Raw genomic sequence first — 57,671 nt, forward strand, 5'->3', positions numbered from 1 at the left:
TCGCTGGGCAAACAAAAAAATAGCCCCCAATGTGGGAGCTATTCAATCTGTTATGCGTCGGCTAACGCCGATTTTTGGGCAACGACAATGTCATCAATGCCCTTCTTGGCCAGTACTAACATGGCATTGAGCTCATCGGGAGTAAATGGCTCTGCCTCAGCGGTACCTTGTACCTCAATCATACGGCCATCTTCGAGCATCACCACATTCATGTCGGTGTCTGCCGCGGAGTCTTCGACGTATTCCAGATCGCAAATTGGCGTTTGCTGATAAATACCCACCGACACCGCTGCGACGTGACCTTTCATAGGGTTCGCGGCAAGTTTGCCATCACGCACCATGGCATTGAGTGCGTCAGCCAGAGCAACGCTCGCTCCCGAGATAGATGCAGTACGCGTGCCGCCGTCGGCCTGAATCACATCACAATCGACTGTAATGGTGTACTCACCCAGCGCGGTTAAATCAACCGCTGCACGCAGGCTGCGCGCGATCAGACGCTGAATTTCCATCGTGCGGCCACCTTGTTTACCGGTCGACGCTTCTCGACGGTTACGCGTATGCGTGGCACGTGGCAACATACCATATTCTGCCGTCACCCAGCCTTGGCCCTTGCCTTTTAAAAAGCGTGGCACACCCTCTTCGACAGTGGCGTTACAAATGACTTTTGTGTCGCCAAAGCAAACCAGCACAGAGCCTTCTGCGTGGGCAGTAAAACCGCGGGTAAAGCTAACGGGACGAATTTGGTCGAGCGCTCTTCCACTTGGACGCATGCAAGTAACCTTTTGGGCAGATGAAATTTGCCCGCGATTATACGTGTTTCTTGCCACGCTTGCGATCCCTGTCGGCACATCTTGCCAACACAGCTGACGCATTGCAGGTGGATGCGTATAATCAAGCCATTCACTCTTTGCACACACAAGCAGGTACCAATGATCCACAGCATGACCGCCTACGCACGACACGAAATCAAGGGCGATTGGGGCAACGCCGTTTGGGAAATTCGTTCCGTCAACCAGCGCTATCTCGAAACCTACATTCGCATGCCCGAGCAACTACGCAGCCTTGAGCCCGTCGTGCGTGAGCGCTTCCGCAAGCGCCTTGCGCGCGGCAAAGTGGAATGCAACTTACGCTTTGATACCTCGCAAGCCAATCAAGACAAGCTCACCATTAACGAAGCCTTAGCCAAGCAAGTAATTCACGCCGCCAAATGGGTGAAAGAAACCGCTGGAGAAGGCAACATCAATCCGTTTCAGGTCCTGAATTGGCCGGGGGTAATGGAAGCCCCAGAGCAAGATACCGACGAGCTGCATCGCGCCCTAATGACTGGTCTTGATGAAGCACTCGACGCCTTTATCGCCGCGCGTGCGAGCGAAGGTGACAACATGAAGGCGCTGATTGAACAGCGATTAGATGCGATTAGCGCTGAAGTCATCAAAGTGCGCGAAAAGATGCCTACCGTGATTGAATGGCAGCGTGAACGCTTAACCACACGGTTAGAAGAAGCCAAAGTGGAGCTCGATCCAACTCGCATCGAGCAAGAAATGGTGATGCTGGCGCAAAAAGTAGACGTTGCGGAAGAGCTTGACCGCTTGGACTCACACGTTTCAGAGGCGCGCAAAATCCTCAAAAAAGGCGGCGCCTGCGGCCGACGCTTGGACTTTATGATGCAAGAGTTCAACCGCGAAGCCAACACCCTCGCCTCCAAATCAATCAGCACCGAAATCACCGCCTCCGGCGTCGAGCTCAAGGTGCTTATCGAACAAATGCGCGAGCAGATCCAGAATATTGAGTAATGCTCGTGGACATCAATCCATACCCAATAATTATGGATTACATAAACTCTATAACTAAAACTAACCTGTTCACGTAACCCTTACATTCTGAGGGTCAAGTGTAGTCAGTGGGGTGTACTTTCTCGCTATTTTGAGTAGCTAGATTTTACTCCCCCGACGCTGGAATGAAAGATGCGATTCAAATTACCCGAAAGTCGTTAATTACTAGCCAAAAAGATGACACCGATTAGGCTTACCCGAAAATTCAAAATAGGCAACGCGGCCGGCTACAGCCGATCGCAAGTGTGTCGGCTATTGGCTCTGAAGTATGAACCCGAAACACCATAACTAGACCCTCCCTATCAATCATCCATCAGATAGCTATCTTGCAAAACAAGATCTTAGTAACATAGTGGGTAGCCAATAATGGGATGAGCCCGGAGTTCAGAATGTTTGAGCAGTTGTCTGATGTGTTTACGCATGCCGCCTTTAAGTATTTGTCGAATGTCGATGCCGACCCCAAAGCATCAAATCAACACGAAATCGGTGGCCTCCCCAAAGCGGGTATAGGTGAGCATTTAGGCATGCCCGACGATGGAACTCAGCTTTCTATCCCTGCTACATTTGTTTACCTTGATGATGACGACTCGCCGTTGATCTATGACGATAACGTAACTTGGTATGACAGCCGTTATACCGATCCGAAAAGAGGTGCGGAGTGGCGGCTTTATTATAAGTCGAACGACATCACTAGCAGGTTTCAGCCCGGCGACTTTATGATGATTACGCTTACCCACGAGCGAACTCTGCTTATCATCTTTTGCCCGCCCGATAGTGAGCAAGAAACACAAATCCGCGCCATCTTTGGTGCGCAAACCACCGATGCAGCAAAAACCGGCTTGAAAAAAGTCCAGATAGATAGCCGCTTAGCAGTGCCTATTCGCCTAATTTTTGCCCGTTACGGCATTGAAATTGGACATACAAGAGCGGACCTACTTGATGAGATTCTCGAGCGCTTTGGCAATACATTCCCTAAAACACGCGAATTTTCCCAGTTTGCTCGTGATCATGCGCAAGATGTCAGCCCGGTCGAAACACCCGACAAAGCACTTATCGATTGGATGGAGCTTGAAGAAAGCGCCTTCAGGCAGCTAGAGCGACACATCGTCCGGGAAAGACTTAAAGAAGGGTTTGGAGAGCACGGTGACGATGTTGATCTCTTCGTTAGCTTTTCACTGAGCGTACAAAATCGGAGAAAATCACGCAGCGGCCATGCGTTTGAAAACCATATCGAACACATTCTTACCGCGAACCAGCTCACCTTTGAACGCGGAGCGCTAACCGAAGGGCGCCAGAAGCCAGACTTTTTATTCCCAGGATCGGCAGCCTATCAAGACCTCAGTTTCCCTGCAGATAAGCTACGTATCCTCGGGGCGAAAACCACTTGTAAAGATCGCTGGCGACAGGTCCTAGCCGAAGGCGCTCGCATACCGAAAAAACACCTGATCACCATGGAACATGCCATCACTGAAGCACAGACATCACAGATGCGCGATCAGAACCTGCAACTCGTCGTCCCAGAAGCATTCCACAAAACATACACGCAAGCGCAGGCCTCTTGGTTAATGACACTGCGCGACTTTATAGATGAGGTACGCCAACTAGGCTAAGACACTGTCTATTAAATCGTGATGTAACACCAAAAGGCTGTATACATGATCAGTGAAAAATAGAAAAAGGGAATTTTGTGTGATAAATTTTCACTCATAAATCCCAAAGAAGACAGCCACCATGCTGAAAAAAGAATACGTGCTTGGTGATCAGGCCGACGAACAGCGCATTTTAGAACAACAAAAAGCATCCGATGCGCTGTTAAAGCTACTGGTAGAAATTTACGATCAGAAAAACCTCAGCCAGAAACTAAATTGCGAGGAAACGGGCCTACAAACCGGTATTTTTCGCGAAAAGCTCAACCGCTGGCATAAGGACCCGCAAGCGAACCCTATTCTTATCGAGCCACAAACCCTAGATAAGATCCGGGAAGCACTACTGCCCCCCAAACCAGCGCATTGGGATAACCCAGAATTTACCTTTATTGACCTCTTTGCGGGGATAGGTGGGCTACGTAAAGGCTTTGAGGACATTGGTGGTAAATGTGTTTTTACCAGCGAGTGGGATAAGAACGCCCGTCGCACCTACTTGGCCAACCACTACGTAGATGAAAAAGAGTTACCGTATTTCATCAACAACGAACAAGAAAACCCACATCGTCACACTGGGATGATGGATATAACAAAGGTCACACTCAGTGGTGAGCCCGAAGCCTTACCACAAGATATTCAGCGTAGTATTGACTTTCATATCCCAGATCACGACGTATTATTGGCTGGTTTTCCTTGCCAGCCCTTTTCGCTCGCCGGCGTTTCTAAGAAAAACTCCCTGGGCCGCGCACATGGTTTTCAGTGCGATACCCAAGGCACCTTGTTTTTTGATGTAGAGCGTATCCTCCACTATAAAAAGCCGAAATTTTTCGTACTCGAAAACGTTAAAAACTTAAAAAGCCACGATAAAGGCAATACCTTCGCCACCATTGTTCGAGCGCTTGATAGCCAAGGTTACCACTTGCTAAACATCTCGGATCAAGGACGTAATATCGAAGAGGCTATTCGCACGGTCAGACAACGCCGCCAGGATCCAACCATCATCGACGGCGCGCACTTTACACCGCAACACCGGGAACGCATCGTATTGGTGGGCATTCGTCGCGATCTCATCGCGCAATATCCCTCGATAAAATCACTGGATATGAACGATATCCCTGTCCCTAAAAAACACTATACCGTGCAGGAAATCCTGTGTGTGCTTTCTGACCAAGAGAAGAAACGCTACACGCTGACGGAAAATCTGTGGAACTATCTGTACCACTACGCCTTGAAGCACCAAAGCAAAGGCAATGGTTTTGGCTTTGGGCTTGTCGACCCAAGAGACCCCCAAGCTATTACACGTACACTTTCCGCACGTTATTACAAAGACGGCTCTGAAATACTGATCAACCAAGATGGGCTCTCGGTCGATTACCTCGCGAACAAACGGCAATATGCCATTGCAAAGAATATGGAAAGGGAGCAATTTGCCCAAGCGTACGCACTGCAACAGGCTGAACAAAAAGCGAACTACCGTGAACATGAATTTAAAGCATGGATAAAAGAAGCAGAGCAAAGCTATGATGAGCAGTACGGTCGCTATGCCCCAGAATTTGATGCAAGCTACAAAACACCAAGACGCTTAACCCCCAAAGAATGCGCCCGTTTAATGGGATTCGAAAAGCCCGAGTATGATCGCAGCCCCACTGATCGTGATTTTAATATCGTATGCGCAGACACCAGTGCGTATAAGCAATTCGGTAACTCAGTAGTCGTACCCGTCTTTAGAGCCGTAGCTAAACTGATGGCGCCTGCAATACAAACAGCTTGCCAACGCGATAAGAGCGAAAAAGTCGCCTAACCCACCACGACCAGCCCGCCGCGCCCCGCAGGAAATGACCAATGGCGCCGCAAAGGTGGGCTAAGGCACGAACGCGAAGCCGAGACCATAGTAAAAAACGAATGTTAGAAAAACAACCACGCCCCTCATCAGAGGGGCGTGTGCTTAACTGACCGCTTCAGGCTTTTTTTCGGCCACCGGTTGCTCGGCGCGGCGCTTGTGTTTGCGATATTTGGGGTGGGTGATTGGGATCGCGGAGAGTAGCTTTTGGGTGTACTCATGCCGGGGATGATGGTAGACGGTTTCGGTCGGCCCCTCTTCTACCACATGACCAAAGTACATCACTGCCACCTTATCGGAGATATGGCGGACCACCGATAAGTCATGGGAGATAAAAATCATCGCCAAGTTCATCTCTTGCTGTAACTTCAGCAGCAAGTTAAGAATCTGTGCCTGCACCGACACATCCAAGGCAGAGACGGATTCGTCACAAATAAGCAGCTTCGGTTTAAGGGCAATTGCCCGTGCAATACCAATCCGCTGGCGCTGACCGCCCGAAAACTCATGCGGATAGCGGTTAACCGCATCGTGGGGCAAGCCGACTTTGTCTAATAGCTCAAGTACCCACTGACGACGCTCTTTCGCGGTGCCAATATTGTGAATAATAAAGGGCTCTTCTAAGATCCCGCCAATGGTATGGCGCTGGTTTAGCGATTCGAGCGGGTCTTGAAAGACAATCTGCATGTCTTTACGCAGTGGCCGCATCTGGCGTGGCGATAAATGCGTGATGTCTTTACCTTCAAAGAAAATTTTCCCTTCGGTCGGCTCAAACAGCTTAAGCATGGTACGGCCAAGGGTACTTTTGCCACACCCCGACTCGCCCACCAGCCCGAGCGTTTCGCCTTGTGACACCGAGAGCGATACGTCATCGACGGCTTTAATGGTGTAGCCTTGACGAAGCAGGCCTTTGCCCGAGACAAAATACTGCTTCAGATTTTCTACTCTGAGGACTTCCTTGCTCATCTCGTTCTCCTGCAACTACGTGGATGATGGCGCAGCATCAAAGTCTTCCAACGGACGAATATCAATCATCTGCTTGGGTTGATGGTGACGCCCTGGCATTAATCCCAACAAACGCTTGGTATACGGATGGGCTGGGTGATCAAAGAGTGTGAAAATATCAGCCCGTTCGCGAATTTGGCCATCGTACATCACCGCCACATCGTCACATACCTCAGCGACCACTCCCAGATCATGGGTGATAAAAATCACCGCCATGCCGGTTTCTTCTTGCAGCTCGTTAATCAGATCCAGAATCGAGGCCTGCACCGTTACATCCAAGGCGGTGGTTGGCTCATCACAAATCAAGATATCGGGCTTGCAGGCCAGTGCCATCGCGATCATTACCCGTTGACGCATCCCGCCGGACAGGTTATGCGGATACTCGTTCAGCCGCTTTTCTGGCATCGGGATTTTCACCTTAGCCAGCATGTCGAGCGCACACGCCGCGCGGGCTTTTTTGTCCAGCTCTGGGCGGTGTAGCGTCAAGACTTCATTGATTTGCCGACCAATGGTGTGCACAGGGTTTAACGCTGTCATCGGGTCTTGAAAGATAATCGAGATCCGATTGCCGCGCATTGCGTAGCGCTCTTTGGCTGGCAGAGTGACCAAGTCGGTCCCGCGGTACAAGATTTCGCCGCCCGTGATTTGCCCATATGGCTTAGGGAGTAAGCCCATAATTGACATCGCAGTAACACTTTTGCCGCTGCCCGACTCGCCCACTAAGCCGAGCGTGCGCCCGGCTTTGACCTCAAAACTCACCCCGTGAAGTACCTCACGGGGGCCATCGTCAGTGGTAAAATTAACGGTCAAATCCTTAACCGAAAGAATGACATCCTGCGTCATAATCGCCTCTACAGCTTGTATCTGTCATCAATGATGGTCACCGGCTCAAACGTTTTACCTTCGTCCATAGCTTCTTCGGTGGCTTCTTTCATCTCTTCATCAATCCAGAAGGTGCCAAAGCCCATCACGCGGCCACTGGTGACCATGTTTTCGGTGCGCTTGGTCATCGCGTTATCTGGGATTTGTACATAACGCCAAAAACCTTGACGCACATACGGCACCATATAACCGGGGGCAATCACGCTCGCCTCAGAAATCTTAGCGCGGATCTGGTGCGACAGCTGATACTTCTTCTCCAGATCAAACTCCGTTTTGTACGCCATAATTAACGCATCCAACTCTGGAGCGCTGTAATTGGTATGGTTATTGGTTTGCGCTTTATTGGCATTATCTGAGTGGAAATATTCCCAGTAGGCAGGGATCTCTGAGGTGCCCATATTGAGAAAGGCAATTTGATGCTTTTTCTCCAGCACGTATTTAAACGCCGATGAACCATCAACCAGATGAATGGTAAAATCCAAACCCGCTTTCTTCGCTTGCTCTTTTAAGTAAGCAATACGCGGCGTGTGGTGTTGATAACCATAAGTGATCGCAAAGCTTAAACGCTCGCCTTTGTCGTTGATACGAATACCGTCTGGCCCCACCTGATTAAAGCCGGCTTTTTCGAAATAGCTGATCGCTTTTTTAGGATCAAACGCTGGCGGTGTCGCCCCATCGTTATCGTATTCACCATGACCAAAGCCCATTGCATGCGGCTTACGCGAGTAGTCGCCTCGAGTGATTTTTTTGATCATGCCATCAAAGTCAGTGGCATAGATGATGCCTTTGCGTACATTGATGTCATCCAGCAATGGCATGGCGGTATTTAGCCACAAGCCACCCGCGCCAACCGGGATCTCGTTATATCCCCAATACTTAGTGATGTAGCCCTTTCTATAGGGTTCAGATTGGGTTTTGTCGTGCCAGATATCGGGCAGAATCAAATCGAACACATCCAGGTTGCCCTTCTCAAAGTGCTTCATGGCAATGTCGTTATCCCGGATCACACGTAGGCGAATTTTGTCGACGTTATAGCGATGTTGATAATACGGGTTGGTGTAACCCCACCAGTCATCCACATGCTCAAAGGTGACACTACGGCCTTTTTGCACCCGCCCTAACGCATAAGGCCCCACTGTAGGCTCGGCCTTAAAGTTGTAGCGGCGCACAAAGTCGTCAGCAATACCATCTTGGTTTTCATCTTTACTTGGATTGGCGTAAAAGTGCGCTGGGCGTGGGATCAAACTACCCAAGGTATACATCAACTCATCATCGTTTTTCTCTACCGCGGCCGATACCGCAATAGTGTGTTGATCAATTTTCTCTACCCCACCAATGGTGTTGGTGTAGTACTCGTTGTACCAAGGCGCAACAATATCTTTGGAGCGATAAAACTGCATCATAAAGACAAAATCATCGGCGGTGACGGGCTCACCGTCCGACCAGGTCGCGTCTGGATTCAGCTTAAAGTAGATGGTTTTATTATCGTCACCATAAGCCCACTCATTGGCCAAATCAGGGATCCATTCCAGCGTATCTGGATGACGTTTTACCAATGAGGGCATTTCATCGAGAAAATAGCTACGCAGGCCTGAGTTGGAGTCTGGACCCACCGTGCGCAAAGTTTGAGGAAAAGAGTTTAAGTGTGAGCGCAGAGTACCACCGCGCTTTGCCTCAGGTGAGCCAATTTTGGGCGCATCCCAATTGGTTTGCCAATTAAGGTTTTCAGGTAAATCCCCCGCCCAGCCGCTGAGGCTAAACATCGAGATTGAGGTCGCAAGGATCAGTTTTTTCATCGTGATTTCCTTATCGTGATTCATACACTGCGCGTTGTGTTTAAAGTTAGTCGTAACGGGTGAATTTTTTCGGATCAAACGCGGCGCGCACCGCTTCACCAATGAAGGTCACCATCACCAATACCACCACCAGTGAGGTCACCACGGACGCAACAATCCATGGCGCGTCCAAATTCGATTTGCCTTGCTGTAACAGCTCCCCCCAGCTTGGCGTCGGTGGCATCAGCCCCAAGCCGAGATAATCCAACGCCGTTAGCGCGGTAATATTGAGGGCAATGGTAAAAGGCGCCAAGGTAACAATCATCACCATGGTGTTGGGTAAAATATGCCTGAAGAGGATCCGGCTGGTCGACGCCCCCAGCGCCCGAGCAGCCATCACATAATCACGGGCCGACTCTTTATAGGTCATGGTGCGCATATACCAAGTGATCGCCATCCAACCAAACAGTACGTTAATCCCCACAAACAGGGCAAAAGTCGGCTGGAGAATCGAGACCAATATCATGATCACGTACAAAAACGGCACCATCGACCAGATTTCGATAAAGCGCTGGAAAAACAAATCAAACTTGCCGCCCCAAAAGCCCATCGCGCAGCCTACCGCAGTGCCGATCGCATACGAGGCGGCCATGGTCAACAATGCAAAACCCATTGCGGTACGAAAGCCATAGACAAGGCGGGCGAGAATATCGCGTCCGATCTCATCAGTGCCAAGATAGTGCTTGTCCGCTGCGCTTGGCGCGGTCGGCGGGAAGTCTCCGCTAAAGTCTTGTTCAAGCGGGTTCCACGGCACCAGTGGCATCACCACATAATTATCACCGCCTTGCGCGGTAAAGGCTTTGGCGAGTTGACGATAGTTAGCTTCGCTAGTGCCCACTTGACCAAAGTCACTCGCCAAGTGCACATCACTCAGTACGGGGAAATAATACTCGCCGTCGTATTTGACCATTAACGCTTTACTGTTAATGAAAAACTCGGCGAACAGCGATAACACCAGCATCAAGGCAAGGATGATAAACGACCAGTAACCGCGTTTAATTTGCTTAAAGCTGCGGATTTTCTTTTGAGTTAAAGGGCTAAACGTCAACATATCAAGATCCAAACTTCACGCGAGGGTCAACCATAGCAACACAGATATCTGAGATAATGTTGCCAGCCAGTAGTAAAAGCGCATTGATGGCGACAATGCCCATCACCACCGGATAGTCACGCTCCATAATGGACTCATAGCCAAGCAAGCCAATGCCGTTGATATTAAAAATCACTTCAATCAAAAAAGCGCCAGTCATAAAGAACAATAAAGAGTTACCAAAATGGCTAGCTATCGGAATTAAGCTGTTGCGCAGCGCGTGCTTGCGCACCGCCGAACGGAACGGTAATCCTTTGGCGATGGCTGTGCGGATATAATCGGCAGATAAATTTTCCATCAGGTTGTTTTTCATCGTCATGGTCAAAGTAGCGAAGTCACCAATCAGATAACAAATCAGCGGCAGTACCGCATGCCACATCACATCTTTGGCGCGCTCCCAAAAACTGGTCGCGTCGTAGTAGGCATCGCCAACAAAGCCCCCCATCGGGAACCATTCGAGGTGATAGCTAAACAAGGTGATCAGCAATACCCCCACCACATAGCCGGGTAAGGCAAACCCAATAAAGATCAGCACAGAGGAAGAGGAGTCAAACACCGAACCGTGTTTGAGGGCTTTGTAATAACCGAGCGGAAGAGAAATAAAATAACTGATAAAGAAGGTCATTCCGCCGTAAAACAACGAGACGGGCAGACGCTCGGCGATCATGTCGGTGACCGGCTCGTAATAGCGCGTCGACTCGCCCAAGTCCAAGTTGGCCAGTTTGCCCAGCCAATCAACATAGGCTTCTAGCACGGGTTTATCGAGCCCGTAAAAGGCGCGCAACTCGGCAATTTGGTCTTCCGACAACGCCGAGCTGTCACCGGCTCGCTGCATGCTAGAGCCACCATCGGCTTGTGCTTGCATTTGCGTCATCATCCGCTCGACCGGTCCCCCAGGCACGAGACGGGTGATACCAAAGATCAAAATGGTAATGCCAAGAAAAGTCGGCACCACCAACAACAACCGACGTAAAAAGTACGACAGCATAGTCCACTACTCCCTGTTAACTATGTTTCAGCTAACTGATGCTTGGGTAGGCGACATTGGCCTACCTTCTCACAAATGGTTTTATGCCATCCTAGGCGTAAAAACATTTATCCGTATGACACGCTTCAATTAAGTGGCCTATATTTATCTTGATTTGCCGACACAATCAACGATCTCCACTTGCACAGCGAGACTTTTTTTCTCTTTCGATACCAGCCACTTACAAAATAAAAAAAACAACATTCATTCACATGACAGTAAAATTACAGAATATGACAAACCTATCAATTGAGTGTTTGCTCTAGAAATTTACGCAAAAAAAGCGCATAAATTTCCGTAGACGCTATAAACACAATTGTCAAATTAATGTCATTTTTTGTTAACTCATGTCAGTTTAAAACTGGACCCACAGCTTTTTCGTTGAACATGTGAACGCCACTACTACCGATGCACGCATTAGGTAGATTATGCGGCGACAAACCCAACAATGTTAAATAGTTGTATATTCTTTAAATTCATTCATATCCAGCATATCCACTCATCGCACAACCAAGCACACCCATCCCGCCTCACATGAAACAATTATCTAACAATAAATAAAAGACCAGTCATATAGACATGTTTGTTCGCAGCAAATCAAAATAAACCACCAAAATAAACGGGATAAGCCATGACAGCGCAGATAGAGAGTGTCGCTGTCACTTGTTTGACGCCTAGACGAAACATTCGGTATATCTGGCTGTCATGCGCGCTCAGGGATAAGAGCAGTACTGAAGATACGCGCTGAAGAAGTAGTCAAATGACAGGGAGCAATCAAGGATGAAGACAAGAACAACGGCACTGTCTGTTGCCATTGGTCTCGCAGTGGGATCACTTACATTCGCCTCAACCGCCATCGCGGACGAGCAACCAGAACAAGCGCAAGAGCTGCAGAAGCTAAAAGTAACGGGATCGCGTATATCACGTGCTGAAGTTGAAGGACCAAGTCCTATTACTGTAGTTAGCAGTGAGGATATCCAAGCTAAAGGCTTTAACAGTGCGCAAGACATTCTCAACAGCTTAACTCAAAATACCGGCGGTAACCTGTCGCAAACAAACTCTTTTAGTTTTACCCCAGCCGCACAGTCAGTGAACCTACGTGGCCTTGGGGCATCGCGCACACTTATTTTGATTGACGGTCGTCGCCTACCTCAATACCCACTAGCACAAAATGGCTCAACAAACTTCCAAGATATTGGCCAGATCCCCGTTGCTGCCATTGAGCGTGTTGAGGTACTTACAGATTCGGGGTCAGCCGTTTATGGGTCAGACGCTATTGGTGGGGTAGTGAACTTCATCATGAAAAAAGGCTTTGACGGTGTTTCTGTTAAAGGTCGCCATGGTCAAACGACCAGCGGTGGGTATTCAGCAGATCGTCTCGATGTGGTCGCCGGTAAAGACTTCGATTCAAAACGTGTATTCTTCGTTGGCCAATTTGCTGGCAACGATATTCTCAAGCAAAAAGACAAAAGCTGGGCCGGCGACGATAACTCAGCACGCTCGGCCTTGAGTGGTTACTCGAGCTACGGGGCAAGCTTCGTGGATGCGAGCGACAATATCACCTTACCGAGTGAAAACTGTAAAGATTTTCTCGAGGGGGACGGCGTCGCGCGTGCGGATGGAAAATGTGGTTTTAACCGAGCGTCACGTCGGACCTTAAAACCGGAAAACAAGCAAGCGGATCTAATGCTTCGTGGTGAGTTCGATATCACACCTGATTTGATGGCCACTGCAGAAGCACGGTTTAACCACAAAGAAACCAACTCTACGTTTGAGCCTGGCACATTAAAAGTCGAAACCGATGCGACTCACAGTCGTGGAGAAGGTACCTATACTCGACGTATGGTTGAGTTTGGCAATCGTGAGAGCAACACAGAATCACGCTCTTATGGTGTCACCGTCGGGCTCGATGGCTACGTGAGCGACTATAGCTGGGATGCTTATGCAAGCTACTCAGAGCAGAAAGTTGAAACGGATAATCCAGCCATTTTTGCCAGTATCGGCGATGCGGTGAAAAACGACGAAATCGATCTCCTTGCTCGTCTTTCTCCTGAGACCGTCGAAAAATACAAGGGAAAGTCGACCAAAAACGCTCGTACTAAGCTTTATTCGGTGAACTCCTCATTGGGTGGCGATTTAATTGAACTTCCTGCGGGCATGTCGAGCTTCTCGGTATACGGCGAGTGGAACCGAACTGATTATCTCGAAACCATCGATGAAAATACCAAAAACGGCCGTTTTGAAGGTTTAGGCGGTTCATCCGGTGGTGGCGACCGCGATCAGATCGGCTTGGGCGTTGAAGCCTTAGTTCCTATCATTGAAAACCTTGAAATGACACTCGCGGGTCGCTATGACCACTATTTTGACGATTCGTCAACCGGTGGCGCCTTTACGCCAAAAGTCTCTCTAGCTTATCGTCCTACTGATACTCTGCTATTGCGTGGTAGTTACGGGCTTGGGTTCCGTGCACCCGATCTGAAGCGCCTGTTCGGCGATGATACCAAGGCATTTGGTAGCGGCTTTGACCCTGTATTGTGTAAAAATGCAGGGGGCAATGGCCCACAGGATAGCGACTCAATCCCTGAGTGTGATACCCAAAGCTTCGATGTCACTTCTGGGCCAAACAAAGAGCTTGAAGAAGAAGAAAGCACCAATATTAACTTGGGTCTGGTGTGGGAACCTGTTGAAGATCTCGGTCTGACACTAGACTGGTATCGCATCAAGATGGAAAACGTGGTCACAGCACCAAGCTATCAAGATGTAATCAATGAGCCAAGTAAATATGCCGGTGCGGAAGTGAAGCGCAACAGTGATGGCGAGATCGATAATGTGATTTATGGTCCGGTCAACCAAGCGTCCGAATTGCGCTCAGGTATCGACCTATCAATCTCTTATTCTTACGATACTCAAAATTACGGTACCTTCAGCCCTAAACTGTCAGTGACTAAGATCATTGACGCTGAATATCGCGAGAACGATGGTGAACCACTCATCGATGAAACCGACTTCTTACCTGAGTACACAGCCACATTGAACCTCGGCTGGGTCATGGGCGATTACAGCGTCAATGTCTTTGGTAAATATCGCGACAGTATGTGTACGGGTTATGCCAATCGATACTATTTCGATACCTGCCAAGACGCTAAAGATGCTGGACAGCAAACCAAAGTATCGAGCATGACAACTTGGAACTTAACGGCGACTTACGCCTTCAATGAGCAAGGTAAAGTCACTTTGGGTGCTATCAATATGTTTGATAAACAACCACCTGCAGACCCGCTGAGTGATACATCACCATTCTATGCGTATGACTATGACAGCCCTCTGGGACGTCAACTCTACGTTGAAGCCGAATATAACTTCTAACTCAAACCTGGCGCGGTTTCGCCGCGCCTTATTTCTCTGCAATTTAACAGGTAACAGATATGGTACGTAAGGGATTAAGTAACGCCATTCTCAGTTCTCTGTTGCTGACCAGCTCGTTTGCGATGGCTACTTCTACTAATGACGTTGTGTCGGCGGTAGAAAGTAAAAATAACGCAGGACAAGCATCGCAACAAAAAATTGATCAATACAGCGAACAAACCGATGGCATGCTCGCGGAATATAAAGCGGTTTTACGTCAGCTTGACAGTATGCGTATTTATAACAACCAGCTTGATCGTATGGTGAGTTCGCAAAACAGCGAAGTGGCGTCACTGGAAAAGCAAATTAACCAGATTGATCAGACCGCGATGGAAATTGTTCCACTGACACTCAAAATGATTGATTCGCTCGATCAATTCGTGCAACTCGATTTACCGTTTCAGCTCAATGAACGCGAAAAACGCATTGCCAGCCTTCGCGAAATGATGGATCGCGCCGATGTCACAACATCCGAGAAGTTCCGTCGCGTGCTTGAGGCTTACCAAATCGAAGAAGGCTTTTCTCGTAACATTGAAGCCTACAAAGCCAGCATGGAACGTGACGGCGATGTCAAAACCTATGACTTTCTTCGTGTAGGGCGGACAGCGCTGTTCTATCAGTCACCTGATGGCGCAGAAACCGGGATGTGGAACAAGCAAACTAACCAATGGGAATCACTTCCTGAAGGCTATCGTGACGCGGTTGAGCAAGGTCTGCGTATCGCGAAGAAGCAAGCACCACCTGCACTGATTGAGCTACCTGTCTTTACAGGGGAGAAGTAATGATGAAGGGAATCAAGTATCTTCTAACCGGTATCACTGCCCTATCTTTATCGTTAAGCAGTGTACATGCCAACACTTTGGATGAGCTTCTCAACCAAGTGAAGAACGACCGTGTAACCGAGTCACAGCAAAACCGAGAGCGTGAAGCGGCGTTTTTGGCGGATAAAGAAAACCAAGCGGCACTCCTCGCTGAAGCCAAACAGCAATTGGCTTTCGAGACCCAACGCGGCGAACAACTTAAAGCCACATTCGATGCGAACGATCAGAAACTGGCGGAATTGGCAGATACCTTACGTCAGCGTTCTGGCTCACTGGGTGAAATGTTTGGCGTGGTTCGTCAATTCTCTGGTGAATTTAAAGGTATCTTCCATGCCTCGCAAAACGCTGTGCAATTCCCGAACCGAGATGCGCTGCTGACCAAGCTTGCCGAGAGCAAAGAGTTGCCCTCTATCAATGAGCTCGAGCAATTCTGGCAAACGGTGATGGAGCAGATGATCGTATCGGGCGATACCTCGACGGTTCCTGCAACTGTGGTATATGGCGAGGGCAGCGAAGCGAGCGATGAAGTCACACTCATTGGTGAATTTAACGCCATTGCCAACGGTAAATACCTGACTTACGTCCCTGAGACGGGAAAATTTGAAGAACTCGCCCGCCAGCCAGCTAGCAATATTTTGTCGAACGTGTCTGCATTTGAGTCAGCATCCAGTGCCTACGCGCCACTTTATCTTGATCCATCACGTGGTGTGATCCTTTCCCTACTGGTGCAAAGCCCTAACGTACAAGAGCGTATCGACCAAGGTGGATTGGTAGGTTACATCATCCTTGTCATGGGTGCGGTTGGTGTCCTCATCGCGCTGTTGTGCTACCTGCGCCTATCCGTGATTGGCAGCAAGATGCGTAAACAGAAGAAGAGTGACGCAGTCTTGAAAGACAACCCACTAGGTGAAGTCATCCAAGCCTACAAAGAACACCAAGGCTCCAGCTTAGAAGACTTGGAAGCGAAACTGGATGAAATCATCATGCGCAATGCGCCTAAGATTGAACGCTTTATTGGCTCAATCAAGTTATTCGCATCGGTGGCACCGCTACTCGGCCTACTCGGTACGGTCATGGGGATGATTGGAACCTTCCAGGCTATTACCTTGTTTGGTACCGGTGATCCTAAGCTAATGGCTGGCGGCATTTCAGAAGCCTTGGTCACTACCATGCTTGGCCTCGTCGTCGCGATTCCGTTGCTGTTCCTCTACACCTTCGTACACAGTAAAGGGCGTCGATTGGTACAAACCCTTGAGGAACAAAGCGCTGGCTTTATTGCACGATATCAGGAAAAGCTTCATACAGCGGAAAGCTAAGGAGATGTCATGCAATGGATACTCTCTGAGTTAGCGTCGATTCGACACTTTCTCGGCATGGGTGGCGATGTACTGGTCGCCATCTTTGTGCTCAGCGTCTTTCTGTGGTGTGCGCTGTTAGAGCGTTGGTTTTACTTCATTTTTGTAGCACCTCGTGCGGCAAAATCCGTAGTCAGCCAATGGCAACAGCGTCCAGAGCATCGCAGTTGGGCTGCGCGAATGATACGGCAAGAACTGGTTTCAATCCGCGACATAGAAAATAAACGCGGATTACCCATTGTCAAAGTGTTGATCGCGATGTGCCCTTTATTGGGCTTGTTAGGGACCGTTGTGGGTATGATCCATGTGTTCGATACATTAGCGGTAGTAGGCACGGGGAGTCCTCGGGCGATGGCTTCAGGGATTTCTAAAGCCACTATCCCGACGTTAGCGGGAATGGTCGCCTCCTTGTCCGGTCTGTTTTTCAGCACACGCCTGGATCATCTTGCCAAAACATCAACGCGTAAGCTTGAAGACAAGCTTAAGCATGTCACCTCGTAAAAGGATTTAAGGTAGCGACATGAAACGACGTTATAGCAATGAAGGGAATGATGAAGCGGCGATCGACATGACACCCATGTTGGATATCGTCTTCATTATGTTGATCTTTTTTATCGTCACCACTTCGTTCGTCAAAGAAGCGGGTATTGACGTCAATCGACCCAGTGCGAATACCGCACAGACCGTCAGTAAAGGCAACATCATGGTCGCCGTCGGTCCTGCGGGTGATGTCTGGGTTGATAAACGCCGTGTTGAAGTCGGTGCGGTACGCGCCAATATTGAGCGCTTACGTGCAGAAAGCCCAGAAGGCGCGGTCGTCATCCAAGCAGATCAAGAAGCAAGTGCGGGTGTTGTTGTTGACGTCATGGACCAAATCAAAATGGCCGGTGTGGATAGCATCTCGATTGCAGCGAAAAGCAAGGACTAGCGTATGCGTTATTTGGCGTCGATTGTGCTCGCATTATTCGTCTCGCTGGGTTTGTTTTGGGGCATGGATAAAATCGTCAACAAAGAGCGCCATGAATTAACTGGCGACGAGACTCAGCGAATTATCGAGTTTGTGCGCATCAAACCTGATGAAAAGATCAAAGAAAGAAAGCGTGAGCTTCCAAAGCCTCAGCCACCGAAAAAGCCGCCACCACCACCGGAAATGAAGGTGACATCTACGGTGAAGCCACAGATGGATCAAGTGAAGCTTGATATGCCTAACTTGGACTTGCCGGTGAACATTTCGGGCGGTTCGGTGCTGGGTCACTACAGCCAAGGCGGTGGCGGGATGGCCGGTAATCAGGGGCCAACCCCTTTAGCGACCTTCTTACCGCAAATGCCTCGCAAAGCGGCACGAGCAGGGTTAGAAAAAGGGATTGTGTTACTTGAGTTTACCGTCAATGAGCAAGGGGGCGTGGAAGACGTTCAAGTCCTTGAAGAAGACCCGCGCCGTATGGGACTCCGACGAGCCGCGCAAAAAACGGTGCAACAATGGCGGTTTAAGCCCAAGGTTGTAGACGGCAAACCCGTCAAGGCTCGGCTTTCTCAAGAAATAGAGTTTTCGATTAACTAGGACGGCCATCATGAAAAACACATTAACACGGATGTTGGCTTTAGCGCTGTTTGCTTTGAGCCTTTCAAGCGTGTCCTATGGTGCCAATAACCCGGAGCTATCGGACCGGACGTATCGCACCGTCAATAAAGTGCAAAAGTACATCGCTAACGAGGCCTATCAAGATGCAAAGGCAGAGCTTGAGAGCGCCCTTGATCGCAGTGGTAATAAGAAATATGACCAAGCCGTGCTACTTCAGCAGCTTGGTTATATTTACTCAATTGAAGATAACTACGCGAAAGCGACCGAGTACTTTGCGCAAGCGCTAAAGATTGATGCTTTGCCTGTAGCTGTCGCACAGCAAGTCAGATACAGCCTGGCTCAGCTCTATATGGTACAGGAGAAATTTGCTAACACGATTGCGCTGATGAAGCAGTGGTTTCAAATTCAACTGAGTGAAGGAGAGGAAAAGCCAGATGCCATGAGCTACATGACATTGGCGAGTGCCTATGTACAACAAGAGCAGTTTAAGCAAGCGATCCCCGAGATAAAGCAGGCCATCGCCCTCAGCGATAAGCCGAGTGAGTCTTGGTATATGATGCTCATGTCTGCCTATTATCAAACCAATGATTTGGCAAACACTGCCAACGTCCTGACCACGTTGACCGAGCTATTCCCAGAGAAAAAACAGTATTGGAAGCAACTGTCGGGAATAGAAATGGAGCGCGGTAAGGATGGTAAAGCACTTGCAGCGCTTGAGTCCGCTTATAAGCTCGGCTTGCTCGATGAGGAAAAAGAAATCCTCAGGCTCACTGACTTTTTAGCCTATCAATCTATTCCTTTTCGTGCCGCTACGACACTGGCCAAGGAGATAGAAAAGGGCACGGTAGAAAAAACCAGTGAGCACTTAGAAAAGCTTGGCCAGTATTGGCACCAAGCGAAAGAACTCACTAAAGCGATTACCAGTTATCGTGCAGCCTATGCGTTGGACGCCGATCCGAAAACCAAACTCAAGATCGCTCGCTTAATGATCCAAGACCAACAGTATAAGAACATTATTGACTTTGCGTCGGATAAACAGGGTGTTCCCTTCGATGTTGCTGCTGAGCTGGAGTACTTAAAAGGGATGGCCTACTTCGAGTTGGAGAACAACGCAGCTGCACTCAAAGCCATGCAACAAGCGGCGAAGTCGAACGAACTTAAGCCCATGGCTTCCCCTTGGATTGCGTTCTTGACGAATAGCTAACCATGGCAACACCACTGCTTTTCTTTTATGCCGAGCTCCTTTTTTGCTCGGCTTTTTTTATCCTCATGGACTGAGCAAAACTCCTATTGAGAAGGAAAACGACAATGAAAACTCCCACACTCAGTGCCGCAGCGTTGGCCATGACCCTCGGCACAGCACACGGCGCTGATCACGCCGATCCCTTTTTATGGCTGGAAGAGGTTGAGAGCGAGCAAGCCCTTACTTGGGTAAAAAAACAGAATGCCTCGACAAACGACACGCTTACCCGCCACCCAAGTTACTCGACCTTCTACCAAGATAGCCTTGATGTATTAAATGCCACTGACCGTCTCGCCTATCCGTCTCGTCGTGGCGACTACTATTACAACTTTTGGCAGGATGATACCCATGTCAAAGGTCTCTATCGACGTACCACGCCCGATAGTTATGCGAAAGAAAAGCCTGAATGGGAAACCGTCATTGATGTCGATGCACTCGCTAAAGCAGAAGGTGAAGACTGGGTACTTAAGGGCGTCGATTGCTATGCACCTGCCTACCAACGCTGCATGGTAGCACTCTCGCGCGGTGGCGCCGACGCCACAGTTAAACGCGAATTCGACCTCACGACCAAACAATTTATTGCCGATGGCTTTTCACTCAGCGAGGCCAAAAGCGACATTACCTGGTTGGATAATGATCACTTACTCGTGGCAACGGATTTTGGTGAAGGAACATTGACAGATTCAGGCTATCCACGCCTCGTCAAAAAATGGCAACGCGGTACCTCACTCAAAGACGCACCTGTGGTTTATGAAGGGAGCCCTCGCTCCGTCTCCGTCGGTATGTTCACATTGCGAGATGCCCACTCAAGGGTGACACTCGTCCGTGAAGGCGAAACCTTTTATCGCCAACAAACATTCTGGCTCGACAAGAACACCCTACGCCCCCTCACTCTGCCCGCTGACAGTGAGATCCTCGGCTACTTTGAAGGCGCTTTGTTCTTCCAGCTCAAGTCAGACTTTCACCAAGGCGACACCCGTTTCCAACAGGGCAGTATCCTCTCTGCTGCGTTGACTGACCTAACGGCAGTACAGCCACACTATCAAGCATTTCTTGCTCCCGACACAAAAACCAGTATCGAGTCCGTTGATTTCACGGCACGCCATATCATTGTCAGCGAGCTGAATGATGTCAGTTCACGTATTCGCGTGTTGCATAAAGACGCCAAAGGGGATTGGCAACAAAAGCCTGTTGCACTCGAAGAAAACACCCATATGCGTGTATTCAACACCTCGCCAGAGCATGATGACTTTTTCGTTGACGTATCAAGCTTCTTAACGCCGCCTTCTATCTACCGGGTAGACGCTCAGTCGCATGAGACGCGACGTCTAAAATCAACGCCACCTAAATTTGACGCCAATGATTTAGTCGTCGAGCAACACTTTGCGACCTCTAAAGATGGCACACAAGTCCCCTACTTTTTGGTGGCCTCCAAAGCCTTAAAACGCGATGGTAAAAATCCAACCTTGTTGTACGGATACGGTGGCTTTGAAGTGAGTCTAACCCCCCACTACAGTGCGTTACTTGGTAAAAACTGGCTAGAAAAAGGTGGGGTTTATGTCCTCGCCAACATTCGCGGTGGCGGTGAGTATGGCCCTGCTTGGCACCTTGCGGCACTCAAACATCAAAGACACAAAGCCTACCAAGATTTTGAGGCCGTCGCAGAAGATGTGATTAACAAAAAAATCACCACACCTGCCCACCTTGGTATTCAAGGTGGCAGCAATGGTGGCCTGCTGGTCGGCGCTGCCGTGACACGTCGTCCAGAGCTCTATCAAGCCGTGGTTTGCCAGGTGCCATTGTTGGACATGAAACGTTTCAATAAGCTATTGGCGGGAGCCAGTTGGATGGCGGAATACGGCAATCCTGATACCGAAGCAGATTGGGCCTACCTTAAAACGTACTCGCCCTATCACAACCTCAGTCAGGATACAGCTTATCCTCGCGTGCTATTCACCACCTCAACCCGCGATGACAGAGTTCATCCTGCTCACGCACGTAAAATGGTGGCCAAAATGCAGGCGATGGGCCACGACGTTCTTTACTATGAAAACATGGAAGGGGGTCATGCGGGCGCCTCAAACAACGCGACCCGTGCTGCCATGTATGCCAGAACCTATACCTATCTCGCAAGCCAGCTGGCTTTACGCACCGATAGCGACTAATGTCCCTACAGGAAGAGGGTTGGTAATTTCCAGTAATCCTCTACAATTGGTTGGGTTATGCCGAGCATGTAGATGCTCGGTTTTTTTTCACCCTAATAACCCAAAGAGTGCCTGATGGAGTCTGTCTCTCGCGCAAAGCGCTTGTTTTCTACCACCCTGCCCATGCTATTCGGGGTGCTGTCACTGATGAGTTTTCAGTTAGTCGACAGTGCATTTATCGGCCAACTTGGGGTGCTTCCCCTTGCTGCGCAAGGCTTTACCTTGCCCATTCAAATGATCATTATCGGGATTCAGGTCGGGTTAGGTATTGCCACGACCGCGGTCATTTCACGCGCGCTCGGCGCGGATAAGTGCAATTACGCCAAGCAACTCGGCGGCTTAATCCTCCTTATGGGCACACTCGGTGTCGCGGGTTTCGCCTTGCTTTTGTATGCGCTACGTCACCCGATATTGATGCTACTCGATGCCCCTCAGAGCGTATTTCCGGTGATTGACAGTTATTGGATTATTTGGCTGGTCAGTGCTTGGGCGGGGGCGGTGCTGTATTTCTTTTACAGTATTGCGCGAGCCAACGGAAACACCTTGCTGCCCGGCTCCATGATGGTGGTCACCAGCCTGTTAAACTTGGTCCTCGATCCTGTGTTCATTTTCTGGCTCGATTGGGGCATAAATGGCGCTGCCGTCGCAACCCTGATCGCTTTTGGTAGCGGTGTGGTCATTGTCGCGCCACGGGTTATTCGCAAAGGTTGGATCTCGATGGCATGGCACGATTTAGACATTGCCAAAAGCGTCAAATCCATCGGCCATATTATGGGGCCGGCGATGATAAGTCAGCTGCTACCGCCCGTCTCGTCCATGCTGGCAACCAAGCTACTCGCCGGCTTTGGTCCTACGGCAGTTGCGGCATGGGCGCTGGGATCTCGCTTTGAATTTTTTGCGATTGTATCTGTGCTTGCACTAACCATGTCGATGCCACCTATGGTGGGTCGCTTATTGGGTAAAGGTGATCTCACCGAGATCCGTCATTTGGTGAAACTGGCCTGTCAGTTTGTCTTAGGCTTTCAATTGCTGATCGCTGTAGTGACCTGGTTTGCCGCCGATCCACTCGCCCAACTCATGACAAGCGATCAGCAAGTGACTGACATTTTGCATTGGCACCTGACCCTAGTACCGTTTAGCTTAGGCGCTTTGGGCGTGTGCATGTTGATGGTCTCCATTACTAATGCATTAGGCCGTTCATACACCGCCTTGACCATCTCCGCCCTTCGTCTGTTCGCATTTTTCTTGCCATGCTTATGGTTGGGCGCGCAAGTGGCTGAGTTATATGGCTTATTTGTGGGCGCTTTAGTCGGCAATATTCTCGCTGGCGCAGTGGCTTATGGTATGTATCGACGCGCAATGGCTAAGCTTATGACGCGCAAGCCCCTCTAAACTGACTCAACAGTCACCACTATCATCGACGAGATACCACTAAAAAGCCCGCCACAACAGGGCGGGCTTGTGAACACAATGCGCTTAGCGCATACGGGACTAATAACCCAGCTTGGTCAGTGTCGCTTGAATATCTTTGCCTTCACCGCCAGAGAGCGTTTTCACCGCAAGGTTAGGACGGTTGGTGAAAAAGCCATCCACACCACGGTCACGATAGCGCTCAAAATCTACAGCTTGATCCACGGTGTAAACATGCATCAGCAAGTCTTTCTCATGGCTCATCTCTACCATCCAAGGCGCTGCAAGCTCCATGTAGCTAAACTGGCTTGACCATGCATCATCGTGCTGCGTTTGGATAGTGGATGGACCCACACCGATCGCGCCATGCTGTTTGGCATAATCCAACCATTCTGCGTAGCCTTCTTTCGAAGCCACTTCTTGGCGCGCATAGTACTCGGCGTAAGACTCATCGTCTGCTTTCGGCGCACTGTCCTTGGTGGGAATGTAGCCATCACCCGCCCAAAGCAGCAAGATTTTTGGCACGGTTGGCATCACGCTTTGCAGCGTTTCAAGGCTCGATTTATTAAAAGTTTGTAGGATCACTTTGCCCTTGGCATCGTCATCTAGCCAGCCATGCTTGGTCAGATCGTCTTTCAAATCTTTCTCAATGCCTGGGAAGAACTCTGGCACCTTGGTCTCGATATACAGACCGGGCTGATGCGCACAGCCTTCAGCGATTTCACGCACTTGGTCTAAGGTGACAAGCTTCAAGCCACGGAAGCTTTCACGCGCGCGCTCTGGGTATGATTCATTAAACCAGCTACCCGCATCCAGTTTTTCCAGCTCTGCCCATGTAAAGGTATTGACCGGATCGTCGGCACGCTCAGGGTAGACCGTCTCGATATTAGTATTGCGCTTGAGGTTATCGTCATGCACAGCAATCAATTTGCCGTCTTTGGTGCGCTGCAGATCAAGCTCTAGGTAATCGGCACCCACTTCACACGCGAGCTGATACGCAGGCAGCGTGGACTCGGGGGCGTTGTAGGAATCACCACGGTGGGCAATAACGGCGTGATCGGCAATGCCAAGCTTTTCGCTAAGCGCACTGTCACTGGCTTGAACTGAAGAAGAGAAAGATAAGGCACTGGCCACACTCAGTGCGGCAACGGTCAAGCTCAGGGTCGCTTTTGATGTTGTATTCAACGGGTACTCCTTAATGTCGTTGAAATTGGCGAGATAATTAAACACTTGTTCAATTATCGAGACAGCATAGCAAAAGCCTGTTTTAAAGAGAAAACAAACTCAAAACGCCCACCGAAAAAGGTGGGCGTTAGCACGATTAAGAGGCCAGCGGCCAAAGTGACTCAACCGCCTGCAATGGGCGTTGGTCTGGGTTAGAGAGATAGTGCGGGCGTGGTGGTAAACCACTAAAGGGCGTCACTGGTTTATTCTCCACACTGTTATAGACAAACATTAAAATCGAGCGTGGATCATTGGCGATATTATCAGGTGAACCGTGCATTAAGTTGCAGTCATGGAACACCAAGGTGCCAGCTTTACCCGTGACGGAGGCAACGCCCTTATCATCGAGCAACGTCTCCATGGTCTCTGGTTTAGGCACGCCCAGCATTTGTTTTTTCAGCGACTGCTGATAGTTTTTCTCGCCGGTACTGCCTTCACAAGACACATAGTGATGATGCGAGCCGGGGATGACGTACAACGGCCCATTGTGCTCGGTGTTATCCGTGAGCATCAGCCAGACGGTAACCGCTCGCATCCGTGGCATTCCATCCTCAACGTGCCAAGTCTCGAAGTCAGAATGCCAAGGAAACGACTTACCTTTAAACGCCGGTTTAATATTGACGCGTGATTGCATCAAATACGCGTCCGAGCCCAAAATTTGTCGTACTTTATTGAGAATGCGCGGATCGCGCGAGAAGCGATCAATTAAGTCACTGTAGGCAAAGGGTTTAAAAATGGTGCGCAGCTCGTCGCTATCCGGCTCGGTATATAGCTCTTCATGGCCAGCCATATCATCACGTAGGCGGGTAACCTCGCGTTTAAGTGGTGCCACCATTTCCGGCATATAGTCATTCATCACCAAAAAGCCTTGGCGCTCAAACGTATCCAGCTCTTGCTGACTTAAGCTATGCGGTACCTTGGGTTGCACACGGCCGTAAACAACCGGATCTAAGCGTGGGGAAAGCGTTTCTTTACCATTGACGCGTGAGGGATATACATCGGCTATCGCTGCCATTATTGACACCTCCTTCATGTCATTCGTTTTCTGGTGATATCTTCTCTCTTTTTGGGGCCCCAAACGGGCATTGAGTGGAATACAGTTCCATATCGGGGCGACTCGATAGAAATCAACCCCGAAGCGAATTGCGGGAGCAGCCTAACAGGTTAGCAAGCGAGAGTGAACCTTTGTCATCGTGTTCACGAAAAAGCTATCCCCTTATTTTTACAGTGAAAAACGAACAGGAACAGTGACCGTTATTGTCAGTCCCGGCAAGGCATCTGGCGGCGTCGGCAACGGAGACGCACGCTGTACCAGCGCCTTAGCCTCTTCGTCCAAACTCTCAAAGTGGCTCGAGGTTTGGAGTTTGACCGATTGCACCTCGCCTTGGCGATTAACGGTAAAGGTAACCCGAGGCGAGCCTTGCTGCTTAAGTCGCCGAGCAAATCGAGGATAGCGCTTATAGTGCGCCAAATGCGCGTGAACCCGTCGCTGCCAATTCAACTTGGCAACCTTCCCCTTTACGGTTAGCTGTCCTTGCGCTGGGCCAGTCACTTTTTCACTGTGTGTTGGCGCGTCAACATGTTTCGGCGCCCTCGCCTCTTGCGCGACCGACGACGCACGTGACGTTTTGGGGCTTTCCTTTGGTTTAGGGCGAGGCTCAGTCATTTGCACCTTGTGGGTCTCAACCGTTTTTTTCGTCTCTACCGCTTTAGGCGGCTTCTTGGCAGGACGTGAGACAGACTGCGGTTGTTTTTGGACTTGCGCATTTTCTTTATCTTCAACCATAGGCGTCGCGTTTGGCGTCGGCATCACTTTTTCCGGCACCGTCTCAGATGCATGAGCAGGCTGACTGGCGCGTTGCGGTTTGCCCTCTTTCACATCGTGCTTTTCCACCTTTGGGGCAGACACGTCTGGTGCGATGACAGAAATAGCAATCGGCACCGCGGCGGGAGGCGGTGCGAGCGTGCGCGCCGGTGTCCAAAAGTACGCGATCGCCATCCCAAGGTGGAGACTGACGCTCACTGCCGCCCCCACCAACCAGCCTTTTCGCGTGCGGTCTAACTCAAAGCCTTGCGGCAACCCAGCCAATACCGTCATGAGGAACTCGATGCTGACTGCGCAATACCCACCAGCCCGACTTGCTGATAACCCGCTTGACTAAGCGTATTAATCACTTCCAACAGTGACTGATAAGGCAAGGTTTTATCGGCCCGCAAATATAAACGGGTTTGTTTGTTCGCCACCCATTGAGGCAACTTCTGACTGGCTTCCTCAAGGGAAAACGCAGGGTGCTCATCAACTTGCAACATTTGTCCAGAGCCTACAGACAAATACACAGGCTGACTGGGCGAGGCATTCGGCTTCGCCGAAGAGGTGGGTAAATCCACCGGCACGCTGACGGTTGCAAGCGGGGCCGCAACCATAAAAATGATCAATAACACCAACATTACATCGATAAATGGTGTCACATTGATCTCATGGTTTTCTTGTAGTTCATGGTCTGACGAGGAAAATTGAAAGCTCATCTCTCTACCCTGCCTGTCGCCACGCAAGTTCAGTTTGCGCATTGCAGTCACTGTCGAGATCACGGCTCACCAGCACCAAAATAGCCACCGCTAAATCCCCCATTTGAGCACGATACGCAGCCAATGCACGGGTAAAATAGTTGTAAACAATCACTGCTGGGATCGCCGCGACCAGGCCAAGAGCCGTTGCCAGTAGGGCTTCAGCAATCCCGGGGGCCACCACGGCTAAATTAGTCGTTTGCGTATGCGCAATGCCAATAAACGCATTCATGATCCCCCACACGGTACCAAACAGCCCCACAAAGGGAGCCACGGACCCGATCGATGCCAGCACCCCTGTGCCGCGATTCATCATGCTAGCCTGTGCCACCTGTACCCGCTCCAACCGTGCTTGTACCCGCTCTTTAACGCCTTGACTGACTGCATCTACTTGTTCGGATAGGGCAAGCTCGGTTTGCGCCGCACTAAGAAACGCCAGCCCAGTGCCCTGATGACACGATGCCGCCGCTTTGGCCGCCGCAAAGCTTTCAGCGTGAGCGCAAAGTGACACCAGTGGCGCTAAGCGGCGACGCGCACGACCGAGTTGCCACTGCTTAGTGACGAGCACAGCCCATGTCACGCCTGAAGCCGCCAGCAATATCAGCATGACCGCTTTAACGATAGGATCCGCAGCCTGATACATACCGAGCGGAGACAGTGCATCAACGGACAAATGGGTGGCCTGCGAGCCTGAAGCGGTCACCACTGACCCGCTCTCCGCAGGTGCCGTGGATTCACTCGCCTGCACATGCACCGTGATGACCAAGAGCCACAGGCCCAGTCCTATCCAATATCGCTTCATTTTGAGTCCTTATTATCCATGCGTAATACGCCATATCGGTTATCTACCCGCTATACCGAACGAATAACGAAAACCCGTAACCGCGTCGTTAAAATTTTGCTTTTAGCATCAATTTAATAGTGCGCCCTGGCGCCGGTACACTGGAACGCACCAGTGGGTCAATGTGGTAGACATCGGTTAAATTGGTCCCTACGACTTCAAGCGCGATGTGGCGTGATAGCTGGTAATTGGCAAATGCATCAAACGTTAAGGTATCGTCGCGCTGGACCACCTCATCTGACTTGGCTTTGGCAAGGTACGCGCCTTTGATCCCAGCTTCTAACTGACGATTGAAAAAGCGATGGCCCAGTTGCAGCGACGTCGACCACGCTGGGGGGACTTGCGATTCTAAATATCCGCCAGGAAAACCGCCAAACAGACAATTGCGATAGTATTCTGGCTCGTCGGGGCGATAACGTGTGACGACGGAGCTCTCATCACAGACTTGATTGGTGAGCATGTAAGCGCCATTTAAATCGGCAAACCAATCACCATCATCGTAGTTCGCTTGCAGCTCCAACCCTGCCAGCGTCTGCGAATCAATATTGCTAAAGCGCAGCATGTCATCTCGCTCAATCACGTTTTCAGTGAGGTGGTGAAAGTAAGCCAGTTTCAGATCACCGCGAGTAAAATGATGAATGTAGCCTAACTCGTGATTCACCGTTGCTTCGGGTTTGAGGCTGGTATACGCATTATTTAACGCGGAAAAGCTAAGTGTACTTTCAAAGAGGCTTGGAAAACGCAACATTTGGCTGTAGCGGTAGTAAATACGGTCTTGTGGCGTGGGAGAAAATGCCACGGAGGCAAACGGTGACCAACCCTGCCCGTGATCGTGTGTTTTGGGACGCATGTTCACTTTGGTATTCAATTGATTGGTCGCACGACACGTCCCTTCAATGTAGTTGTCGGGTAATAGTCCGTTCGCGGGGTCACAGGGGTTTTGCGCACGGCTATATTTACCGTTTCCATCGTGTAACCAAGCTTGTGTGCGCTCTTCAATTTGACCTTCTTCGCGCAGCTTGGCTTCTTCTTCAGCAAGGTCAGCCAATATCTGGCTCTCAGGGAACCCAAAATCCTCCAGCATTCTACGATAACTGTCCAGTATCGCCTGAATTTCAGCCTCACTCAAGAACACCCGCACTTTATAGCTGGCTTCAAGCCCCGGCGAGACAGCCTGCTGCGTGAACAGGGTATCTCCCCCTTCGGCTTGGCGCGCGGCAAGGAAGTCATCTTTAACATCAAAGCCTTGAAACTTCACACCAGCGTTAAGCGTCCATTGGGTATGTGGCTGCCAAGTGGCTTGTAAGCTGACATCAAATTCTTGATAGGTCCCTTCTTGTGGAAAGTGCACCCAACCATCGGCTTTGTTCGCATCATAAGTGTCATCAGAACGTTGCTCTCGGTATTGATATCGTCCTGCGGCAGTCATAGATAAGGTGTCACTGAACGCCATGGCATTGCTGATATTCACGCCAATACGGCTATCTTTTGCATTGGACGCAGCAGTATTGCGCAACAGGGTGCTGTAGCCCGGCAACAGGTCATGGTTATTGGCATAGTTAGGAAACCCACCTCGGGTATTGGTATCGCTGACCGTGTAGGTGGTCCATAACTTGGCCGTTAAATCAATCCAAGGGTCCTTTGGCGACCAGTGATAATCAAGGTTGTAAGCTTGCGCTCGCACGCGGCTAAGTGGCCATTGCGCCATTTTATTGCCATCGACTAAGTCACCAGAGCGGCTCGCCATGATTTCACCATACTCGGCATCGGTGTAGCGCGCGCCAAGGCTCAATTGCTGCGCGCCCTCGAAAAGGAATGTACTTTTCAGCAACACAGATTCGGTTTCGCTGGACGTGTTAGGAATTTCCGCGCCCGGCAGATGGCGCAGTGCCAAGGTCTCTGGGTCGACCTTGGTCATATAAGCTTCTTTCGAATCGCCGCTTTTGTAAAAACCACTATCATGTTTGCCACCATAATAATTGCCTTTATAGCGATAAGCGTAAGCAGCCAACCATTCCATGCTTTCGTCTCGTTTCGCCAGCGCAAGACGGTAAGCATAGTCATCCCCCGAGAAAGGATTGTTGTTCTTGTTGTGGCTCATCGGCTGCCAAAGCGAAGGATCGGCGTAAGGATATTGGGGTGTGGACGGAAACCCGTCGACGTCTCGATAATCTTGCCCTGTGTATAAGGTCCCTAACGTGGGCGCAACCGCATTGTTGCTACCTTCAATCAAGAACTCACCGCCAAAGTCTTTTCCCGGCAGCAAAATATCTTGTGCAGAGAGGGTGTTGACGACCACCGCGCCGCCTGTGGATGTTTTGACATTCGCCACAGTATTGGGGCCTTTGATCACCTGCACACCACCAATTAAGTTGGGATCAATGTAGCTGCGATTCGAGACACCACGATAGCCACGCCAGACAGTCAGCCCTTGCTCTGTACCATCAATGAGGACAGGCACACGACCCGGCCCTTGAACACCTCGAATATTTGGATCAATGCCTCCGCCGTTGCGCGCATCGCCACTGTACACATTGGGCATACCTTTAAAGAGATCAGCCGCATCTTTACCTTTATATCGCTCAACCTCTTTTTTGCCCGCGTACACCGTTGACCGGTTGTCATCGTAAACAGCATATTTACCCGCTTCATCGCGACTAATCTCTCCTTCCGAAAACGACACATCTAGGGTATCGAGTGTCAGCGACTCTGTGCTGTCGGTAATTTGATAGCTGCCATCGGCTTGTCGGTGTGCCGTCAACCCCGTACTGGTCAGCAGGGTGTTGAGGCCTTGCTCTGGAGTAAACTGTCCATCGAGCCCCGCACTGTAAAAACCTTCGGACAAACGCGCATCCAGATGAAATTCGATACCCGATGCCAGCGCAAAGGCTTTTAATACCGCATCAAGCTCTCCGGCGGGGATCTGGTAGGTATTTACCGTGTCGGTTTGGGCATAAACGGGGGAATAAAAAGGCACGCCCAAGGTTAACGATAGACACAATATCGATGACTGCAGTTTCACAATACGGCTCCACTTAAGTGAATTAACTAACCGATACACCGAACGAAGGCGTGGGATCCGTAAAGATGAGTGTCATTTTTTATTGGGCTGGAATAATTTGCACCCAGAGCGCAGTGCGAAAGCGCAGGGCAATAGGCAGAATGGTTTCTAAATGCGCCAGCGTTTGCTGGATATTACGGGTGGAAAATACCCCCGTCACGGTTAGATCATTCAGTTGCGCATCTAAGCGCAACCAGCCTGAGAAATACCGTGAGAGCTCTTCAACTAGCGTCGAAAGCGGCATGCGTTCAGCCACGAGTTTTTGCTCCAACCAGCTCACCGCGTGAGTTTCTAAAGGCGCAAGATGCTGCACCTTATTGTCCGTGCATTGCACCGAATGCCCGGCGGGAATGTAACGCCGTTGACCCTGATACGGCTGAATACGCGCATTGGTCGATAACAATTGTATGGCACTGAAGCGCGTGAACTGGCGCACCGCAAGCTGGCCTTGCTCCTCAACCCACACCTGACCGTGGGCGGTGAGAACCGATAAAGGCGATGCCGCTTCGAACAGCACTTCACCGCGCTCAAGGAAAATCTGTTTTTTCCCGCCTTGATAATCGACCCACACCCGCGAGTCTGTGTTTAACGCGACACGACTCTGATCCGGCAAGGTGAACTGTTTGAGCTCCCCGACTCGGCTTGCCAAGGCAACGCCCTGTTCGTAACGATGCGCATTAGAGCGCCATGCCAATAAGCACCCTGCGCCAATACCAATGCCACCAAGCATCAAAAACCGCCGGCGCGACAGGCCACTTTGTCGCAATAAGACCGAATGATGTCCCGAGACATCCTGAAGCTGGGATTGCACACCTTCCAGCGCTTGCCATGCCTTTTCATGATGAGGGTGAGCACGTCGCCACTGTGATAGCGCCTGTTTATCCTGCTCAGACACATCGTCCGCCCACATACGAGCCATCCATTGTGCCGCTTGTTCAACCACGTGAGGCGATAAAGATGACATCATGAATCACTCTTGTGCAGCGAGTACACAGGTCGCCAGTGCCTTGGCGACATACTTCTCTACCGAGGAAATCGAGACAGAAAGCGCCTTTGCGATGTCTTTATAGCTCATTCCCTCTAGCTGGCGCATCAGCAAAGCCTGCCGCACCTTGACCGGTAAATGTCCTAATAACGCATCAACCGCCACCAAGGCTTCCATGGTTTGTTGATGTTGCTCGGGCGAGCTGGCCATGCGTTCCGGCTGCGCTTGCAGATAGTCTAAGTAAGCTTGCTCAACGCGACGACGGCGATACCAATCGACGATCAAGCCTTTGGCGATATGAGTAAGGTAAGCACGCGCACTGTCTGTATCAGGCAAACGGCCAGAGTTAAGCAAACGCAAATAGGTATCTTGCACTAAGTCTGCCGACGTTGACGGGCATCCCATCCGTCGCTGAATAAAGCCCGAAAGCCAGCGCTGATGTGACACATACAGCGAGGTAACACCCTGATGTAACGCCTGCTGACTCCCTATCATTGAATGTGCTCCCTACACCAAAATCGACCACTCAATACAAACGCTAACAATTATCATTAATAATTGCGTATATGCAAGCATGTTCTAGACAGAGCCATGCTTTATCGACTCAGCGCACAGTTTGTGTCACACCGGCAATCGCGCACACATGTATCGAGTCAGTAAGTTCACGCTCTAGCGTTCAAATCCCCGCCGGTTCGTGCTAACCTGCGCGCCTCCCATCGGGAGACTACTATCTATTCGTCGATCTCCGTCAATACGATTGCGCTATGCTTTGGTATTGGCATCAGCCGGTTAAAGTGATCAATCCATGAGTCAAGGTACGCTTTATATTGTTTCTGCCCCGAGCGGTGCAGGCAAATCAAGCCTGATTTCAGCACTGCTGAATGACAACCCACGCTATGACATGAAAGTGTCGGTTTCACACACCACACGCGCTATGCGTCCCGGTGAAGAAAACGGCGTGCATTACCATTTTGTCGCAGTAGAAGAATTCAAGGCCTTAATTGATCAAGGCGCCTTTTTGGAACACGCAGAAGTCTTTGGCAACTATTACGGGACATCGCGCGTATGGATTGAAGAGATGCTTAATAAAGGCATCGACATCTTTTTGGACATTGATTGGCAAGGGGCGCAGCAAATTCGTCAACAGATGCCGAACAGTAAAAGCATCTTTATTTTGCCGCCTAGCCGCGAAGAGTTAGAGCGCCGTCTCACCGCTCGCGGCCAAGATAGCGAAGAGGTGATCGCCAAACGCATGCAAGAAGCACGTTCAGAGATCTCTCACTATGCTGAATATGACTATTTGATCATTAATGATGACTTTGATGTCGCATTAATGGATCTTAAAGCGATCCTCCGTGCAGAGCGGATGCGTCAGCCTAAACAAGCCAGCAAATATCATGCAATGATTGACGACTTGCTGGCCGACTAATCATGAATATTGGCGTTTGTTCGATTGCAGCGCACCCAGTGCTAGCAATGGACGGCCGCCTTTTGTATAATTTTCGGTCATTTTTAAGACCTGTTTATCACTACAGCTGGAGTCCTTCATGGCACGCGTAACTGTTCAAGACGCCGTTGAAAAAATTGGTAACCGTTTCGATCTCGTTCTGGTTGCGGCCCGCCGCGCCCGCCAAATGCAAACGGGTGGTAAAGATCCTCTAGTACCAGAAGAAAATGACAAGTACACCGTGATCTCACTGCGTGAGATCGAAGAAGGACTGATCAACAAAGAAGTGCTAGACGCGCGTGAGCGTCAAGAAAAGCAGGAGCAAGAAGCTGCCGAAATGGCCGCTGTTAGCACCATTTCTGGTCACCGTTAATCGCGTCATCATCAGGGAACAGGCCGTTTGTACCTCTTTGATAGCCTGAAAGAAGTCGCGAACCAATACTTGCCGGAATCGCAGCTTGAAGCGCTCCGGCAAGCGTATCTGGTTGCGCGCGATGCCCATGACGGGCAAACCCGCTCCACCGGTGAGCCCTACATCATCCACCCCATCGCCGTTGCGCGGATCCTCGCAGAAATGCGCTTGGACTGCGAAACCTTAATGGCGGCGTTGCTGCACGATGTGATTGAAGACACAGACGTGACCAAAGAGGATCTGCAACAACGCTTTGGTGATGTGGTTGCGGATCTGGTGGATGGCGTTTCCAAGCTCGACAAGCTCAAGTTTCGCGATCGCAAAGAAGCGCAGGCGGAAAACTTCCGCAAAATGGTCATGGCCATGGCCCATGACATTCGCGTCATTCTGATTAAGCTCAGCGACCGTACCCATAATATGCGTACCTTGGGTGCCCTGCGCCCCGATAAACGTCGCCGTATTGCCCGCGAAACACTGGAAATTTTTGCCCCACTCGCTCACCGCCTCGGTATTCACAATATTAAAGTGGAGCTCGAAGAGCTCGGCTTTGAAGCGCTCTACCCCAACCGCTATCGCGTCCTCAAAAAAGTGATTGCGCAAGCGCGGGGCAACCGCAAAGAAATGATCCAAAAGATCCATGCGGAAATCGAAGGCCGCTTGGAAGATGCCGGGATCAACGCGCGCGTGCTTGGCCGAGAGAAGAACCTTTATTCCATCTATAACAAGATGAAGAATAAAGAGCAGCGCTTTCATACCATTATGGATTTGTATGCCTTTCGCGTGATCGTCGACGATCTCGACACCTGTTACCGCGTCTTAGGGCAAATGCATAATTTGTATAAACCACGTCCCGGCCGCTTGAAAGATTACATTGCCGTGCCGAAGGCGAACGGTTATCAATCACTGCATACGTCAATGATTGGTCCGCATGGTGTGCCAGTTGAAGTGCAAATTCGCACTGAAGACATGGACCAGATGGCGGACAAAGGGGTCGCTGCGCACTGGGCGTATAAGAGCGGCGCCGAACGTCCATCCGGTACCACGGCACAAAAACGTGCTCAGCGCTGGATGCAAAACTTGATTGAGCTGCAGCAAAGCGCGGGGAACTCCTTCGAGTTTATCGAAAGCGTTAAATCCGATCTTTTCCCCGATGAGCTGTATGTCTTTACCCCGAAAGGGCGTATCGTCGAGCTTCCTGTGGGCGCCACGGCCGTTGACTTTGCCTATGCGGTTCATACCGATGTGGGTAACACCTGTGTCGGCGCGCGAGTCAATCGTCAACCGTATCCGCTAAGCCAACCACTGAAAAACGGCCAAACCATTGAGATCATTACCGCACCGGGCGCTCGCCCGAATGCCGCATGGCTCAATTATGTGGTGACCGCTCGGGCACGGACCAAGATCCGTCAAGTGCTCAAAACCATGCGCCGTGAAGAATCAGTCACATTGGGACGTCGTTTGCTCAACCATGCGCTGGGTGAGAAGAACCTACCCGATGTCGATCCTGACCGCCTCAATGCGATTTTGACCGACCTGAAGCTAGAAAGCAGCGATGATTTGCTCGCCGCGATCGGCTTGGGTGAGTTAATGAGTGTCGTGATCGCTCGCCGCCTGCTGGACGATGAAAACACGGACGCGGAACCTTCGGACGGGAAAATGCCTATCCGTGGCGCAGATGGTATCTTGGTCACTTATGCCAACTGTTGCCGCCCTATTCCGGGCGATCCGATTATCGCGCACGTCAGCCCCGGTAAAGGCTTGGTGATCCACCGTGAAACCTGCTCAAACATTCGCGGCTACCGTCAAGAGCCGGATAAATATATGCCTGTTGAGTGGGCAGACGATTTCGATCAGGAGTTCAGTACTCGTCTACGCGTGGATATGCAGAACCATCAAGGGGCGCTAGCGGATTTAACCAACACCATCGCCGCGACGGGATCGAATATTCAGGGACTGACGACCGAAGAAAAAGATGGCCGCTTGTACACCATCTTTGTTCGCCTCACCACCACAGACAGGGTTCACCTTGCCAATATTATGCGCCGCATTCGTGTGATGCCAAACGTGGTCAAGGTCAGCCGTCAAAAGAACTAGCCATGTTGCCATTTCGTGCTCAGGCTATCACTCGCCCGCCTTTTGGTGGGCGAGTTTGTTTCTCTCCTATTGTGTAACTAACGGAACCTCACCATGACACCAGAACGGTTTGAACGAATTCATCAAGTGCTTGCTCAGCGCCAGCCTGATCTCACCGTGTGTATGGAAAAAGTCCATAAGCCAAATAATATCTCTGCCATTATTCGCACCGCGGATGCCGTCGGCGTACATCGTCTTCATGCCGTCTGGCCAAAAGGCAGTAAAATGCGCGCTTTGGGTGGCACCTCAGCCGGCTCTCGCAACTGGGTCGATGTACAAACCCATGATTCGACTGCCGAAGCCTTTGATGCGCTTCACGCTCAAGGCATGCAGATCTTAGTCACCAACTTATCCGACACCGCCATCGATTTTCGCGACGTCGATTACACCCGCCCTACCGCTATTGTATTAGGCCAAGAAAAAGAAGGCATCAGTCGCGAAGCGCTCGATAAGGCGGATCAAGATATCCTCATCCCAATGGTGGGTATGGTACAGTCATTAAACGTGTCAGTGGCGAGTGCTCTTATTCTGTATGAGGCCCAGCGACAGCGCCAATTAGCGGGTATGTACCAACGGGCTCACACCCGTATTCCGGACGAAGAAGTCCACAAGATCCTGTTTGAACGGGGCCATCCTGTTTTAGCACGCGTGGCCAAACAAAAAGGGCTGCCCTATCCGCCGCTGGATGAACACGGGCAAATCGTTGCTGATGAGGCATGGTGGTCTGCGATGCAGGCAGCCAAACACAAACGTAGTAAATAACGGACTATTTTGATGCGATCATCCATGCTCAATGCTGTCTCAGTCGAAACACTGGCCGGTGTCGGCGCCAAAATGGCGGAAAAGCTGACCAAGCTGGGGTTGTATACGGTTCAAGATGTCTTGTTTCACTTGCCGTACCGTTATGAAGATCGCACACGCGTCTGGCCGATCGCCAGTTTGCTCCCCGGACAAACCGCGACCGTTGAGGGTGAAGTGACGCACAATGACACTATGTTTGGGCGCCGCCGCATGCTGACCGTGCGGATCCATGATGGCAATGGTTCGCTGACGCTACGCTTTTTTAACTTCAACGCCGCGATGAAAAACAGCCTCGCCATCGGCAAACATGTGAAGGCCTATGGCGAGCTAAAACGCGGTAAGCATGGCCTAGAAATCATTCACCCTGACTATAAAGTCTTTTCTGAGCCTACCGAGCTTGCGCTAGAAGAAACCCTGACACCTGTCTATCCCACCACCGAAGGGCTGCGCCAAGCGACCCTGCGCAGCCTGACCGATCAAGCGCTGGCGTTGCTGGATAAAAGTGGCGTCGACGAGCTGCTGCCCGAGGGCTTGTACGATCGACAACTCTCATTGCGCGAGGCGTTGCACCTATTACATCGCCCACCGCCAGATACCGCGCTAGAGGATCTATTAACCGGTCAACATCCCGCTCAGCGGCGCTTAATCATTGAAGAGCTCCTTGCCCAGCACCTGTCGATGCTGTCTGTGCGCCACCAGGCACAGCAAGTGAAAGGGTTTGCGCTCGCGCCCAGTCAGTCACTGGGACAGCGTCTTTTAGATAACCTGCCTTTCACTCCCACCGGCGCACAAACCCGAGTGGTGAGCGAGATCAGTGCCGATTTAGCTAAACCATTTCCAATGATGCGCCTCGTGCAAGGGGATGTCGGCGCGGGCAAGACCTTGGTGGCCGTCTTCGCCGCCTTGCAAGCGATTGAGCAAGGCCATCAAGTGGCATTGATGGCACCGACCGAGCTCTTGGCCGAGCAACACGCCACCAACTTTTCCCAGTGGCTTGAGCCATTGGGGATTCAGGTTGGTTGGCTGGCTGGCAAGTTAAAAGGAAAAGCACGCGAAGACACCCTGGCACAAGTTGCCGATGGCAAAACACAAATGGTGGTCGGCACGCATGCGTTGTTTCAAGCCCATGTCGACTTTGACCATTTAGCCTTGGTGATCATTGATGAGCAACACCGCTTTGGTGTTCACCAACGCCTCGCCCTACGAGAGAAAGGCGAGCAACAAGGGGCGCATCCGCATCAATTGATCATGACAGCCACCCCGATCCCGCGTACTCTCGCGATGACTGCGTATGCCGATCTCGATACCTCGATTATCGATGAGCTCCCCCCGGGACGCACGCCAATCCAAACCGTTGCCGTGCCAGATACGCGTCGCGATGACATTATTGCGCGTGTCAGTGCCGCCTGCAGTGAAGGCCGCCAGGCGTATTGGGTATGTACCTTGATTGAAGAATCCGACGCTCTCGAAGCACAAGCTGCTGAAGATACCGCCACCGCACTCAAAGCGGCACTTCCTCATCTTGCCGTCGGCCTTGTCCACGGACGCATGAAAGCGGCGGAAAAACAAGCCGTCATGCAAGCCTTTAAGCAAGGGGAGCTGCATTTGTTGGTCGCAACTACCGTGATTGAAGTGGGCGTCGATGTCCCCAATGCGAGTTTGATGATCATTGAAAACCCCGAGCGGCTCGGGTTGGCACAGCTTCACCAATTACGGGGCCGTGTCGGTCGAGGCTCCGTCGCCAGCCACTGTGTGCTCTTGTATCATGCCCCTTTGTCTAAAACCGCCAGTCAACGCTTGGGCGTCCTGCGCGAGAGCAATGATGGCTTTGTGATCGCACAGCGCGATCTCGATATTCGCGGGCCCGGCGAGCTTCTCGGTACCCGGCAAACCGGCTTGGCCGAGTTTAAAATTGCCGATTTGGTGCGTGACCAAGCGCTGATCCCCGAGGTACAGAAGTTAGCGCACCACCTGCATCAACACTATCCGCAACACGCCGCCGCAATCATCGCACGTTGGCTTGGCCATAAAACCCATTATTCCAACGCATGATCGTCGATATCGCTCTCCCAGTGGGCCATGACCAACGCCATGGCCTCGGATTTGCTATATCCGGCTTGATTGGCCACCTGAATAAAATGCGCCAATGGCGCTTGTACATATTGCAACCGTTGATGAGGCTCAGCAGGACGCGCTTGCTGGCTGACTTTCATCCCAACGCCTCGCACTCGCTCTAACCATCCTTGCTCGGCAAGTTGCTGATAACTGCGCGAGACCGTCATCGGGTTCATCTTTAACTCTTGCGCCGGCACGCGTACCGACGGCAAGCGCTCGCCTGAGCGCAGCGCACCACTGGCGATCTGACGCTGGATTTGCTCAATCAATTGCTGAAATTTCGGGGTAGGATCGTTTTTATCTAAACAAAGTCGCATAGGCCATAGTGTGTGTATTAGTTCTATACGACAGTATGGTCGGCCTATCCGCCTTCGCGAATAGGCCGTGGAGAAAACGTGGCAACGCGCACACTAGCTTTTAGTACGCCCTTGATTGACCGGAAATGTCATCTGGATCCTCAGCCCTCCTTCGGTACGGGAAGACAAGCGAATATCGCCGCGCAGTTGTTCTACAATTCGTTTCACAATGGCGAGTCCCAGTCCGGTTCCCTCGCTACCACGAGCCGAATCACCCCGCGTGAACGGCTGGAAAAGCGACGCTTCTAGGCTCGCATCAATGCCCGGTCCATTGTCCTCAACTTCGACCCATTGGTGGGTATGATCGGCGGTACTGCCACAACGAATGCGTACCCAGCCGTTGCCATAGCGGACCGCGTTAACCACTAGGTTAGTCACGGCCCGCTTAAGCGCCACCGAGTTGGCATACAACTCGCCATACAAAGGCAGCAACTCGGTATCCATCTCGATACCCACCAGCTGTTGGCTATTCGCCACATCACGACAAATGCTCGCTAAATCTACCGGATCAGGGTCTTGCTGCTGCACCGCGCGCAGATAATCCATAAACTGGTTGATGATCTCGTTGCACTCTTCGGTGTCTTTGGTGATGCTATCGGCAAGGTACTCATCGTCCGGCGACATCATTTCGGTCGCCAAGCGAATGCGCGTCAGCGGCGTGCGCAAATCATGGCTCACCCCTGCCATCAGCAAGGCACGATCCTCTTCGAGTTTACGTATGCCTGCAGACATTTTATTAAACGCCACTGTCACCGCTTGAATTTCAGAGGCGCCTTTTGGAGCGACAGGCTCAGGAAACCGGCCTTCAGCCACATCTAACGCAGCACGCTCTAAGGTCACCAGTGGGCGATTTTGCATCTTGATAAACAACCAACCACCTGCAATCACCAGCAACGCAATAATCAGGCTGTATTGGAAAAGGGGCGCAAAGTCATCTTGATGCAGTTCGGAAAGCGGAATACGCATCAAAAAGTCATCGATGGCGTCAAACTTTAACCACAGTACATAGCTGTCTTCACCGCTGACAAGGCGCACTTCGGTCGGCGTTCCCAGCTCTTCGCTCATCCGCGCACTGAGATAATCGATCTGCATCGCGTCTTGGTAGGCGCCTGCGGCGTCACTGTTGGGGGCATGTAAGGTCACCCCAATTTGTTCCAGCAGTTGCCGACGCACGGGCTCACCCAAATGCAGCACTTCCCCGTCTCTCAGCGTCCAATCCTCTTCTAGCATCAAGCGCACTTCAAAGGCCAAGATTTTATTAAACTGCTGCAAGCTGGGGAGCAGGGCATAATTAACGATGGTGAGATAAGAAAAAACTTGGCTGGCAATCAATAGGCCAGCCAAAATCAAAAGCGTGCGGGCAAAGTTGGTGCGCGGCGACATCCGCATCGCTTATACCTCGCCGTCAGGGACAAACACGTAGCCCAGTCCCCACACGGTCTGGATATAGCGTGGCTTGCTCGGATCTTCTTCAATCATGCGCCGCAATCGCGAGATTTGCACGTCAATGGAGCGCTCCATCGCGGAGTACTCACGTCCGCGCGCCATATTCATCAGCTTGTCGCGTGATAACGGCTCGCGCGCATTGGTCACCAAGGCTTTAAGGACTGCAAATTCGCCCGAGGTTAACGTCATCGGGTCGTCATTACGGAACATCTCCCGCGTACCGAGATTGAGGCGAAACTCGCCAAATTCGACCACCTTGGTGTCTGCACTCGGTGCGCCCGGCGCTTCAATGGTTTGGCGGCGCAAGACAGCACGGAGACGCGCCAATAGCTCCCGTGGGTTAAATGGCTTGGGCAAGTAATCGTCCGCGCCCACTTCTAATCCGACAATGCGGTCAATTTCATCACCCTTTGCGGTGAGCATTAAAATCGGTAATTGGTTGTTCGCCTGACGCAAACGGCGGCAGATAGATAAGCCATCTTCACCCGGCAGCATCAGATCCAAGACCATCAGGTGAAAGGCTTCCCGCGCGAGCAAGCGATCCATCTGTTCGGCATTGGCCACACTGCGCACTTGGAAGCCCTGCTCAGTTAGGTAACGCTCCAGTAGCGAACGCAGACGCATATCATCATCCACCACTAGGATTTTATAGTTTTCTTGCATGGTTAACCCTCATACTCAATGCGGTTATCTGCCGACAAATCAAGCAGTCATTGCTGTAATCATACCGGATTTTGCCACATTTGCGCGGATTGACACTGATGGTTCCGCCACGAAACAACGAAGAAATTGTTACCGAGTGTTGCCTCGACAAGCTTGCTCGGTTCTTGTAATTTGCTCGTTGAAATTGCATCACTTATTGAGGCTTCGCGAGGGTTAAGGAGACGCTGCGTGAAAACCAAACTGGTCACCCGTGAAGGGTTTAACGCACTCAAAGCGGAACATGACCACCTGTGGCATGAAAAACGCCCAGAGATCACCAAAATTGTCAGTTGGGCGGCAAGTTTAGGCGACCGCTCAGAGAATGCCGACTACACCTACAACAAGCGCTTGCTGCGACAAATTGACCGCCGCGTCCGTTATCTGCGCAAGCGACTGAATGAACTCACCATTGTCGACTACTCGCCCCAACAAGAAGGGCGGGTCTTTTTTGGCGCTTGGGTAGAAATTGAAAACGAGGCGGGCGATATCAAACGCTTTCGGATTGTTGGCCCTGATGAGATTTACGATCGTAAAGACTACATCTCGATTGATGCGCCCATGGCGCGCGCCCTGCTCAAAAAAGCGGTCGATGATGAGGTGGTGGTCCGAACCCCTGAAGGCGAGAAGCATTGGTTCGTCAATACAATCACTTACCCAACCGAGACCGACTCACGGGAACCTTAACGACCACAAGGGTCAAAGAAACAGATTCAATGGCAGTGCTGCGGTGCTGCCGTGCTTGTTTACAAAAGGATATGCATGCACAGTCAACTGACTCAAACCCTGGCTAAAGAGCTCAATGTCTCACCCAACCAGGTCGCAACCGCCGTTGCGCTGCTCGATGACGGAAATACCGTCCCCTTTATTGCTCGCTATCGAAAAGAAGCCACCCAAGGGCTGGATGACAGCCAACTGCGCACGCTGGAAACACGCTTAGTGTACTTGCGCGAAATGGAGGCTCGGCGTGACACCATCCTAAAATCGATTGATGAGCAAGGTAAACTAACCGATAGCTTGCGTCGCGACATTTTGGCGGCGGACAGCAAGAACCGCTTGGAAGATCTCTATCTGCCCTACAAACCCAAGCGCCGTACCAAAGGACAGATTGCCATTGAAGCAGGCCTAGCGCCCTTGGCCGAGGCCTTATGGCAAGACGCGTCGCACGATCCTGACACGCTCGCCCAATCCTATCTCAATCCCGAGCAAGGCATCGCCGACACCAAGGCAGCACTCGACGGCGCCCGCGCCATCATGATGGAACGCCTCGCTGAAGATGCCGCCTTGCTCGATAAAATTCGTCAATATCTCAACCAATACGCGGTGTTACGCGCAAGTGTTGTCACAGGCCAAGAAGAGGCTGGGGCGAAATTTAAAGACTACTTCGATCATCAAGAGCCGATCGCTAAAGTGCCTTCTCACCGCGCCTTGGCCATGCTACGTGGCCGCAACGAAGGCGTCTTGCAACTGGCCTTAGTCGCTGACCCAGACCAAGAAGCAGACAGTAAAGGCAGTATCTGCGAAACCATGATTGCCGAGCATTACGGCTTATCCTTGGGCAGTGCGCCCGCCGATCGTTGGCGTAAGCAAGTTATCGCGTTCGCGTGGCGAGTCAAAATACTTATGCACCTTGAGACTGAGCTTATGGCCAGTTTGAAAGAGCGGGCCGAAAGCGACGCCATTGATGTCTTTGCCGCCAACCTGAAAGACGTTCTGATGGCCGCTCCCGCGGGCCCACGCTGTACGCTCGGTATTGACCCAGGTTTGCGTACCGGCTGTAAGGTGGCCGTGGTCGACGGTACAGGGAAATTGCTCGATACCGCCACCATTTATCCTACCGCTCCGCGTCACGACGTAGATGGGGCGAGCAAAACGGTGCTCAATTTAATTAAACGTCATCAGGTCAACCTCATCGCGATCGGCAACGGCACCGCCTCCCGCGAGACCGAAGCGTTTGCCAAAACCATGCTGAGTCAGGCCGGCTTAGCCATTCAGACCGTCATGGTCAGTGAGGCGGGTGCCTCGGTGTATTCGGCATCGGAATTAGCTGCGAATGAATTTCCCGACCTTGATGTCTCGCTGCGTGGTGCCGTTTCTATCGCCCGCCGCCTGCAAGACCCACTGGCCGAACTGGTTAAAATTGACCCGAAATCGATTGGTGTAGGCCAATATCAGCACGATGTCTCTCAAAGTCAGCTTGCCAAAAAACTCGATGCTGTGGTCGAAGACTGTGTGAACGCGGTCGGGGTGGATCTGAACAGTGCATCGGCGCCACTCCTGACTCGTGTCGCTGGCTTAAGCCAAACCATGGCGCAAAATATTGTCGCTTTTCGTGATGAAAATGGCCGCTTTGGCGATCGTAAAACCCTGCTGAAAGTGCCGCGTCTTGGCCCTAAAGCATTCGAACAATGCGCGGGCTTTTTACGGGTAATGGATGGTGCCAACCCGCTGGATCGCTCTGGCGTTCACCCAGAAACCTATTCTTTGGTCAAACGCATTGCGGAGAAAACTGGCAAAGCCGTCGAGGCGCTGGTCGGTAACAGCCGTTTCTTGCAAGGCCTGAACGCGAAAGAGTTTGCGGATGACAGCTTTGGGGCAATCACGGTCACCGACGTGCTTAACGAGCTGGCAAAACCCGGCCGCGACCCGCGTCCTGAGTTTAAGACCGCCACCTTTGCGGAAGGCATCAATCAAGTCAGCGACCTGAAGCCCGGTATGCAACTGGAAGGTGTAGTGACCAACGTGACGCACTTTGGCGCCTTTGTCGATGTTGGGGTTCACCAAGACGGTTTGGTGCACATCTCCGCCCTATCGAATCGCTTTGTCAGTGACCCTCGCGAGGTGGTCAAAGCCGGAGATGTGGTTAAAGTCAAAGTGATGGAGGTGGATGTACCACGCAAACGGATTGGCTTATCCATGCGTTTGGACGATACCCCTTCAGGCGACAGTGCACACCAAGGACAAGGCGATAACCACAAAGCGGGACAGCACCGCCCTTCACGCAAGGCGCCTCGTCAACCCGCCAAACCTATCGGCGGGAGCATGGCAGATGCCTTTGCCCGCGCCAAGCGCTCTTAATGACGCAAAAAAGCCCCGTTCGTCTTGGCGGGGCTTTAACGTCAATCGGCTCAACGGACCGAGCTTAAATCACAATTAATACTTCTGATGGCATATTCGCCACGGTCGCTTGCTGGTAGCGCATCGCGACCACCGCACGGGTGCGTTCAAATCTTTGCAGCTGCTCAATTTTCTCCAACACCTCTTCAGGCATTTTGAGCCCCAACGGATAGCCGTTTTCTGGTCGCGCCTCGTCTCCGGGCTCGCTACGTGTGATGGCATCAATGCGGTTAGCAACATTGGCGCCGTTGTAGTCTGCGTCTTTAAATGACTCAGGGGTATAGTCGAAAGAATAATTGGGGTGCTGCGACGGATCCCACGACGGATTACGCAGTTGCTTGTCTTGCTCCGTCGCTGGTTTTTCATGATCCAGCGCGGGCGGCTGTTTGGTCGGAACAATTTTTTCGCGCACGCGATTTTCCCGCGCAACTTGCTCAGTTGGCGGGTTCACCGATGGCGCGACAGTTGGGATACTGACGCTTGCTGGCGATATATTCATCTGATGCTACCTCCCAACATCAGCTGAAGGCCTCATTGTCAGTCCGGCCTCGTCTCCTTATAGTTTAGACGACAACCGCGAGTATTGTGCCTATTGTTCCCAGCGCAGACAAAAATTGTCCTGCGTTATAGGCGGTATCATCGTTTTCCTTCACTTTGTCCGGATGGTCCATGCCCAACGCGCCATAAGTAAAGGATTCAACCGATGATTTCTCTTTAGACTTTTCAACGCCTTCAGCGTTTTTGGCTGCTTTCGCATCCTTGACGTCTTTCACCGCTGGGGTGGCCGCTGTCTCAGCGGGCTTTGTATCTTTGACCTCTTTGACCGCATTTGGTTGCGTTTGCGGCGGTGATTTTGGCTTCATCGACTGAGGATGATAGGCCTGAGACTGCCCAACGTTGCCTACGTTCATTATGGTCTCTCCTCATACCAGAGCAAGTGACATAGTTAACTTATCGGCAGAGGAATGACAAGATTTAGTCAATTCTGCCAAAAATCGTTCAGCGCGCGCAGTCAGGGCGGCAATTGGTTGCCAGAAAGGCAGTGAGCCTGTCTATCACACCGTCAGGCTCAGTGACAAAAGGGGCATGGGCACTGTGTGCAAAGACCTCACTCGGTGAATGAGGTACCCAAGCGTCCATCTGTCCCGCCACGGCGACAGGTACCAACCCGTCGAGGCGACCGTACAACCGCAGCCAAGGTAAGCGAATTGACTGGCATGCTTGACGTAAATCCGCCGAAGCCAGTATTTGCAAACCATCGGCCAGAGCCTGAGGATCCGGTGCAGGTCGTGAAAACACTGCCTGCTTGAGCGCTTTAATGTCTTTCTTCGCAGTGGGCGACCCCATGGCCTGCAGCGCCATAAATCGCTCCACGGTCAAAGAAAAATCCTGCTCAAGCTGTGAGGCAAATGCATTCAGCACCGCGGGTTTAATGCCTCGCCATCCCGGTTCCGCGACAAACTTGGGTGAGCTTGCGACCGTCACGAGCCCCGTCAAACGATGGGGCGCGAGCAGGGCCGCTTGCGTGGCCACCAATCCGCCCAGTGACCAGCCCAACCAAGTTGCTTGCGCTGGTGATTCTTTAAGCAACACTTGTGCCAGTTGTTCTAAATCAAGCCCCGGCTGTGCGGGGCTCAACCCAAATCCGGGCAAGTCAACACAATGAACCCGGTAGTTTGCAGTGAGATACGGCAAGATAAGCGACCAAACAGCACTGTTCATTCCCCAGCCATGAATGAGAACCAGATCGGGGCCTTGTCCGTAAGATTGCCAATCACATAACGCCATGCTTTACACTGCCTTTGTACTCTTTTTCATCAGGATGGCTATGATACCAGCAATTCATCCCCCTCGCCTTGCTGGCGTTTGGCAAAGCATTAGGGGCAAATCTTTGCCCCATCAGTGCCCCGTGTGTCGCTTATCCCTCCCTGCCGATCACACCTTGTGCTGCGATGCGTGCTGGGATAAACATCATCAGGCCTACGGGTGTCAATGTTGTGGCTTGCCGGTGCTCACCCCTCAAACACATTGTGGTCAGTGTCTCAGCCATCCACCTGCGTGGCATACGCTTACCGCGATCAGTGCCTACCTCGACCCGCTCCCTGATTTGGTTCACCGCTTTAAATATCAAGGAGACTTCGAGCTGGCCCTTCCGTTCGCCACGCTGCTCAGCGAGAAAATCGACACGCCTGCCCCAGTCTTACTGCCTGTTCCCTTACACTGGCGGCGACGAATACAACGCGGCTTTAACCAAAGCGCCCATCTGGCATGGGCGCTACAACAGCGGCTTGGCAGCCGAGTCGTCACTCACTATCTAAGACGTACTCGCCATACCTCGCCTCAGCAAGGGCTGGATAGATCTGCGCGACTGAAGAACCTGCGCGGGGCATTTCGCTTACACGGTGCACTGCCGGCAGAGCATGTTGCGCTTGTCGACGACGTGGTGACAACCGGAGAAACGGTCAGTCAACTTTGCCGTTTGTTGCGCCGAGCGGGTGCGAAACGGGTCGATATTTATTGTATTGCGCGAACCAAGCTCCCTTGAGATAAACCGCAGTGACCATAAATTAGCCACATTGAACAAGGGGTGATAGCAAGTAAAAACCGGAGTACACTGTACAAAACACACTGGATTAGTCAGGTATTTGTCGTGTCAGAAGTCAAAATTTCAGAAAATGCACAAAGCCACTTTGTGAAGTTGCTTGAGCAACAGCCCGAGGGCACCAATATTCGCGTGTTTGTGGTTAACCCAGGCACGCCAAACGCCGAGTGCGGTGTTTCTTATTGTCCACCCGAAGCAGTAGAAAGCAGCGATACCGAACTCAAATTCAACGGCTTCTCTGCTTTCATTGATGAGCTAAGCCTACCGTTTTTAGACGACGCGGAAATCGACTTTGTCACCGATAAAATGGGCTCACAGCTGACGCTGAAAGCACCGAATGCGAAAATGCGGAAAGTGGCCTCCGATGCGCCTTTGATGGAGCGTGTTGATTACGTGATTCAAAGCCAAGTCAACCCACAGCTTGCCAGCCATGGCGGCCATGTTAACTTGATTGAAATCACCGATGACGCCGTGGCGATTTTGCAATTCGGTGGCGGTTGTAATGGCTGCTCAATGGTAGACGTAACCTTAAAAGAAGGGATCGAAAAGCAGTTGCTGGCCGAGTTCAGCGGTGAGCTAAAGGGTGTGCGCGATGTGACCGAGCACGCGCGTGGCGATCATTCTTACTACTAATACGTTGCATCCCTCTATCGCAAAAACAGGCCAACTGGCCTGTTTTTTTGTTGATAGGTCTCAGTGCGTGACGTCAAAAAAGCTATCTCGTCGCCAGTGGTAAACAAAGCACACCGCAAGACTGAGCCCTCGTAGCGCCATAAAAGTGAGCATCGCTAACCACAGGGCGTGATTGCCCCAATCTTGCGCTAGCCACCATGCAGCAAAAAAGCCCGCGGTGGCGACAAACATTCCATTGCGCATGTCTTTACCCCGCGTCGCACCAATAAAGATACCATCGAGCAAAAAGCACCACATCGACACTAAAGGCATGGCCACTAGCCAAGGTAAATAACGCGCCGCTTGGTCACGCACCGCCTCGATGTCGGAAATCAGCGCAATGATGTGACGGCCTGCCACACCAAATGCCAGCGTGATAGCCAGGCAAATCACCAACGACCAAAACGTGCTACCTATCAATGACACCAACAACGCAGACTTGCTCTGCGCGCCAATCGCTCTACCCACCATTGCTTCTATCGCATAGGCAAAGCCGTCCATTGCAAAAGAAATCAACATCAGAAAACTCATCAGCACCGCATTAGCGGCCACAATGTCATCACCGAGTGTCGCCCCTTGGAAGGTCATAAAGGTAAACGCCAACTGCAAGCTAAGGCTGCGTAAAAAGATGTCTCGATTAAGCTTAAGCAAGCGGCTCATCCCAGTTAGCCCGCGCTCAAACACCGACCGAACGGTCGGTAACTGACGCAATTGCCATATACCTTTGACAAAATAGAGCCCCAACATGAGGCCGATATAATCGGCAGCCACACTCGCTGCAGCAGCTCCTTCGACTTTCATATCGAGGCCCACCACAAACAGCAAATCAAGGACAATATTGGCACTGTTAACCACAATCAGCAGCCACATCGGCTGGCGCGCATTTTGCGCCCCCAGTAGCCAACCCATGATCACCAAGTTCATCAAGGTCGCCGGCGCACTAAAGATCCGAATGGAGAAGTACTGGCTCGCGTAATGTTTCACCTCGGCGCTGGCATCACTAAAGTGCATCACCCCCTCTAAAATAGGCACATGCAGTGCGATCAACAGTACAGCCAGCAAGCCCGCTAAGGTCGCGCCACGCACAAAGGTGGCCGCCAGCTCACGGTTATCACTCGCGCCATAGGCTTGCGCGGTAAACCCGGTGGTCGCCATACGCAAAAAGCCCAACAGCCAAAAGGTCACATTTATCATGGTGCTGCCAACCGCCACACCACCTAAATACCATGCATGGTCTAAGTGGCCGATCACCGCGGCATCCACTAACCCTAACAGGGGGACGGTGATATTGGAGATCACCATAGGTAAAGCCAGCGATAAGACCCGCCAATGAAGCTCACGCTGAGTGAGAGACTGCCACATACTTCCTCGTTCTCAATATTGGACGCCACGCTATGCGTCAGGATGATGTATCATTTTTGATAAAGAACACGATTGCAGCGATAACCGGCAAGGTCAGCGGGTGGCCCTTATCGATGCAGCAGTGTACCATTGCGACAATCTAATCGACGAGCGGCCATTGCACTGCATCAGTTGCATTGCGCCAACTAGGCTCATCACCTCTGTAAATAAGGAAAGGTTATGCGTGTATTTTTTGCCTGTGTGTTGGCGGTATTGCTAGCGGGTTGCTCGAAAGTGACCAAGCAAAACTACGATCAGCTCGAAGTGGGCATGAGCTATGACGCGGTTGTGAGCCACATTGGCGAGCCTAGCCAATGCGACGACACCATGGGCTTAACCCACTGTGTGTGGGGCGGCGATGGTAAGCATATCAAAGTGTCTTTTGTCGCCGACAAAGCCACCGTGCTGTCGGCGCAAGGGCTAAAGTAGCCCCTTAATAGCGCAACGCGTGGTCGGCAAGGAGCACCACAAAGGTCGCGAAGATATGCCATATCGAGAACTTAAAGGTCTGCCACGCGATGCCTTTTTGCGACTGGGTTTTCAGTCGCCAAGCGTAACCGACAAAGACCAGATTTAACGTGGTCGCCCCCACTAGATACAACCAACCACTCATCCCGGTCAGCCAAGGTAAAATGCCCACGATGACCAGCAGTAGGGTGTAAAGCAAGACCATAGTTTGGGTAAACCCGACCCCATGAGTGACAGGCAACATCGGCACATCGGCTTTGGCATAATCATGGCGGCGATGTATCGCTAACGCCCAAAAGTGAGGCGGCGTCCAAGTAAAAATGATCATCACCAGCAGCAGCGCGTGGGCGTGAAGCTCTCCGGTCACCGCGGTCCAGCCTAGCAAAGGCGGCATTGCACCCGCCAACCCGCCAATCACGATATTTTGCGGGGTCGCGGGTTTAAGCCACTGGGTATACACCAACGCATACCCGACTAGACTGGCAAACGTTAGCCAAGCAGTGAGCGGGTTCAGCCACCAACAGGCAATGAATCCCATCACCATCAGTATCACCGCAAAGGCCAACGCGGCGCCTTGACTCACTCGTCCCTCGGCCACGGGGCGATGGCGGGTGCGCTGCATTTTCGTGTCAATTTTCCAGTCGATAACGTGATTAAACACCGCCGCTGCGCTGGCTTGCGCACCAATGCCAAACAATCCCACCAGCACCGCCGACCAAGGTGGCCAGCCGGGAGTGGCTAAGCACATGCCCACCAACGCGGTGAGAAGCAACATAGCAACCACACGCGGTTTGGTTAGCTCGTAATAATCACGCCAATTGGCGCCAACCCGTGTCGAAACACTAGCGGTTCGTTGAAACTGTGCCATCACGAGCTCCTTGAGATAGTGGCGAGGAAAGAGATAAACGACGAGTGATCAGCAACGTAACCAACAGTGATAATCCCCCTAAGTTGTGTGCCACCGCCACACTCAGCGGCAGTAGCGCGACCACATTGGTCACCCCTAACGTAATTTGCATCGCCAGCACACCACTCACTGCCATTGCCAGCGCGCGCGCCCCAGCACGCCACAGCATCCATGCCCAAGCGAGCACTAATACGGTGACCACCATGGCGCCCAGACGGTGGGTAGCATGGATGGTCACCCGCTCGGCATGGTTCAGCACGCCAAATTGATAGGTTTCGCTAAGAGGACTGACGGGATGAAAGGCGGAAGGGGTGAAAAGCTGCCACCAAGGGCTTTCGCAGATAGGTAGCTGAGTGCAGACGGTGGCGGCATAGTTGGCAGAGGTCCAGCCGCCGAGGCCGATTTGTACAATCACCGCGACCAAAGCCAACGTGCCCACGCGGCGCGCGGATGACGACATCGAAAACACAGGCAATCGGAGCGCGCCTGTCGCCACCGCCAGCCAAACTAGCAAGCATACCGTGGTGAAACCACCGAGTAAGTGCGCCATCACCACCACCGGCATCAAACTTAAAGTCACGGTCCACATCCCTAGGGCGGCTTGCGCGATGACCACTACACTGAGCAAGGTGGTCAGTGGTCGTAAAGCCTGATAGTCAGGACGTCGCCAGCTGATCCACGCCAACGCAAAAATCGCCAGCCCTAAAGTGCCCGCCACGTAGCGGTGCAACATTTCATTCCATGCTTTATGGATATCAAGCGGCGCATCAGGAAAACGCGACATGGCGACCGATTGCGCGCTTTCACTGGCCGGTACTGCCAAATGGCCATAGCATCCGGGCCAGTCTGGGCAGCCTAGCCCCGCTTCAGTAAGGCGGGTAAACGCGCCAAGCCCAACCACCAGCACGGCCAGTATCAGTGTCGATAAGACGGCGAGTTGGTAGCGACGCGTTGCCATAATCAGCCTACCCTCGACAATTTAAGAAGCCGTTTGAGATCACGCAATAAGCCTTTGCCTTGCGCTACCCACTTCGTTTTATCGTCACTGACAGGATAGGCCAGCACCACATTGTTCATCGGATCGCTAAGATAAATGGTATTTTTATCAAATGCTTGCTGCTGCCATGCCTGCGCCTGTTCCGTCGTCAGGGTTTGCCATGTCAGTACCTCCGGTGCGTTAGGGGTGGTACTTGTCAGTGCCACGCTAGTGACCCGATCGCGCTCTTTGCCGACCGCAATCGGAATTTGTGTTAACTGAAACAGGGCTTGCTCGCATACAGCGTCACATTGCTCTGGCACCCGATAAATCAACCGCCACTGGCCTTGCTCAGGCAACCAATTCAAGGTCGCCGGCTCAGCGAGAAACTGTCCGTAATTGGTGACCCCTTTTTCATACCAGCTTTGCTCTAGCACCAATTTCGCCACCACCACAGGCAGGACAAAAATACCAATCAATGCTAGGAGCGTCATGCGTCCTTTCACACCGCTTCCCTCTGTTTTGTTTTGTACCACCAGATGCCCGCGCCAATACTGACTGCGAGCGCCATAAGTGCCCATTGCAAGGCATAGCCATAATGTTTTACCGGTGGCATTACCACCGGCTGCCACACCGGCGTAATCCCCGCTTGCGCCAAGGCATCCCGACTCGGCGTGGTCACATCCATCAATGTTTCTGTCCGTATCAACCACTGCGTATTCAGCGTTGTCAGTTGGGCGTTAAGTGCTTTTAAATCAATGCGCTGAACTCGAGCGGGCCAGGCGTGCGATGCCGTTTCTTCCTTGAGTACCACCCGCTCAGAGGGTGTATCGACAAAGCCAGACAGCTGGTAGCGCGATGCCAACACGGGCACGGCCGGCAAACGGCGCAATGCTGGCGCAGCCACCCAGCCCAATTCCACCAGCCACCATTGCGATGGCTGTTGGCTCGGCACAAAAGGAAGAAAAAGGCGATAGCCAACCTGACCTTGGTGGGTCTGATTATCCAGCCACACGGCAAATTCAGGGCGAAACTGGCCGTCGAGCGCCAACCGTTGGCCTTTTCGCACCATGCCTGAAAGTGAGTTGGGGGCTTGATTGGCATCAAACTGTGCCAAGTGTTGGGCTTTTTGCACGCCACGCGTCCATTGCCAATGACTTAACTTGACGAGTAGCGCGACCACAACCACAGTCAATATCAGAAACCCCATTCGCCGTCCTTGTTTCATGATTACCTATTGCGCTAAGGAGCGCTTATGCTGGTCAAAGCTATTCTGATTTGTTTGCTGATCTTTATTTTGTTTAACTTATTTCGTGCCATTCCTGTCTTGCTCAATGGCGATCGCTCCGTGCCTTTATCTCGCTTTTTGGGCCGTCGCGTTTTATTTTCCGTCTGTATCTTCGTACTGCTTTTATTGGCGCTCTCAATGGGCTGGATTACCCCCAACCCACGCCCCTATTGAGCTATAAGATGTATACAAAAACGAACAAGCATAACCACACCACATCAACAAAGTGCCAATACCAAGCACTGGCTTGAAAACCAAAGTGTTGTGTCGGTGTGAAGTGGCCGCGTAATACACGTAACCAAATCACAAACAACATGATGGTGCCTAATGTAACGTGTAGGCCATGAAAGCCAGTTAATAAATAAAAGGTGTTGCCATAGACCCCAGAGTCGAGACGTAGATCCATTTCTTGATAGGCATGGATGTATTCTTCGCCCTGAAAAAACATAAACAATGCGCCTAATAACACCGTGGCCAATAGGAAGCTTTTAATTCGCCCCCGTTGGTTTTTCTCCATCGCGGTATGGGCAATCTGGAGCGTCACCGAGGAGGTCAGAAGGATAAAGGTGTTTAACAGCGGTAACCCCATCGCGGGCATCGCGGTGGTTTCAATCCCGCCCGGGGTTAAAGTGAGTGGCCACTGAGCGACGAAATCTGGCCACAATACCGCGGCCGTCATCGCATTGTTACTCGCGCCCCCCAGCCACGGAACGGCGATAAAGCGGGCATAAAAGAGCGCACCAAAAAAAGCGCCAAAAAACATTACTTCAGAGAAAATAAACCAACTCATTCCTTGGCGAAAAGAGCTGTCCATTTGGGCCGAGTACAGCCCTTGCATGGATTCGCGGATCACGTCGCGAAACCAACCGGTGAGCATAACCAAAATAAGTACGGTACCGGCCAGTAACAGCCAAGGGCCATTGCCACCAAATAAACCGCCCACCGTGGCACCCGCACCAGCGGCAATCAAAAACAGCGCTACCGCACCAACAATCGGCCAAATACTCGCCGCAGGGACATAATAACGTTCAGGCGTCGCCATGATCGCCTCCTTATTCCTTGGCGCTGGCGGTCACATCAAACAAGGTGTAGGCCAGCGTTAAGTGGTTAATGTCATCCGGCAACTCGGGGTCCACGTAGAAGATAAGCGGCAAGGAGGCATCCTCACCACGCGGTAAAGGCTGACGGTTAAAACAAAAGCATTCAATTTTGTTCAAGTATTGGGCGGCTATCCCGGGTGAGACCGAAGGCACCGCTTGGCCAATGGTGTCATAGCGCGCATTGTTGGTGGCTAGGTAGTTGATGGTATGGGTTTCACCAGGGTGCACTTGCATCTGATTAACTTGGGGCTCGAACGTCCAGCGCATCCCCGGGTTAATGTAGGCAATAAATTCAATGGTCACCAAGCGATCTTGGTCAATGCCCGCACTGGATGCGGCAGCCTCATTGTCGGTTTTGCCATTGATCCCAGTAACATCACAGAACACGTCATACAAAGGCACTAAGGCAAACGCAAAGCCAAACATCGCCACGGCGAGCAGCAGTAAGCGGCGCACCGAGCGCGCAGACTCAGTGGCCATGGCGCGTCTCCTCTAGATCCGGTGGTGTCTCAAAGGTGTGATACGGTGCTGGTGAAGGCACTGTCCACTCCAGCCCTTCGGCACCCTCCCACGGCTTCGCCGCAGTAGGTTCACCGCCGCGCGCGCATTTGATCACCACCGCGAGGAAAATAAGTTGTGATAAGCCAAAGGCAAAGCCACCAATGCTGACAATGGCGTTCACGTCCGCAAATTGCAGCGCATAATCGGGGATCCGGCGTGGCATCCCCGCCAGTCCCAGAAAGTGCATGGGGAAGAAAAGCACATTGACCGAAATCACCGAGCACCAAAAGTGCCACTTGGCTAAGGTTTCATTAAACATATGGCCAGTCCACTTGGGGAGCCAGTAGTAAGCCGCGGCCATAATCGAGAACACCGCCCCCGAAACCAGCACATAGTGGAAATGCGCCACCACAAAATAGGTATCGTGATACTGAAAATCGACCGGCGTGATCGCCAGCATCAAGCCCGAAAACCCGCCGATGGTGAACAACACAATAAAGGCAATTGCAAACAACATGGGTACTTCAAAGGTCAAGGATCCCCGCCACATGGTGGCGACCCAGTTAAAGACTTTCACCCCAGTCGGCACCGAGATCAGCATGGTGCAGAACATGAAAAACAATTCGGCAAACACAGGCATCCCAGTGGTGAACATATGGTGCGCCCATACCAAAAAGCTTAACCCCGCGATCGAGGCGGTGGCATACACCATCGAGCTATAGCCAAACAGGCGCTTACGTGAAAACGCTGGGACAATGGCCGAGATAATGCCAAAGCTGGGCAAAATCATGATGTAGACCTCGGGGTGACCAAAGAACCAGAAAATATGCTGGAACATCACAGGATCGCCGCCCCCCGCGGCATCAAAAAAGCTGGTACCAAAGTACTTATCTGTCAGCACCATGGTGGCTGCCCCTGCCAATACCGGCATTACCGCAATCAGCAAAAAAGCCGTGATCAGCCACGTCCAAACAAACAGCGGCATTTTCATGTAGGTCATGCCCGGCGCACGCATATTGGTGATGGTGACAATCACATTGATGGCCCCCATGATTGAGCTGATCCCCATGATATGCAGGGCGAAGACAAACAGGCCGGTACTGTCTGGGCTATAAGTGGTCGACAGCGGTGCGTAAAACGTCCAGCCAAAGTTAGGGCCGCCGCCTTCCATAAACAAGGAACCAATAAGCAGTAAGAACGCGAACGGCAGGATCCAAAAGCTCCAGTTATTCATTCGTGGCAGCGCCATGTCCGGCGCCCCTATCATCATCGGCACCATCCAGTTAGCCAAACCGGTAAACGCGGGCATCACCGCGCCAAACACCATGATCAGGCCGTGTACTGTTGTCATTTGGTTGAAAAAGTTAGGCTCAACCAGTTGCAGGCCGGGCTGGAAAAGCTCAGCACGAATAACCATCGCCATCGCCCCACCCAGTAAAAACATGGTGAAGCTAAAAATCAGATACATGGAGCCAATATCTTTGTGGTTGGTGGTCAACACCCAACGCATAATCCCACGCGGTTTGTGGTGATGATCGTCATGCAAGGTATCTGGGGTAGTATCTGTCATCACGCGCTCCTAAAGATCTTCACCTGACTTCACCGCGTTGATTTGCGCAGCTTGTACGGTATCACCGGTGTCATTGCCCCACGCATTGCGCTCATAGGTCACCACCGCCGCCAATTCTTTGAGCGACAATTGCGGACCAAACGCTTGCATGGCGGTACCTGCTTTGCCGTTGACGACAATATCAATATGATCGACCAACCTATCCGGTTGAATGGCAATCTCAGCGCCGGCCAACGCGGGGAACACGCCTGGCATCCCTTGTCCTTCGCTTTGGTGACACATGCCACAGCGGCTGTCATACACTTGCTTGCCAAGCGCCATCAGCTCATCCATCGGCATTTCCATGTCCAGCAAGCGTTGCTCCTCTTCGCGCGCTTTTTGCTGTGCTAGCGCCGTTTTGTGCACCCAAGCATCAAATTCCTCTTGCGGCTTGGCGATCACCACAATCGGCATAAAGCCGTGGTCTTTACCGCACAGCTCTGCACATTGGCCGCGATAAATGCCGGGCTTATCAATTTTGGTCCATGCCTCATTAATAAAACCGGGGTTAGCGTCTTTCTTCACCGCAAAGGCGGGCACCCACCACGAATGAATCACATCTTGTGAGGTGATTAAAAAGCGCACCTTGCGCCCGACTGGCAACACCAGAGGCTGATCGACCTCGAGTAAATAGGTGTCACGCTTTTGTCTTTCATTGCGGATTTGTTCGGGGCTTGAGGCAAGCAGAGAAAAGAAGGCAACGTCATGGTCAAAATAGCGGTAATGCCACTTCCATTGTGATCCCGTTACCTGCACTGTGAGGTCCGGCTCGGTAGTGTCTTCCATATCGAGTAACACCTGGGTGGCCGGAATCGCCATGCCCACCAAAATCAAAAACGGCACGAGCGTCCACGCAATTTCTACCTTGGTACTTTCATGAAATGAGGCAGGTTTTGCGCCTTTGGATTTACGGTGACGGATGATGGCCCAAAACATCACCCCAAACACCAATACGCCAATCGCAACGCAGATATAAAAGATGGTCATGTGCAGGTCATACACCTGCTGACTGATGGCCGTCACCCCTTGGGTGAGGTTCCAGCCTTCTCGTTCTGCAGCATGCACACCCACTGCAGGAAGGAGCATTGTCCCTATCAAAAGTAGTAATCGGCGCCTCAACACGGCTTCCTCCTGCCTCACTCATGATTGACGCTGGCGAGAATACGCACAGATACAATCACTAACGATAGTTAACGTTTTATTTACAATTAAGTTAGGCAAGGATGGCGAAAAGGACAAAAAATCGAGGCGAAAAAGATCATAAAGCCAGACACGTGCCCACCTTGTGTGAGCACGACGGCAGAAAAGCGATAGCGCGAAAGAAAAGTTATAACTCGAGATGAAGGACAACAGGCGTGAAGCGCAGACGATAGCGTGGCATGGCCGCTAATGCACGTTGCCATAACCGCCAACGGGGACAGGGTTTATCGAGCGGTGATTTTTCTTCTACGCGGCACGCCCACGGCAAAGCATTAACGATCGCCATTCTCGGGTCGGCAAAACCATGTTGGTACTGTTCGCAGCCTAACTTTTGTCCCATGCGAGTATGACATTTGTCCCCCGCCAGCACTAAACATGCCTCCATTTGCGGAAAATGGCGGCTGATATGATGGCAAAAGGCTGAAATTTCGCGGTTACTGCACTCCAGTAAGGCTTGGTCACAAATTAGCATGGTTGGGTGACCGGCAGGTACCGCTAATTGATCTAGCCAATCAAGCTGCTTGACCGAGCCTTGCACCATCCGAAACCGTTCACTGGTATGAAAGAGTCGCTC

General features: G+C 51.5%; 53 protein-coding genes (1 of these 53 running past the window's edge). 23 read left to right on the forward strand and 30 right to left on the reverse strand.

Features of this window, described 5'->3' with window-relative positions; translation table 11 throughout:
• Positions 1–50: 50 nt before the first annotated feature.
• Positions 51–770, reverse strand: coding sequence for a ribonuclease PH (gene rph, locus BGK46_RS09800; protein WP_069589051.1), 720 nt, complete (start codon positions 768–770; stop codon positions 51–53).
• A 159-nt stretch (positions 771–929) separates the two neighbouring features.
• Between rph and BGK46_RS09805 the strand changes: the two genes are divergently transcribed.
• The 3 genes from BGK46_RS09805 (at position 930) to dcm (ending at position 5,276) form a co-directional block, all read left to right on the forward strand.
• A complete protein-coding gene (locus BGK46_RS09805) occupies positions 930–1,793 on the forward strand; it encodes a YicC/YloC family endoribonuclease (RefSeq protein ID WP_069588942.1) in 864 nt (287 codons plus the stop codon).
• A gap of 428 nt (positions 1,794–2,221) precedes the next feature.
• Positions 2,222–3,442 carry a type II restriction endonuclease gene (locus BGK46_RS09810; protein WP_069588944.1) on the forward strand — a complete coding sequence of 407 codons (1,221 nt, stop codon included), beginning with the start codon at positions 2,222–2,224 and terminating at the stop codon, positions 3,440–3,442.
• 121 nt (positions 3,443–3,563) lie between these two features.
• Complete coding sequence (gene dcm / locus BGK46_RS09815; protein WP_069588946.1) at positions 3,564–5,276, forward strand: DNA (cytosine-5-)-methyltransferase; 1,713 nt, start codon at positions 3,564–3,566, stop codon at positions 5,274–5,276.
• Positions 5,277–5,420: 144 nt separating this feature from the next.
• Here the strand turns inward: dcm and BGK46_RS09820 are convergent, their stop codons facing one another.
• Genes BGK46_RS09820 through BGK46_RS09840 form a run of 5 tightly spaced genes read right to left on the reverse strand, consistent with a single transcriptional unit; the run spans position 5,421 to position 11,112 of the window.
• The gene (locus BGK46_RS09820) at positions 5,421–6,278 is read right to left on the reverse strand and encodes an ABC transporter ATP-binding protein (RefSeq protein ID WP_077674539.1); all 858 of its coding nucleotides are present in this window, start codon (positions 6,276–6,278) and stop codon (positions 5,421–5,423) included.
• A gap of 15 nt (positions 6,279–6,293) precedes the next feature.
• Entirely contained in the window at positions 6,294–7,160 is an 867-nt protein-coding gene (locus BGK46_RS09825; protein WP_069588948.1) for an ABC transporter ATP-binding protein, read from the reverse strand.
• An 8-nt stretch (positions 7,161–7,168) separates the two neighbouring features.
• Positions 7,169–8,995 carry an extracellular solute-binding protein gene (locus tag BGK46_RS09830; protein WP_069588951.1) on the reverse strand — a complete coding sequence of 609 codons (1,827 nt, stop codon included), beginning with the start codon at positions 8,993–8,995 and terminating at the stop codon, positions 7,169–7,171.
• 46 nt (positions 8,996–9,041) lie between these two features.
• Positions 9,042–10,085, reverse strand: coding sequence for an ABC transporter permease (locus tag BGK46_RS09835; RefSeq protein ID WP_069588952.1), 1,044 nt, complete (start codon positions 10,083–10,085; stop codon positions 9,042–9,044).
• Position 10,086: 1 nt separating this feature from the next.
• Complete coding sequence (locus tag BGK46_RS09840) at positions 10,087–11,112, reverse strand: ABC transporter permease (RefSeq protein WP_069588953.1); 1,026 nt, start codon at positions 11,110–11,112, stop codon at positions 10,087–10,089.
• A gap of 819 nt (positions 11,113–11,931) precedes the next feature.
• Between BGK46_RS09840 and BGK46_RS09845 the strand changes: the two genes are divergently transcribed.
• From BGK46_RS09845 to BGK46_RS09885, 9 genes are all read left to right on the forward strand, one after another.
• Positions 11,932–14,517 (forward strand): TonB-dependent receptor plug domain-containing protein, encoded by a 2,586-nt coding sequence (locus BGK46_RS09845; protein ID WP_069588955.1) that lies wholly within the window; start codon positions 11,932–11,934, stop codon positions 14,515–14,517.
• Positions 14,518–14,576: 59 nt separating this feature from the next.
• Positions 14,577–15,338, forward strand: coding sequence for a DUF3450 domain-containing protein (locus tag BGK46_RS09850; RefSeq protein ID WP_069588957.1), 762 nt, complete (start codon positions 14,577–14,579; stop codon positions 15,336–15,338).
• 2 nt (positions 15,339–15,340) lie between these two features.
• Positions 15,341–16,693 carry a MotA/TolQ/ExbB proton channel family protein gene (locus tag BGK46_RS09855; RefSeq protein ID WP_069589053.1) on the forward strand — a complete coding sequence of 451 codons (1,353 nt, stop codon included), beginning with the start codon at positions 15,341–15,343 and terminating at the stop codon, positions 16,691–16,693.
• A 9-nt stretch (positions 16,694–16,702) separates the two neighbouring features.
• Positions 16,703–17,233, forward strand: coding sequence for a MotA/TolQ/ExbB proton channel family protein (locus BGK46_RS09860; RefSeq protein WP_069588959.1), 531 nt, complete (start codon positions 16,703–16,705; stop codon positions 17,231–17,233).
• 19 nt (positions 17,234–17,252) lie between these two features.
• Positions 17,253–17,660 carry an ExbD/TolR family protein gene (locus tag BGK46_RS09865; RefSeq protein ID WP_069588961.1) on the forward strand — a complete coding sequence of 136 codons (408 nt, stop codon included), beginning with the start codon at positions 17,253–17,255 and terminating at the stop codon, positions 17,658–17,660.
• 3 nt (positions 17,661–17,663) lie between these two features.
• The gene (locus BGK46_RS09870; RefSeq protein WP_069588963.1) at positions 17,664–18,293 is read left to right on the forward strand and encodes an energy transducer TonB; all 630 of its coding nucleotides are present in this window, start codon (positions 17,664–17,666) and stop codon (positions 18,291–18,293) included.
• 10 nt (positions 18,294–18,303) lie between these two features.
• Positions 18,304–19,518, forward strand: a complete 1,215-nt coding sequence (locus BGK46_RS09875; protein WP_108743098.1) for a tetratricopeptide repeat protein — start codon at positions 18,304–18,306, stop codon at positions 19,516–19,518.
• Between the two features lie 104 nt (positions 19,519–19,622).
• Complete coding sequence (locus BGK46_RS09880; RefSeq protein WP_069588966.1) at positions 19,623–21,722, forward strand: prolyl oligopeptidase family serine peptidase; 2,100 nt, start codon at positions 19,623–19,625, stop codon at positions 21,720–21,722.
• A gap of 114 nt (positions 21,723–21,836) precedes the next feature.
• Positions 21,837–23,153 (forward strand): MATE family efflux transporter, encoded by a 1,317-nt coding sequence (locus tag BGK46_RS09885; protein ID WP_069588968.1) that lies wholly within the window; start codon positions 21,837–21,839, stop codon positions 23,151–23,153.
• A 99-nt stretch (positions 23,154–23,252) separates the two neighbouring features.
• On the opposite strand, the gene BGK46_RS09890 is transcribed toward BGK46_RS09885, so the two are convergent.
• The 8 genes from BGK46_RS09890 to BGK46_RS09925 all read right to left on the reverse strand — a co-directional run bounded on the left by BGK46_RS09890 (position 23,253) and on the right by BGK46_RS09925 (position 32,342).
• A complete protein-coding gene (locus tag BGK46_RS09890) occupies positions 23,253–24,356 on the reverse strand; it encodes a glycerophosphodiester phosphodiesterase (RefSeq protein ID WP_069588970.1) in 1,104 nt (367 codons plus the stop codon).
• 136 nt (positions 24,357–24,492) lie between these two features.
• On the reverse strand, positions 24,493–25,410 hold the full coding sequence (locus BGK46_RS09895) for a phytanoyl-CoA dioxygenase family protein (RefSeq protein ID WP_069588972.1): 918 nt from the start codon (positions 25,408–25,410) through the stop codon (positions 24,493–24,495).
• A 207-nt stretch (positions 25,411–25,617) separates the two neighbouring features.
• Positions 25,618–26,493: an energy transducer TonB gene (locus BGK46_RS09900; protein ID WP_069588973.1), complete on the reverse strand. Its 876-nt coding sequence runs from the start codon at positions 26,491–26,493 to the stop codon at positions 25,618–25,620.
• Positions 26,490–26,921, reverse strand: a complete 432-nt coding sequence (locus tag BGK46_RS09905) for a biopolymer transporter ExbD (protein ID WP_069588974.1) — start codon at positions 26,919–26,921, stop codon at positions 26,490–26,492. The genes BGK46_RS09900 and BGK46_RS09905 overlap by 4 nt, the downstream gene beginning before the upstream one ends.
• A gap of 4 nt (positions 26,922–26,925) precedes the next feature.
• A complete protein-coding gene (gene exbB, locus BGK46_RS09910) occupies positions 26,926–27,762 on the reverse strand; it encodes a tonB-system energizer ExbB (RefSeq protein WP_084781384.1) in 837 nt (278 codons plus the stop codon).
• 88 nt (positions 27,763–27,850) lie between these two features.
• Entirely contained in the window at positions 27,851–30,823 is a 2,973-nt protein-coding gene (locus BGK46_RS09915) for a TonB-dependent receptor (protein WP_139130764.1), read from the reverse strand.
• Positions 30,824–30,902: 79 nt separating this feature from the next.
• On the reverse strand, positions 30,903–31,829 hold the full coding sequence (locus BGK46_RS09920) for a DUF4880 domain-containing protein (RefSeq protein ID WP_069588978.1): 927 nt from the start codon (positions 31,827–31,829) through the stop codon (positions 30,903–30,905).
• 3 nt (positions 31,830–31,832) lie between these two features.
• Positions 31,833–32,342, reverse strand: coding sequence for a sigma-70 family RNA polymerase sigma factor (locus BGK46_RS09925; protein WP_069588980.1), 510 nt, complete (start codon positions 32,340–32,342; stop codon positions 31,833–31,835).
• Between the two features lie 310 nt (positions 32,343–32,652).
• Between BGK46_RS09925 and gmk the strand changes: the two genes are divergently transcribed.
• From gmk to recG, 5 genes are all read left to right on the forward strand, one after another.
• Positions 32,653–33,276, forward strand: a complete 624-nt coding sequence (gene gmk / locus BGK46_RS09930; protein ID WP_069588981.1) for a guanylate kinase — start codon at positions 32,653–32,655, stop codon at positions 33,274–33,276.
• A 118-nt stretch (positions 33,277–33,394) separates the two neighbouring features.
• Positions 33,395–33,667, forward strand: a complete 273-nt coding sequence (gene rpoZ / locus BGK46_RS09935) for a DNA-directed RNA polymerase subunit omega (RefSeq protein ID WP_069588983.1) — start codon at positions 33,395–33,397, stop codon at positions 33,665–33,667.
• A 27-nt stretch (positions 33,668–33,694) separates the two neighbouring features.
• Positions 33,695–35,800 carry a bifunctional GTP diphosphokinase/guanosine-3',5'-bis pyrophosphate 3'-pyrophosphohydrolase gene (gene spoT, locus BGK46_RS09940; protein WP_069588984.1) on the forward strand — a complete coding sequence of 702 codons (2,106 nt, stop codon included), beginning with the start codon at positions 33,695–33,697 and terminating at the stop codon, positions 35,798–35,800.
• Between the two features lie 93 nt (positions 35,801–35,893).
• Positions 35,894–36,601, forward strand: a complete 708-nt coding sequence (gene trmH, locus BGK46_RS09945) for a tRNA (guanosine(18)-2'-O)-methyltransferase TrmH (protein ID WP_069588985.1) — start codon at positions 35,894–35,896, stop codon at positions 36,599–36,601.
• A 12-nt stretch (positions 36,602–36,613) separates the two neighbouring features.
• On the forward strand, positions 36,614–38,692 hold the full coding sequence (gene recG, locus BGK46_RS09950) for an ATP-dependent DNA helicase RecG (protein ID WP_069588986.1): 2,079 nt from the start codon (positions 36,614–36,616) through the stop codon (positions 38,690–38,692).
• On the opposite strand, the gene BGK46_RS09955 is transcribed toward recG, so the two are convergent.
• The 3 genes from BGK46_RS09955 to ompR form a co-directional block, all read right to left on the reverse strand.
• Entirely contained in the window at positions 38,677–39,072 is a 396-nt protein-coding gene (locus BGK46_RS09955) for a GntR family transcriptional regulator (protein WP_069588990.1), read from the reverse strand. The two genes, recG and BGK46_RS09955, sit on opposite strands and share 16 nt — an antisense overlap.
• A gap of 93 nt (positions 39,073–39,165) precedes the next feature.
• Positions 39,166–40,500 carry a two-component system sensor histidine kinase EnvZ gene (gene envZ / locus BGK46_RS09960; protein WP_069588992.1) on the reverse strand — a complete coding sequence of 445 codons (1,335 nt, stop codon included), beginning with the start codon at positions 40,498–40,500 and terminating at the stop codon, positions 39,166–39,168.
• 3 nt (positions 40,501–40,503) lie between these two features.
• The gene (gene ompR, locus BGK46_RS09965) at positions 40,504–41,220 is read right to left on the reverse strand and encodes a two-component system response regulator OmpR (protein WP_069588994.1); all 717 of its coding nucleotides are present in this window, start codon (positions 41,218–41,220) and stop codon (positions 40,504–40,506) included.
• A gap of 228 nt (positions 41,221–41,448) precedes the next feature.
• Between ompR and greB the strand changes: the two genes are divergently transcribed.
• Both greB and BGK46_RS09975 read left to right on the forward strand, forming a co-directional pair.
• The gene (gene greB, locus BGK46_RS09970) at positions 41,449–41,943 is read left to right on the forward strand and encodes a transcription elongation factor GreB (protein WP_069588996.1); all 495 of its coding nucleotides are present in this window, start codon (positions 41,449–41,451) and stop codon (positions 41,941–41,943) included.
• 75 nt (positions 41,944–42,018) lie between these two features.
• A complete protein-coding gene (locus BGK46_RS09975) occupies positions 42,019–44,334 on the forward strand; it encodes a Tex family protein (protein WP_069589000.1) in 2,316 nt (771 codons plus the stop codon).
• 64 nt (positions 44,335–44,398) lie between these two features.
• Here the strand turns inward: BGK46_RS09975 and BGK46_RS09980 are convergent, their stop codons facing one another.
• From BGK46_RS09980 to bioH, 3 genes are all read right to left on the reverse strand, one after another.
• Positions 44,399–44,872 carry an ATP-dependent Lon protease gene (locus BGK46_RS09980; RefSeq protein ID WP_069589003.1) on the reverse strand — a complete coding sequence of 158 codons (474 nt, stop codon included), beginning with the start codon at positions 44,870–44,872 and terminating at the stop codon, positions 44,399–44,401.
• Between the two features lie 64 nt (positions 44,873–44,936).
• Positions 44,937–45,284 carry a hypothetical protein gene (locus tag BGK46_RS09985; RefSeq protein WP_069589005.1) on the reverse strand — a complete coding sequence of 116 codons (348 nt, stop codon included), beginning with the start codon at positions 45,282–45,284 and terminating at the stop codon, positions 44,937–44,939.
• Between the two features lie 88 nt (positions 45,285–45,372).
• Positions 45,373–46,161, reverse strand: a complete 789-nt coding sequence (bioH, locus tag BGK46_RS09990) for a pimeloyl-ACP methyl ester esterase BioH (RefSeq protein WP_069589008.1) — start codon at positions 46,159–46,161, stop codon at positions 45,373–45,375.
• 40 nt (positions 46,162–46,201) lie between these two features.
• On the opposite strand from bioH, the gene BGK46_RS09995 reads away from it, so the two are divergent.
• Positions 46,202–46,918, forward strand: a complete 717-nt coding sequence (locus tag BGK46_RS09995) for a ComF family protein (protein WP_077639827.1) — start codon at positions 46,202–46,204, stop codon at positions 46,916–46,918.
• A 105-nt stretch (positions 46,919–47,023) separates the two neighbouring features.
• The gene (nfuA, locus tag BGK46_RS10000; RefSeq protein ID WP_069589010.1) at positions 47,024–47,608 is read left to right on the forward strand and encodes a Fe-S biogenesis protein NfuA; all 585 of its coding nucleotides are present in this window, start codon (positions 47,024–47,026) and stop codon (positions 47,606–47,608) included.
• Between the two features lie 60 nt (positions 47,609–47,668).
• Here the strand turns inward: nfuA and dinF are convergent, their stop codons facing one another.
• Positions 47,669–49,009 (reverse strand): MATE family efflux transporter DinF, encoded by a 1,341-nt coding sequence (gene dinF, locus BGK46_RS10005; RefSeq protein WP_069589013.1) that lies wholly within the window; start codon positions 49,007–49,009, stop codon positions 47,669–47,671.
• Between the two features lie 219 nt (positions 49,010–49,228).
• Here dinF and BGK46_RS10010 point away from each other — a divergent pair, with 219 nt between their 5' ends.
• Positions 49,229–49,477, forward strand: coding sequence for a DUF3862 domain-containing protein (locus tag BGK46_RS10010; protein WP_069589015.1), 249 nt, complete (start codon positions 49,229–49,231; stop codon positions 49,475–49,477).
• Between the two features lie 4 nt (positions 49,478–49,481).
• Here the strand turns inward: BGK46_RS10010 and cyoE are convergent, their stop codons facing one another.
• Genes cyoE through BGK46_RS10030 form a run of 4 tightly spaced genes read right to left on the reverse strand, consistent with a single transcriptional unit; the run spans position 49,482 to position 52,609 of the window.
• Positions 49,482–50,384 carry a heme o synthase gene (cyoE, locus tag BGK46_RS10015; protein ID WP_069589017.1) on the reverse strand — a complete coding sequence of 301 codons (903 nt, stop codon included), beginning with the start codon at positions 50,382–50,384 and terminating at the stop codon, positions 49,482–49,484.
• On the reverse strand, positions 50,359–51,381 hold the full coding sequence (locus BGK46_RS10020; RefSeq protein WP_069589021.1) for a COX15/CtaA family protein: 1,023 nt from the start codon (positions 51,379–51,381) through the stop codon (positions 50,359–50,361). The genes cyoE and BGK46_RS10020 overlap by 26 nt, the downstream gene beginning before the upstream one ends.
• 2 nt (positions 51,382–51,383) lie before the next feature.
• The gene (locus BGK46_RS10025; RefSeq protein WP_254659682.1) at positions 51,384–51,893 is read right to left on the reverse strand and encodes a hypothetical protein; all 510 of its coding nucleotides are present in this window, start codon (positions 51,891–51,893) and stop codon (positions 51,384–51,386) included.
• An 8-nt stretch (positions 51,894–51,901) separates the two neighbouring features.
• Positions 51,902–52,609, reverse strand: a complete 708-nt coding sequence (locus BGK46_RS10030; protein WP_175418650.1) for an SURF1 family protein — start codon at positions 52,607–52,609, stop codon at positions 51,902–51,904.
• Between the two features lie 45 nt (positions 52,610–52,654).
• Here BGK46_RS10030 and BGK46_RS10035 point away from each other — a divergent pair, with 45 nt between their 5' ends.
• Positions 52,655–52,861, forward strand: coding sequence for a DUF2909 domain-containing protein (locus tag BGK46_RS10035; RefSeq protein WP_069589027.1), 207 nt, complete (start codon positions 52,655–52,657; stop codon positions 52,859–52,861).
• 1 nt (position 52,862) lies between these two features.
• Here BGK46_RS10035 and BGK46_RS10040 read toward each other — a convergent pair whose 3' ends face one another.
• The 5 genes from BGK46_RS10040 to BGK46_RS10060 all read right to left on the reverse strand — a co-directional run.
• A complete protein-coding gene (locus tag BGK46_RS10040; RefSeq protein WP_069589028.1) occupies positions 52,863–53,729 on the reverse strand; it encodes a cytochrome c oxidase subunit 3 in 867 nt (288 codons plus the stop codon).
• Positions 53,730–53,739: 10 nt separating this feature from the next.
• Complete coding sequence (locus tag BGK46_RS10045; RefSeq protein WP_069589029.1) at positions 53,740–54,267, reverse strand: cytochrome c oxidase assembly protein; 528 nt, start codon at positions 54,265–54,267, stop codon at positions 53,740–53,742.
• The gene (gene ctaD, locus BGK46_RS10050) at positions 54,257–55,858 is read right to left on the reverse strand and encodes a cytochrome c oxidase subunit I (RefSeq protein ID WP_069589031.1); all 1,602 of its coding nucleotides are present in this window, start codon (positions 55,856–55,858) and stop codon (positions 54,257–54,259) included. The genes BGK46_RS10045 and ctaD overlap by 11 nt, the downstream gene beginning before the upstream one ends.
• A 9-nt stretch (positions 55,859–55,867) precedes the next feature.
• A complete protein-coding gene (gene coxB, locus BGK46_RS10055) occupies positions 55,868–56,983 on the reverse strand; it encodes a cytochrome c oxidase subunit II (protein ID WP_069589032.1) in 1,116 nt (371 codons plus the stop codon).
• 241 nt (positions 56,984–57,224) lie between these two features.
• On the reverse strand, positions 57,225–57,671 hold the 3' portion of the coding sequence (locus BGK46_RS10060) for a class I SAM-dependent methyltransferase (RefSeq protein WP_338012741.1). The gene runs 348 nt beyond the window's last position; only the last 447 of its 795 coding nucleotides appear in the window; its start codon lies off the right edge, out of view; it ends in the stop codon at positions 57,225–57,227.

Source organism: Salinivibrio sp. SS2 (genome assembly GCF_001722075.1).
Classification (GTDB): Bacteria; Pseudomonadota; Gammaproteobacteria; order Enterobacterales; family Vibrionaceae; genus Salinivibrio; species Salinivibrio proteolyticus.

What these genes read in the sequence shown, in the direction of transcription:
- coxB (WP_069589032.1), bottom strand. Translation starts at nt 56,983, where the DNA reads ATGCTCCTTCCTGCAGTGGGTGTGCATGCTGCAGAACGAGAAGGCTGG.
- BGK46_RS10010 (WP_069589015.1), top strand. Translation starts at nt 49,229, where the DNA reads ATGCGTGTATTTTTTGCCTGTGTGTTGGCGGTATTGCTAGCGGGTTGC.
- BGK46_RS09825 (WP_069588948.1), bottom strand. Translation starts at nt 7,160, where the DNA reads ATGACGCAGGATGTCATTCTTTCGGTTAAGGATTTGACCGTTAATTTT.
- cyoE (WP_069589017.1), bottom strand. Translation starts at nt 50,384, where the DNA reads ATGGCACAGTTTCAACGAACCGCTAGTGTTTCGACACGGGTTGGCGCC.
- gmk (WP_069588981.1), top strand. Translation starts at nt 32,653, where the DNA reads ATGAGTCAAGGTACGCTTTATATTGTTTCTGCCCCGAGCGGTGCAGGC.
- recG (WP_069588986.1), top strand. Translation starts at nt 36,614, where the DNA reads ATGCGATCATCCATGCTCAATGCTGTCTCAGTCGAAACACTGGCCGGT.
- BGK46_RS09835 (WP_069588952.1), bottom strand. Translation starts at nt 10,085, where the DNA reads ATGTTGACGTTTAGCCCTTTAACTCAAAAGAAAATCCGCAGCTTTAAG.
- BGK46_RS10020 (WP_069589021.1), bottom strand. Translation starts at nt 51,381, where the DNA reads ATGGCAACGCGTCGCTACCAACTCGCCGTCTTATCGACACTGATACTG.
- exbB (WP_084781384.1), bottom strand. Translation starts at nt 27,762, where the DNA reads ATGAAGCGATATTGGATAGGACTGGGCCTGTGGCTCTTGGTCATCACG.
- BGK46_RS09830 (WP_069588951.1), bottom strand. Translation starts at nt 8,995, where the DNA reads ATGAAAAAACTGATCCTTGCGACCTCAATCTCGATGTTTAGCCTCAGC.
- BGK46_RS09855 (WP_069589053.1), top strand. Translation starts at nt 15,341, where the DNA reads ATGAAGGGAATCAAGTATCTTCTAACCGGTATCACTGCCCTATCTTTA.
- BGK46_RS09850 (WP_069588957.1), top strand. Translation starts at nt 14,577, where the DNA reads ATGGTACGTAAGGGATTAAGTAACGCCATTCTCAGTTCTCTGTTGCTG.
- dinF (WP_069589013.1), bottom strand. Translation starts at nt 49,009, where the DNA reads ATGTGGCAGTCTCTCACTCAGCGTGAGCTTCATTGGCGGGTCTTATCG.
- ompR (WP_069588994.1), bottom strand. Translation starts at nt 41,220, where the DNA reads ATGCAAGAAAACTATAAAATCCTAGTGGTGGATGATGATATGCGTCTG.
- BGK46_RS10040 (WP_069589028.1), bottom strand. Translation starts at nt 53,729, where the DNA reads ATGGCGACGCCTGAACGTTATTATGTCCCTGCGGCGAGTATTTGGCCG.
- BGK46_RS09895 (WP_069588972.1), bottom strand. Translation starts at nt 25,410, where the DNA reads ATGGCAGCGATAGCCGATGTATATCCCTCACGCGTCAATGGTAAAGAA.
- BGK46_RS10025 (WP_254659682.1), bottom strand. Translation starts at nt 51,893, where the DNA reads ATGACGCTCCTAGCATTGATTGGTATTTTTGTCCTGCCTGTGGTGGTG.
- bioH (WP_069589008.1), bottom strand. Translation starts at nt 46,161, where the DNA reads ATGGCGTTATGTGATTGGCAATCTTACGGACAAGGCCCCGATCTGGTT.
- BGK46_RS09860 (WP_069588959.1), top strand. Translation starts at nt 16,703, where the DNA reads ATGCAATGGATACTCTCTGAGTTAGCGTCGATTCGACACTTTCTCGGC.
- BGK46_RS09925 (WP_069588980.1), bottom strand. Translation starts at nt 32,342, where the DNA reads ATGATAGGGAGTCAGCAGGCGTTACATCAGGGTGTTACCTCGCTGTAT.
- BGK46_RS09865 (WP_069588961.1), top strand. Translation starts at nt 17,253, where the DNA reads ATGAAACGACGTTATAGCAATGAAGGGAATGATGAAGCGGCGATCGAC.
- envZ (WP_069588992.1), bottom strand. Translation starts at nt 40,500, where the DNA reads ATGCGGATGTCGCCGCGCACCAACTTTGCCCGCACGCTTTTGATTTTG.
- ctaD (WP_069589031.1), bottom strand. Translation starts at nt 55,858, where the DNA reads ATGACAGATACTACCCCAGATACCTTGCATGACGATCATCACCACAAA.
- BGK46_RS09840 (WP_069588953.1), bottom strand. Translation starts at nt 11,112, where the DNA reads ATGCTGTCGTACTTTTTACGTCGGTTGTTGTTGGTGGTGCCGACTTTT.
- BGK46_RS09955 (WP_069588990.1), bottom strand. Translation starts at nt 39,072, where the DNA reads ATGCGACTTTGTTTAGATAAAAACGATCCTACCCCGAAATTTCAGCAA.
- BGK46_RS09905 (WP_069588974.1), bottom strand. Translation starts at nt 26,921, where the DNA reads ATGAGCTTTCAATTTTCCTCGTCAGACCATGAACTACAAGAAAACCAT.
- BGK46_RS09885 (WP_069588968.1), top strand. Translation starts at nt 21,837, where the DNA reads ATGGAGTCTGTCTCTCGCGCAAAGCGCTTGTTTTCTACCACCCTGCCC.
- BGK46_RS09875 (WP_108743098.1), top strand. Translation starts at nt 18,304, where the DNA reads ATGAAAAACACATTAACACGGATGTTGGCTTTAGCGCTGTTTGCTTTG.
- BGK46_RS09820 (WP_077674539.1), bottom strand. Translation starts at nt 6,278, where the DNA reads ATGAGCAAGGAAGTCCTCAGAGTAGAAAATCTGAAGCAGTATTTTGTC.
- BGK46_RS09870 (WP_069588963.1), top strand. Translation starts at nt 17,664, where the DNA reads ATGCGTTATTTGGCGTCGATTGTGCTCGCATTATTCGTCTCGCTGGGT.
- BGK46_RS09845 (WP_069588955.1), top strand. Translation starts at nt 11,932, where the DNA reads ATGAAGACAAGAACAACGGCACTGTCTGTTGCCATTGGTCTCGCAGTG.
- BGK46_RS09805 (WP_069588942.1), top strand. Translation starts at nt 930, where the DNA reads ATGATCCACAGCATGACCGCCTACGCACGACACGAAATCAAGGGCGAT.
- BGK46_RS09880 (WP_069588966.1), top strand. Translation starts at nt 19,623, where the DNA reads ATGAAAACTCCCACACTCAGTGCCGCAGCGTTGGCCATGACCCTCGGC.
- BGK46_RS09975 (WP_069589000.1), top strand. Translation starts at nt 42,019, where the DNA reads ATGCACAGTCAACTGACTCAAACCCTGGCTAAAGAGCTCAATGTCTCA.
- trmH (WP_069588985.1), top strand. Translation starts at nt 35,894, where the DNA reads ATGACACCAGAACGGTTTGAACGAATTCATCAAGTGCTTGCTCAGCGC.
- rph (WP_069589051.1), bottom strand. Translation starts at nt 770, where the DNA reads ATGCGTCCAAGTGGAAGAGCGCTCGACCAAATTCGTCCCGTTAGCTTT.
- rpoZ (WP_069588983.1), top strand. Translation starts at nt 33,395, where the DNA reads ATGGCACGCGTAACTGTTCAAGACGCCGTTGAAAAAATTGGTAACCGT.
- BGK46_RS10045 (WP_069589029.1), bottom strand. Translation starts at nt 54,267, where the DNA reads ATGGCCACTGAGTCTGCGCGCTCGGTGCGCCGCTTACTGCTGCTCGCC.
- BGK46_RS09995 (WP_077639827.1), top strand. Translation starts at nt 46,202, where the DNA reads ATGATACCAGCAATTCATCCCCCTCGCCTTGCTGGCGTTTGGCAAAGC.
- BGK46_RS10030 (WP_175418650.1), bottom strand. Translation starts at nt 52,609, where the DNA reads ATGGGGTTTCTGATATTGACTGTGGTTGTGGTCGCGCTACTCGTCAAG.
- BGK46_RS09920 (WP_069588978.1), bottom strand. Translation starts at nt 31,829, where the DNA reads ATGATGTCATCTTTATCGCCTCACGTGGTTGAACAAGCGGCACAATGG.
- BGK46_RS09985 (WP_069589005.1), bottom strand. Translation starts at nt 45,284, where the DNA reads ATGAACGTAGGCAACGTTGGGCAGTCTCAGGCCTATCATCCTCAGTCG.
- dcm (WP_069588946.1), top strand. Translation starts at nt 3,564, where the DNA reads ATGCTGAAAAAAGAATACGTGCTTGGTGATCAGGCCGACGAACAGCGC.
- BGK46_RS09980 (WP_069589003.1), bottom strand. Translation starts at nt 44,872, where the DNA reads ATGAATATATCGCCAGCAAGCGTCAGTATCCCAACTGTCGCGCCATCG.
- BGK46_RS09900 (WP_069588973.1), bottom strand. Translation starts at nt 26,493, where the DNA reads ATGACGGTATTGGCTGGGTTGCCGCAAGGCTTTGAGTTAGACCGCACG.
- BGK46_RS09810 (WP_069588944.1), top strand. Translation starts at nt 2,222, where the DNA reads ATGTTTGAGCAGTTGTCTGATGTGTTTACGCATGCCGCCTTTAAGTAT.
- BGK46_RS10035 (WP_069589027.1), top strand. Translation starts at nt 52,655, where the DNA reads ATGCTGGTCAAAGCTATTCTGATTTGTTTGCTGATCTTTATTTTGTTT.